The following is a 57,671-nucleotide window of genomic DNA, read 5'->3' as shown; positions in this document are numbered from 1 at the left end:
GCCCGGGTCATCACCGAGATCGGCCGCGGCTGCCCGGCCGCCGCCTGGGTGACCATGGTGTGGGTGACGAGCACCTGGACGGCGACGCTCTACCCCGACAAGGCCCAGGAAGAGGTCTTCGCGTCCGGCTCCGTCAAGATCTCCAGCGCCTTCGCGCCGACCGGCGTCGCCGTGCCCACCGAGGGCGGCTACCTCCTCAACGGCACCTGGAAGTTCAACACCGGCTGCAAGGGCGCCGACTGGGACTTCACCGCCGCCATGGTCCGCAATCCGGACGGCACCGAGGGCGAGATCATGGCCCTCGTCCCCATGGACGACCTGAAGATCGTCGACGACTGGGACGTCTCGGCCGGCGCCGCCACCGGCAGTGCCACCGTCGTCGCCGAGGACGTCTTCGTGCCGGCCCACCACGCCGTGTCGTTCGAGGAGGTCATGGTCAGCGCGACCGGCGACCGCTCCAACACCGGCGCCACCGGCCGCAACTACGGCCTGCTCAGCTTCGTCATGGCCGAGTGCGCCGCCGTGTTCATCGGCATCGCGCGCGGCGCCTACGAGCTGTTCCTGGAGCGCCTCCCCGGCCGGGGCATCACCTACACGGACTGGACCGACCAGAAGCTGCACCCGCTCACCCAGATCCAGGTCGCCACCGCTGCCAACAAGATCGACGCCGCCGAGGCCCTGTCGACGCGCTGGCTCACCCTCCTCCAGGAGCGCGCCGACGCCGGAGAGCAGCCCACCGACGCCGAGAAGGCGATCGTGCGGGGCCAGACCGGCTTCGCCGCCCGGCTCGCCAGGGAGGCCGTGCAGATCCTGTTCGAGGCGAGCGGCGGCTCCGTCATCCGGCGCGACGTCCACCTGCAGCGCTTCCACCGCGACATCCAGGGCTTCTCGCTGCACGCCCTGGCCAACCCCGACGTCAACCTCGAACTGCAGGGCCGCGTCCTGGTCGGCCTGGAGCCCGGCACCGTCTTCCTCTGAGCCGGCGCCCGGCCCCCTCGTCTTCACCGACGCGCCCCTCGTGCGCCGGTGCGTTCACCACCACTTCGTACTGGAGGAACTGATTCATGGGTGACAACCACACCTCGGTGTCGGTGCTCGGCCTCGGCCTGATGGGGCAGGCCCTGGCCGCCGCCTTCCTGAAGGCGGGCCACGCCACCACCGTGTGGAACCGGTCGGCGGACAAGGCGCAGGGCCTCGTCGCGGACGGCGCGGTCCTCGCCGCGACCCCCGCCGACGCCGTCGCCGCGAGCGACCTGGTGGTCGTGTGCGTGTCGACGTACGACGTGGTGCACGACGTGATCGGCTCGCTCGGGGACGCCCTGCGCGGCAAGACCGTCGTCAACCTGACCACCGGCTCCTCCGAGCAGGCCCGGCAGACCGCCGAGTGGGCGCAGAAGAACGGCGCGCAGTACCTGGACGGCGCCATCATGATCACCCCGCCCGGCATCGGCGCCGAGACCTCGGTCCTGTTCTACGCCGGCGACCAGGCCGTCTTCGAGGCCCACGAGCCCGTCCTGAAGCTCCTGGGCGGCGGCACCACCTACCTCGGCACCGACCACGGCAAGCCCGCCCTGTTCGACGTGTCGCTGCTCGGCCTGATGTGGGGCGCCCTCAACAGCTTCCTGCACGGCGTCGCCATCGTGGAGACCGGCGGCGTCAAGGCGCAGGAGTTCCTGCCGTGGGCGCACATGTGGCTCGACGCCATCAAGATCTTCACGGCCGACTACGCCGCACAGATCGACGCCGGGGACGAGAAGTTCCCGGCCAACGACGCCACCCTGGAGACGCACCTGGGCGCGCTCAAGCACCTCGTCGAGGAGAGCGAGGCGCTCGGCGTCGACACCGAACTGCCCAAGTACTCCGAGGCGCTGATGGAGGGCATCATCGCCCAGGGCCACGCCAAGAACAGCTACGCCAGCGTCGTGAAGGCGTACCGCCGCCCCGCGAAGTGACCGGCTCCGGTATCCACTTCACCCCCTGACGAAGGGGCCGGTTCCGAATCCCCCGTCGGAACCGGCCCCTTCCCCATGCCCGAATGCGGGCGTCTGGAGTCGCATACGCCCGTCCACGCGGGAGTCCGCGATTCCGCGCCCTTTCCGACCCGCAATTCCCGCTCCTCGCGAAAGGTGAGTCCCATGACCGGAAACGGCGACAGCACGACCCCTCGCGCCCGCGGCCCCGTCACCAGAAGAACGCTCCTGAAAGCCGCGGGCGCCACCGCGCTCACCGCCGGCGCCGCCACCGCCACGGCACCCACCGCGGCGGCGGCCGACGGCAAGCCCTACGACGCCATCGTCGTCGGTGCCGGCTACGCGGGCGGCACCGTCGCGCGGGAACTGGGCGCCCGCGGCATGAACGTCCTGGTCCTGGAGGCGCGCGGCCGCATCGGCGGCCGCATCGAACCCGGCACCCTGGCCGGGCAGCACATCGAACTCGGCGGCGGCTGGTTCGGGCCCGGCCAGGACCTGGTGGCCCGCGAACTGAAGCGCTACGGGCTGACCACCACCGAGGACGTCCACGCCACCCGCATGGTCATGCCCGGCCCCGACGGCTACGCCAGCCACTACCCGCAGGAGGCGGGAGCGCGGCTCAACAGCCTGTTCGCCGACTTCTACGCCGGCTCCGAGCAGTACTTCGAACGGCCCTACGAGCCGCTGTACCGCAAGGACCTGCTGGCCTCCGTGGACCGTCTCTCGCTCGCGGACCGCATCGCCCAGCTCCAGCTGACGGGCGTCGACCACGACTGGGTGAGCGGCGCCACCTCGGTGTTCGCCGGCGGCAACCGCACCGGCTCCCTCACCGGCCTCGCCCAGTGGTACCAGCTCGCGGGCGGGACCTACGACCGGTTCCTGTCGGTGATGAGCGAGCTGCCCGAAGGCGGCATGATCGCGATCCTGGAGCGGATGCTGCGCGAGTCCGGGGCGACCGTCCGCCTCGACTCGCCCGTCACCGCGATCCGCGAGCGCGGCGGCCTCACCCACGTCGAGGTCCGCGGCGGCCGCACCTACCAGGCCCCGGTCGTCGTGCTCGCCACGCCCGTCAACATGTGGTCCACGCTCACCTTCGAGCCGGGCCTGCCCCCGGTGTACGCCGACGCCGCCCGCGAGGGCCTCGGCGTCCCGCACGCCACCAAGCTGTGGCTCCGGGTGCGGGGCACCTCCGAGGCGGTCTCCGCACAGGCCCCCGAGGGCGCGCCCATCCTGCTGCTCATCCCGCAGAAGCAGCTCTCCGACGGGCGTATCTTCGTCGCCTTCACCGGACCCGCCCTCGACGTGTCCGACCCGCAGGCGGTGCGCGACGCCGTCCGCACGCTGCTGCCGGAGGCCAGGGTGGTGGAGTACCGGGCGAAGGAATGGCACAAGGACCCGTACGCGCGGGGCGGCTGGGGCCTGCGCAGGCCCGGGCAGCTCCTGCGTCAGCTTCCGGACATCCAGCAGCCGTTCGGCCGCATCGTCTTCGCCGGCGGTGACATAGCGAGCGGCTGGAACGGCGCCTTCGTCGAGGGTGCCCTGGAGTCCGGCTTCCGTGCCGCGGAACAGGCCGCCGCCCTCGCCGGCTGACCCACGGCACACGCCATGACCGGGCGGTGGAGAACGGGGAGTGCGGTCCCCGTCCACCGCCCGGTCATGGCCTTCTCCTTTTCCCCTCCCTTTCGCACCGCCCTTTCGTCCGCACCGAATTACCGGAGCGAGGCCGGACACTGAGAAGCGCGAGAGACCCCCCTGCCTACGATCGGGCCGCACATTCCCCCACTCACGAAGTCTTGCGGTATTCCGGCCGAAAGGGCAGTCGAGCGCGATGACGAATCAGCACCAGTCCGAATCGATCGGGACGCGCCGTGCACAGAGCGAGGCGATCGCGGTCGTCGGCCTTTCCTGCCGTCTCCCCGGAGCAGGAAATCCCGAGGCGTTCTGGGAACTGCTCAGCACCGGCACCTGCGCCGTCACCGAGGTCCCGGCCGACCGCCGGCGGTCCGCGACCGGACCCAACCCGCCCGAGGACAGCACCCCCGGGCTGCGGCACGGCGGCTTCCTGGACCGCGTCGACACCTTCGACGCCGCCTTCTTCGGCATAGCCCCCCGCGAGGCGCGCGTCATGGACCCGCAGCAGCGCCTCGTGCTCGAACTGGCCTGGGAGGCGCTGGAGAACGCCGGGATCGTCCCGGCCACCCTGCGCGGCAGCCGCACCGCCGTCTTCGTCGGCACCCTGCGCGACGACTACGCCGCGCTGCTCTACCAGCACGGCGCCCGGGCCGTCACCCAGCACACCATGACCGGCGTCAACCGCGGCGTGATCGCCAACCGGGTCTCCTACCACCTCGGCCTGCGCGGCCCCAGCCTCACCGTCGACTCGGCGCAGTCCTCCTCGCTCGTCGCCGTGCACCTGGCCTGCGAGTCGCTGCGCACCGGCGAGTCCGACGCCGCGCTCGTCGCCGGCGTCAACCTCAACATCCTCGCCGAGGCCGGAGTCGCCGGGGAGCGCTTCGGCGGACTCTCCCCGGACGGCACGACTTACACCTTCGACGCCCGCGCCAACGGTTTCGTACGCGGCGAGGGCGGCGGCGCCGTCGTCCTCAAGCCGCTGTCCCGGGCCCTCGCGGACGGCGACGACGTCCTCGGCGTGATCCACGCCAGCGCCGTCAACAACGACGGCGCGACCCCCGGGCTGACCGTGCCCGGCCAGGAGACCCAGGAACGGGTCCTGCGCGAGGCGTACGACCGCGGCGGCCTGGACCCCGACGCCGTCCAGTACGTCGAACTGCACGGCACCGGCACGCCGGTCGGCGACCCGATCGAGGCCGCCGCGCTGGGCGCGGTGCTCGGCACGGCCCGTTCCGGCGCCGGTCCGCTGCGCGTCGGGTCCGTGAAGACCAACGTCGGCCACCTGGAGGGGGCCGCGGGCATCGTCGGCCTGATCAAGACCCTGCTGGCGCTGCGCCACCGCCGCCTGCCCGCCAGCCTGAACTTCGACACCCCGAACCCGGCGATCCCGCTGACCGAACTCGGCCTGGAGGTGCAGCGCGAGACCGGGGACTGGCCCGCCCCCGACCGGCCGCTGATCGCCGGCGTCTCCTCGTTCGGCATGGGCGGCACCAACGCCCACGTGGTGCTCGGGGAGGCCCCGGCCACACGGGCACCCGTCGGGGCTCCGGGCCACGAGGGTGCCACGCTGCCCTGGGTGGAGTCGGCGTCCGCCGGTGCGGGTGTGGGGGGTGCCTCGGCGTCTGCCGGTGTGGGTGTGCGGGGTGCCTCGGCGTCTGCCGGTGCGGGTACGGGGACGGCCTCGTCGCCCGCCGGTTCCGAGGCGGGCGATGCCGTGCCGTCACGGGGCGCGGCTCCGGAAGCGGGCGGCGGCGTTGCGCAGTTCCCGGCACCGGCCCGCCCCGGAGCGGGGGGCACCTCGCCGTCCCCGGCGCCCAACGGCCCGGAGGCGGGGAGCACCGCCCCCTCCCCGGCGCCCTCGGCGCCCGGCGTCCTGCTGCCCTGGGTCGTCTCCGGCCGCGGCGGCGCCGCCCTCGCCGCGCAGGCCGAGCGGCTGCACGCCGCCGTGACCGCCGAGCCCCGGCCCCGCCCCGAGGACATCGGCCGTTCCCTGGCCACCACCCGCACGGTCTTCGACCACCGGGCCGTCGTCCTCGCCGACGACCACGACGGCATGGTCGCCGGCCTGACCGCCCTGGCCGCGGGCCGGACCGCCGCGCAGGTCGTCACGGGCGCCGCCCGCCCCGGCACGACGGCCTTCCTGTTCACCGGGCAGGGCGCCCAGCGCCCCGGCATGGGACGCGAACTGCGCGACGCCTTCCCGGTGTTCCGCAGCGCCTTCGACGAGGTGTGCCGGGCCTTCGCCCCGCTGCTCGACCGGCCCCTCGCCGAGGTGGTCGACTCCGGGACCGGCCTGGACGACACCGCCTGGACCCAGCCCGCGCTGTTCGCCGTCGAGGTCGCCCTGTACCGCCTGGTCGCCTCCTGGGGCGTCACCCCCGCCCACGTGGCCGGGCACTCGATCGGCGAGATCGCCGCCGCCCACGTCGCCGGGGTGCTGTCCCTGGACGACGCGGCCCGGCTCGTCGCCGCCCGGGGCCGCCTCATGCAGGACCTGCCGGCCGGCGGCGCCATGATCGCCGTCGAGGCCGCCGAGGACGAGGTGCTGCCGCTGATCGCCGGGCAGGACGGGCCGGTGGCCGTCGCCGCCGTCAACGGGCCGCGCTCCGTGGTGCTCTCCGGCGCCCTGGACAACGTCACGGCCGTCGCCGAACAGCTCGCCGTGCAGGGCCGCAAGACCCGCCGCCTCACCGTCAGCCACGCCTTCCACTCCCCGCTGATGGACCCGATGCTGGAGCCCTTCCGCACGGTGGTGGAGGAACTGGCCTTCCACGAGCCGCGCATCCCGGCCGTGTCCACGGTCACCGGCGCCGCCGTGGCACCGGGTCAGTGGACCTCGCCCGACTACTGGGTCGACCAGGTGCGCCACCCGGTGCGCTTCCTCGACGCCGTACGCGCCCTGGAGGACCGGGGCGCCGCCACCCTGCTGGAGCTGGGCCCCGACGGCGTCCTGACCGCGCTGGCCGCCGCGAGCACCGAGGACACCGGCGCCACCGCCCCCGTCGCCACGCTGCGCGCGGGTCGCGCCGAGGTCCGCTCCCTGCTCACCGGCGTGGCCACCGCGTTCGTCCGCGGCACCCCCGTCGACTGGGCGGCCCTCCACGCCGGCGGCCCCGGCCGCCGCGTCCCGCTGCCCACCTACGCGTTCCAGCGCGAGCGCCACTGGATCGACGGCCCCGCCGCCCCCGCCGCGCAGACGCCCCCGGCCCCGCCGGCCGCCGAGGCCACCGCCCCCGCGCCCGCCCCGGCCCACGACGCCACCGCCCTCGTGCTGGAGCACGTCGCCGCCGTCCTGGAGCACACCGACACCGGGCGCGTCGACCCGCACGCGGCCTTCAAGGACCTCGGCTTCGACTCCCTGATGACGGTGGAACTGCGCGACGCCCTCGCCGCCGCCACCGGCCTGAAGCTGCCCAGCGGCCTGCTGTTCGACCACCCCACCCCGGCCGCCCTCATCGCCCACCTCGGCACGCTCCTCACCGGCCCGGACGCCGCCGACGCCGCCGAGGACCGCGCCGCCCTCTCCACCGACGCGGCGCACGAACCCATCGCCATCGTCGGCATGGCCTGCCGCTACCCGGGCGGTGTCACCTCCCCCGAGGAGCTGTGGCAGCTCGTCGCCGACGGCCGGGACGCCATCTCCGGTTTCCCCGGCGACCGCGGCTGGGACGCCGGCCTGTACGACGCCGACCCCACGCACGGAGGCCACAGCACGGTCCGCGAGGGCGGGTTCCTGCACGACGCCGCCCTGTTCGACAACGACTTCTTCGGCATCTCGCCCCGCGAGGCCCTCGCCATGGACCCGCAGCAGCGCCTGCTGCTGGAGACCGCCTGGGAGGCCGTCGAGCGGGCCGGGCTGGACGCCGCCGCCCTCAAGGGCAGCCGTACCGGCGTGTTCGTGGGCGCCACCACCCTGGACTACGGGCCCCGCATGCACGAGGCCCCCGACACCGTCGAGGGACACCTCCTCACCGGTACGACACCGAGCGTCATGTCCGGGCGCATCGCCTACCAGCTCGGGCTGCTCGGCCCGGCCGTCACCGTCGACACGGCCTGCTCGTCCTCGCTGGTCGCCCTGCACATGGCGATCCGCTCGCTGCGCAGCGGCGAGACCAACCTGGCCCTCGCGGGCGGCGCGACCGTCATGTCGTCGCCCGGCATGTTCGTGGAGTTCTCCCGCCAGCGCGGCCTGGCCGCCGACGGCCGCTCCAAGTCCTTCGCCGCGTCCGCCGACGGCACCTCCTGGGCGGAGGGGGTCGGCCTCCTCGTCGTCGAGCGACTGTCCGACGCCCTGCGCAACGGGCACCGCGTCCTGGCGGTCGTACGGGGCAGCGCCGTCAACCAGGACGGCACGGGCAACGGCCTGACCGCCCCGGTCGGCCCCTCCCAGCAGCGGGTCATCCGCGACGCCCTGGCCGACGCCCGTCTCGCGCCCGCCGAGGTGGACGCGGTGGAGGCGCACGGTACGGGCACGCGGCTGGGCGACCCGATCGAGGCGCAGGCGCTGCTCGCGACGTACGGCCAGGGCCGTGAACGGCCGTTGTTGCTGGGGTCGTTGAAGTCGAATATCGGGCATGCGCAGGCGGCTGCCGGTGTGGGTGGTGTGATCAAGATGGTGGAGGCGATGCGGCACGGTGTGCTGCCGCGGACGTTGCATGTGGACGAGCCGTCGCCGTTCGTGGAGTGGGACACGGGTGCGGTCGAGTTGCTGACCGAGGCGCGGGAGTGGCCGGCGCGGGAGGACGCGCCGCGCCGCGCGGGTGTCTCGTCGTTCGGTATCAGCGGGACGAACGCCCATGTGGTGATCGAGGAGTTCACGGCGCCCGCGGAGGAGGTCGTGGACCGTCCGGAGCCGTCGGGGCCGGTGCCGTTCGTGGTGTCCGCGCGGGACGAGCAGGCCCTGCGCGCCCAGGCCCGGCGCCTGCACGACCTCGTCGAAAACGGCACCCACCCCGCCGACCTCGGCGCCTCCCTCGCCGTCACCCGCACCGCCCTGCCCCGGCGCGCCGTGGTCACCGCCACGGACACCCCCGCGCTCCTCGCCGGGCTCACCGCTCTGGCCCGGGGCGAGGAGAGCGCCCAGGTCGTCACCGGCAGCGCCGCCGGCGCGGGCCGCACCGCCTTCCTGTTCACCGGGCAGGGCGCCCAGCGCGCCGGCATGGGCCGCGAACTGTACGCCGCCTCCCCGGTGTTCGCGGCGGCCCTCGACGAGGTGTGCGCCGCCCTCGACGAGCACCTCGAAGTGCCGCTGCGCACGGTGATGTTCGCCGACGCGGACAGCGAGCACGGCCGGCTGCTGCACCGCACCGCCTACACCCAGCCCGCCCTGTTCGCCGTCGAGGTCGCCCTGTTCCGGTTCCTCGCCCACCACGGCACCACTCCGGACCTCCTCGCCGGGCACTCCATCGGCGAACTCGCCGCGGCCCATGCGGCGGGCGTGCTGACCCTCGCCGACGCGGCCCGCCTGGTCGCCGCCCGGGGCCGGCTCATGGAGGCGGCTCGGCCGGGCGGCGCCATGATCGCCGTCGAGGCCACCGAGGCGGAGATCGGCCCGGAACTGGAGAAGCTGACGGGCCGCGTCGCCCTCGCCGCGCTCAACGCCCCCGACTCCCTGGTGATCTCGGGCGACGAGGACGCCGCCGAGGAACTGGCGGCGCGGTGGCGCGCCCGGGGCCGCCGCACCCGCCGGCTCCAGGTCAGCCACGCCTTCCACTCGCCGCACATGGACGACGTCCTGGACGAGTTCCGGGCCGTCGCCGCGAGCCTCACCTTCCACGCGCCGCGCATCCCGATCGTCTCCACGGTCACCGGCGAACTCGCCGCCCCCGACGAACTGACCTCCCCCGACCACTGGGCACAGCAGATCCGCAGGCCCGTACGGTTCGTGGACGCCGCCCGGGCCCTGCACCGGCACGGCGCCACCGTGTTCGTCGAGACCGGCCCCGACGCCGTGCTCGCCCCGCTGACCCGCACCGCGCTGGCCGACACGGACGCGGACGCGGTCGCCGTCCCGCTGCTGCGCGCCGGGCGCCCCGAGGCCGAGACGTTCCTCGCCGGGGTCGCCGCGGCCTGGGCGGCCGGTGCCCCGCTCGCGGCCGAGAGCTTCCACCCCGGCGGCCGCCTCGTCGACCTGCCCACGTACCCCTTCCAGCGGGAGCGCTACTGGCTGGCGCCCGAACGGCCGCTCGACGCCCGGGGTCTTGGCCTCGACCCGGCCGGGCACCCGCTGCTGCACGCCTCGGTGGAACTGGCCGGCAGCGACGGCCTGGTGCTCACCGGGCGCCTCGCCGCAGCCGACCAGCCCTGGCTCGCCGACCACACCGTCGCCGGCACCGTCCTCGTGCCCGCCACCGCGTTCCTGGAACTGGCCCTGACCGCGGCGGGCCGCCTCGGCATCGACCAGATCGACGAACTGACCCTGGAAGCCCCGCTGGAGCTGCCCGCGCAGGACGCGGTACGCGTCCAGATCACCGTCGGCGCCCCGGACTCCTCCGGCAGCCGGCCCGTCGAGATCCACGCCTGCCCGGACAGCGGCGGGACGGACGCCGAGCGGGTGTGGACCCGCCACGCCTCCGGCACCCTCGGCGGCACCCCCTCGTCCGGGCCCGACCTGCGGCAGTGGCCGCCCGCCGGCGCCGACGAGATGCCGCTGGACGACGCCTACGCACGCCTCACCGCCCTCGGCTACGCGTACGGCCCGGCCTTCCAGGGCCTGACCCGCCTGTGGCGCACTCCCGACGCGCTGTACGCCGAGGTCGCCCTGCCCGAGGCGCACCGGCGGGACGCCGGCCGGTTCGGGCTGCACCCCGCCCTGTTCGACGCGCTCCTGCACCCGGTGGTGCTGCACGCCGCCGGGGACGGCACCGCCGCGGACACCATCCGGCTGCCGTTCGCCTGGTCCGGCGCGTCCCTGCACGCCGGCGGCGCCGACACCCTGCGCGTACGGATCGAGCCCGGCGAGCCCGGCACCTACGCCCTGCACGCGGCGGACGCCGTCGGCGCACCCGTGATGAGCGTGGAGTCCCTCGCCCTGCGCCCGGTCGCCAAGGACCGGCTCCGCTCCGCACCACGGCTCCACGACTCCCTGTACGCCGTGGAGTGGACGCCGGTCACGGCGCCCGAGGGCGACGCCCCGCACGTCGTGGAGGTGTCCGACCCGACGCAGGCGGACCCCGCGGCCGACGTGGTGCTCGTCCGCGCCCCCGCCGGTGACGGGCACGGCGACGTGGCGGCCCACGCCCACCGGACCGCGGAGACGTTCCTGCGGCTCGTGCGGGACTTCCTCGCCGACGAGCGCACGACCGCCGCCCGGCTCGCCGTGCTCACCCGGGGCGCCCTGGCCGCCTCACCCGGCGACCTGGTCCCGGAGCCGGCCCAGGCGACCCTGTGGGGCCTGCTGCGCTCCGTGCAGTCCGAGCATCCGGACCGTGTCGTCCTGATCGACGCCGACGCCGACGCCGACGCCGACGCGACCACCGACGACCGGATCCTGACCGCCGCCCTCACCTCCGGTGAGGCGCAGGTGGCGGTGCGGTCGGGCGGCTTGGTGGTGCCGAGGCTGCGGCGGGCCGCGCCGAGTGAGGGCGGTGCGGTGTCGTGGGGCTCGGGCCCGGTGCTGGTGACGGGCGGCACCGGTGGTCTGGGCGCCGTGGTGGCCCGGCATCTGGTGGTGGAGCACGGGGTGCGGTCGCTGGTGCTGGTCAGCCGGCGTGGCGAGAGCGCGCCCGGTGCGGGGGAGCTGCGGTCGGAGCTGGAGGGGCTGGGTGCCTCGGTGACGGTGGCGGCGTGTGATGTGTCGGACCGGTCGTCGCTGGCCGAACTGCTGGCCGAAGTGAGTGAGTTGTCGGGTGTGGTGCACACGGCGGGTGTGCTGGACGACGTGACGGTGGAGGGCCTGACCGCCGAGCGGTTGCACTCCGTGTTGCGTCCGAAGGTGGACGCGGCGTGGCATCTGCACGAGTTGACCCGGGACATGGATCTGAAGGCGTTCGTCCTGTACTCGTCGGTGTCGGGTCTGCTGGGGACGGCGGGTCAGGCGAACTATGCGGCGGGCAACGCGTTCCTGGACGCGCTGGCGGCGCATCGCCGGGCCGCCGGGCTGACCGCGACCTCCCTCGCCTGGGGCCTGTGGGACGGCACCCACGGCATGGGCGGCACCCTCGGCGACGCCGACCTGGCCCGCTGGACGCGCCAGGGCATCAGGACCCTCACCCCCGAGCAGGCCCTGGCCCTCTTCGACGCCGCCCTGGCCGGGGACGACGCGCTGCGCGTCCCCGTGGTCTTCGACCCGAGGGCGCTGCGCCCGGACTCCTCGCCCCTGCTGCGCGACCTGGTCCCGGCCTCCCGCTCCCGGCGCACGGCCGCCCGCGCGGCCGACGCGGACGCCGAGGGCACCACCTGGGCGCAGCGGATCGCCGCCCTGCCGCAGGAGCGGCGCCGCGACAGCGTCCTCGACCTCGTCCGCGGCATCGTGGCCGGCGTCCTCGGCCACACCGACCCGCAACGCCTCGACCCCAAACGCGCCTTCAAGGACAGCGGCTTCGACTCCCTCGCCGGCGTCGAACTGCGCAACCGCCTGAACAAGGCCACCGGACTGCGGCTGTCCGCCACCGTCGTCTTCGACCACCCCACGCCCGACGCGGTCGCCGACCACCTGCTCACCAGGATCGCCGAGACCGCGGCCCCGGCGGCGGCCCCCACCGCGCGGCCCGCCGGCGGCCACGACGAACCCATCGCGATCGTGGGCATGGCCTGCCGCTACCCGGGCGGTGTGTCCTCGCCCGACGACCTGTGGCGCCTGGTCTCCGAGGGCGGCGACGCCATCAGCGAGTTCCCCGGCAACCGCGGCTGGGACCTGGACGGCCTCTACGACCCGGAACCCGCGCACACCGGCACCTCCTACGTCCGGCACGGCGGCTTCCTGCACGACGCCGACCGGTTCGACCCCGCCTTCTTCGGCATCCCGCCCCGCGAGGCGACCGCCATGGACCCGCAGCACCGGCTGCTGCTGGAAACGGCCTGGGAGGCCTTCGAGCACGCCGGCATCGACCCCACCGCCCTGCACGGCTCCGACACCGGCGTGTTCACCGGAGCCATGTACGACGACTACGCCTCCCGCCTCGCGGCGAGTCCCGAGGAGTACGAGGGCTTCCTGCTCGCGGGCAACCTCTCCAGCGTCGTCTCGGGCCGGCTCTCCTACACCTACGGCTTCGAGGGCCCGGCCGTCACCGTCGACACCGCCTGCTCGTCCTCGCTGGTCGCCCTGCACCTCGCGGCGAACGCGCTGCGCAACGGCGAGTGCTCGCTCGCCCTCGCCGGCGGCGTGACCGTCATGGCCGGGCCGCACGTCTTCGTCGAGTTCTCCCGCCAGCGCGGCCTGTCGCCCGACGGCCGGTGCAAGTCCTTCGCCGCGGCGGCCGACGGTGTGGCCTGGTCGGAGGGCGTGGGCCTGCTGGTGGTGGAGCGGCTGTCCGACGCGCTGCGCAACGGGCACCGGGTGCTGGCCGTCGTACGGGGCAGCGCCGTGAACCAGGACGGTGCCTCGAACGGTCTGACGGCACCGAACGGCCCGTCGCAGGAGCGGGTCATCCGCCAGGCGCTCGCCTCGGCGGGTCTGTCCCCTGCGGAGGTGGACGCGGTGGAGGCGCACGGTACGGGCACGCGGCTCGGTGACCCGATCGAGGCGCAGGCGCTGCTCGCGACGTACGGCCAGGGCCGTGAACGGCCGCTGCTGCTGGGGTCGCTGAAGTCGAACATCGGGCACGCCCAGGCGGCCGCCGGTGTGGGCGGTGTGATCAAGATGGTGGAGGCGATGCGGCACGGTGTGCTGCCGCGGACGCTGCACGTGGACGAGCCGTCGCCGTTCGTGGAGTGGGACACGGGTGCGGTCGAGTTGCTGACCGAGGCGCGGGAGTGGACCGCGCGGGAGGACGCGCCGCGCCGCGCGGGTGTCTCGTCGTTCGGTATCAGCGGGACGAACGCCCATGTGGTGATCGAGGAGTTCACGGCGCCCGCGGAGGAGGTCGTGGACCGTCCGGAGCCGTCGGGGCCGGTGCCGTTCGTGGTGTCCGCGCGCGACGAGCAGGCCCTGCGCGCCCAGGCCCGGCGCCTGCACGACCACCTCGGCCACCACCCCGAGCAGTCCCTCACCGACCTCGGCTGGTCCCTCGGCACCCGGCGCGCCCGGCACAGCCGCGGAGCCGTGGTCGTCGCCCGGCACCGGGCCGAACTGCTCGACGGACTGGCCGCACTGAGCCGTGGCGAGACCACCCCGGCGGCCCAGCGCACCGCCGCGACCCCACGCGGCAGGACCGCCTTCCTGCTGACCGGGCAGGGCGCCCAGCGCCTCGGCATGGGCCGCGAACTGTACGCCGCCTCCCCGGTGTTCGCGGCGGCCCTCGACGAGGTGTGCGGGCACCTGGACCCCGAGCTCATGCGCCCGCTGAAGTCGGTGCTCTTCGCCACCGAGGACAGCGCGGACGCCGCGCTGCTCGATCAGACGGCCTTCACACAGACCGCCCTGTTCGCCCTGGAGACCGCACTGTTCCGGCTCGCCGAACACCACGGCCTCGTACCGGACTTCCTGCTCGGCCATTCGGTCGGCGAGGTCACCGCCGCCCACCTCGCGGGCGTGCTCGACCTGCCCGACGCCTGCGTCCTCGTCGCCGAACGCGGCCGGCTGATGCAGGCCGCGCGCGAGGGCGGCGCCATGGCGGCCGTCGAGGCAGGCGAGGACGCCGTACGCGCCGCGCTCGCCCCGTACGGCGACCGGGTCGCGGTCGCCGGCGTCAACGGGCCGCGCGCCACGGTCATCTCCGGCGACGCCGACGCCGTCGACGACCTCACCGCGCGCTTCAAGGCGGAGGGCGCGCGGGTCAAGCGCCTCCCCGTCAGCCACGCCTTCCACTCGCCGCACATGGACGAGGTCCTGGACGAGTTCCGCGCGATCGCCGCCGACCTCACCTTCCACGCACCGCGCATCCCGATCGTCTCCAACGTCACCGGCGAACTGGCCACGGCCGAGGACCTCGCCTCGCCCGACTACTGGGCCCGCCACATCCGCGAGGCCGTCCGCTTCCTCGACGGAGTGCGCCTCCTGGAGGCACGCGGCGTCACCGAGTGGCTGGAACTCGGCCCCGACGGGGTGCTCAGCGCCCTGGTCGCCGAGTCCCTGGAGCAGCCCCCCGGGGTGGTGGCCCCGGTCCTGCGCAGGGGCCGTCCCGAGCCGGAGGTGTTCGCCGCCGCCCTCGGACAGTCGGCCGTACGAGGCGCCGAGGTGCACTGGGACACCGTCTTCCCCGGGGCACACCCGGCCGCCCTGCCGCTCTACGCCTTCCAGCGGCAGCGCTACTGGCTCGACGCGCCCACCACCGTCACCGACGCCGCCGGCTTCGGACTCGAGGCGGCCGACCACCCGCTCCTGGGCGCCGCCGTACCCCTGGCCGACCGTGACGAACACGTCCTCACCGGCCGTCTGGCACGCGGCACACACCCCTGGCTGACGGAGCACACCGTCGCCGGCACCGTGCTCGTGCCCGGCACCGCGCTGCTCGAACTCGCCCTCAGGGCAGGCGAACAGCTCGGCGTCACCACGGTCGAGGAACTCACCCTGGCGGCCCCGCTGGTGCTGCCCGAACGCGGCGGCGTGCACCTCCAGGTGTCCGTCGGCACCGAGGACACCGACGCGACCCGCCCGGTACGCATCCACGCCCGGCCGCACGGCGACCCCGGCCACGACGGGACCTGGACCCTCCACGCCTACGGCACCCTGAGCGCAGCCTCCGGCACCCCCGGCGAGCAGCTCACGGTCTGGCCCCCCGCCGGAGCCCGAGAGATCGACCTCACCGGCGCCTACGAGCGCCTCACCGAGCAGGGCTACGGCTACGGGCCCGCGTTCCGCAACCTGCGCCGGCTGTGGACGGCCGGGGACGACCTCTGCGCCGAGGTCGCCCTCGACGACGACCAGCGCACCGAGGCACGCCGGTTCACCCTCCACCCGGCACTGCTCGACGCCGCCCTCCACCCGCTGCTGCCCGGAGTCGCCCGGGACGAGGGCCGGCCGCTGCTGCCGTTCTCCTGGGCCGGGGTGAACGCGACCGCCACCGGCGCGTCCGTGCTGCGGGTCCGGCTCGCCGGAGCAGCGGCACCCGAGGCCGCGAACGGCGGCTCCACGACCGTCGCCCTCGTGGTGGCCGACGGGTCGGGCACACCGGTCGCCTCCGTGGCCGAACTGACCCTGCGCCCGCTGTCCGCCGACACGCTGCGGGCCGCGGACACCGCCACCGCCGACGGCCTGCTGCGGGTCGAGTGGATCCGTCCGGACGCCACGGACGCCACGGCCGACCTCTCCACCTGGGCGGTCGTGGGCGACCCGTCCGGCCTCGGACTGCCGGACGGCACGGTCCGCTCCCACGCCGGACTCGGCGAACTGGCCCGTGCCGTCGACGGGGGCGCACCCGTGCCCGCGACCGTCCTCGCCCCCCACTTCTCCGCGCCCGCCGGCGGCCGGGTGCCGGACACCGCACGGGAAGCGGCACACCAGACGCTCCTCCAGGTGCAGGAGTGGCTCGCGGACGACCGGTTCGCGGACAGCCGCCTCGTGGTCGTGACCCGGGGCGCCGTGGCCACCGCCGCCGACGAGGACGTCACCGACCTGACGCACGCCCCGCTGTGGGGCCTGCTGCGCACGGCGCAGAGCGAGAGCCCGGGCCGAATCCAGCTCCTGGACCTCGACGCCACCGACGCCCCCGCCCTCACCGCCGCCGTCGCCTGTGGTGAGGCACAGGTGGCGGTGCGGTCGGGCGGGCTGGTGGTGCCGAGGCTGCGGCGGGCGGTACCGGGTGACGGCGGAGCCGTCTCCTGGGGCTCGGGCCCCGTTCTGGTGACGGGCGGGACCGGCGGCCTGGGCGCCATCGCCGCCCGGCATCTGGTGGTGGAGCACGGGGTGCGGTCGCTGGTGCTGGTGAGCCGGCGTGGCGAGAGCGCGCCCGGTGCGGGGGAGCTGCGGTCGGAGCTGGAGGGGCTGGGTGCCTCGGTGACGGTGGCGGCATGTGATGTGTCGGACCGGTCGTCGCTGGCCGAACTGCTGGCCGAAGTGAGTGAGTTGTCGGGTGTGGTGCATACGGCGGGTGTGCTGGACGACGTGACGGTGGAGGGGCTGACCGCCGAGCGGTTGCACTCCGTGTTGCGTCCGAAGGTGGACGCGGCGTGGCATCTGCACGAGTTGACCCGGGACATGGAGTTGAAGGCGTTCGTCCTGTACTCGTCGGTGTCGGGTCTGCTGGGGACGGCGGGTCAGGCGAACTATGCGGCGGGCAACGCGTTCCTGGACGCGCTGGCGGCGCATCGCCGGGCCGCCGGACTGCCCGCGACCTCCCTCGCCTGGGGCCTGTGGGAGGAGACCAGCACCATCACCGGCCACCTCGCCGAAGCGGACCTGCGCCGCCTGGCCCGCACCGGCCTGCTGCCGCTGGCCACCGACGACGCCATGGCCCTCTTCGACGCCGCCCCGGCCACCGGCGAGAGCGTCCTCGCCGTCACCCGGCTCGACACCCGGGCGATACGCGCCCTGGGCGACGCGGTGCCGCCCCTCCTCTCCGGGCTCGTCCGCGGCACCGGCGCCCGCCGACCCGCCGCCGGGGACGACACCGCCGCCGGCCGCCCCGAGGGGCAGGGCCTCGCCGAGCGCCTCGCGGCCCTCTCCGCGACCGAGCGGGAGCGGACGCTGGTGGATCTCGTCCGCGGCCGGGTCGCCGCCGTCCTCGGGCACGCCGACCACACGGCGATCGACGCCGACCGGCCGGTGCAGGAACTCGGCTTCGACTCCCTGACCGCTGTCGAGCTGCGCAACCACCTCGCCGCCGAGACGGGACTGCGGCTGCCGACCACCCTGGTCTTCGACCAGCCCACACCCAGGGCGCTCGCCACGTACCTGGGCGACCGGCTCACCGTCGAGGAGACCGCGCCCGAGGAGCCGGTGCTCGCGGAACTGGCCCGGCTGGAGGCCGCCATCGAGGCGGCCGCCGCCGACACCGCCGCCCACGGCCGGATCACCGCCCGCCTGCGGGAACTCCTCGACGCCGCCGACAACGCCGCCGGTACCGCCGGCCAGGACCGGGACGACGACCTGGAGTCGGCCACCGACGAGGAGCTGTTCGCCCTCGTCGACGAACTGAACTGAGCGCCACCGCCCACGACCGACCACACCGACCACCACACGACACACGGGAGTTGACACACCATGGCGGGCGAGGACAAACTCCGCGACTACCTCAAGAAGGCCGTCGCCGATGCCCGTGAGGCACGCCGGCAGCTGCGCGACCTCGAGGACCGGCGGCGCGAACCCATCGCGATCGTGGGCATGGCCTGCCGCTACCCGGGCGGTGTGTCCTCGCCCGACGACCTGTGGCGCCTGGTCTCCGAGGGCGGCGACGCCATCAGCGAGTTCCCCGGCAACCGCGGCTGGGACCTGGACGGCCTCTACGACCCGGACCCCGACCGCACGGGCACCTCGTACGCCCGCGAAGGCGGATTCCTCCACGACGCCGACCAGTTCGACCCGGCCTTCTTCGGGATGTCGCCGCGCGAGGCCATGGCCATCGACCCGCAGCAGCGGCTGCTGCTGGAGACGGCCTGGGAGGCCTTCGAGCACGCCGGCATCGATGCCACCGCCCTGCGCGGCTCGGACACCGGCGTGTTCGCCGGCCAGATGTACAACGACTACGGCTCACGCCCGCACCTGCCGCCCGAGGACTTCGAGGGCTACCTCTACAGCGGCAGCGCCGGCAGCGTCGCCGTCGGCCGGCTCTCCTACACCTACGGCTTCGAGGGCCCGGCCGTGTCCGTCGACACGGCCTGCTCGTCCTCGCTGGTCGCCCTGCACCTCGCGGTGAACGCGCTGCGCAACGGCGAGTGCTCGCTCGCCCTCGCCGGCGGGGTCACGGTGATGTCGACACCGGTGGCCTTCCTGGAGTTCTCCCGCCTGCGCGGCCTGTCGCCCGACGGCCGGTGCAAGTCCTTCGCCGCGTCCGCCGACGGTGTGGCCTGGTCGGAAGGGGTCGGTGTCCTCGTCGTCGAGCGGCTGTCGGACGCGGTGCGCAACGGGCACCGGGTGCTGGCCGTCGTACGGGGCAGTGCCGTCAACCAGGACGGTGCCTCGAACGGTCTGACGGCACCGAACGGCCCGTCGCAGGAGCGGGTCATCCGCCAGGCGCTCGCCTCGGCCGGTCTGTCCCCTGCGGAGGTGGACGCGGTGGAGGCGCACGGTACGGGCACGCGGCTGGGCGACCCGATCGAGGCGCAGGCGCTGCTCGCGACGTACGGCCAGGGCCGTGAACGGCCGTTGTTGCTGGGGTCGCTGAAGTCGAACATCGGGCATGCGCAGGCGGCTGCCGGTGTGGGCGGTGTGATCAAGATGGTGGAGGCGATGCGGAACGGTGTGCTGCCGCGGACGTTGCACGTGGACGAGCCGTCGCCGTTCGTGGAGTGGGAGGCCGGGTCGGTCGAGTTGCTGACCGAGGCGCGGGAGTGGCCGGCGCGGGAGGACGCGCCGCGCCGCGCGGGTGTCTCCTCCTTCGGATTCGGCGGCACCAACGCACACGTGATCCTCGAAGAGGCCCCGGCGGCTCCTCCCGCCGAGACCACCGGCGGGCGCCCTCTGCCCGTCCTGCCGTGGCTCCTGTCCGCGCGCACCCCCGAGGCGCTCACCGCCCAGGCCGAACGGCTCCACGCCTTCGCCTCCGCCCCCGGCGCCCCCGGCCCGCTGGACATCGCCTACTCCCTGGCCACCACCCGCGCCGCCCTGCCGCACCGCGCCGCCGTCGTGGGCGCCGGGACCGCCGCACTCCTCGACGGCCTCCGCCACCCGACCCCGGTCAGCCCCTCCACCGGTCGTCTGGCGGTGGTGTTCTCGGGTCAGGGGGCTCAGCGGGTTGGTATGGGGCGGGAGTTGTATGGGGCGTTTCCGGTGTTCGCGGGGGCGTTGGACGAGGTGTGCGGGGTGCTGGATCCGTTGGTGGGTGGGTCGTTGAGGGAGGTGATGTTCGGGGCGGGGGAGTCGGTGTTGTCGGAGACGGGGTGGACGCAGCCGGCGTTGTTCGCGTTCGAGGTGGCGTTGTTCCGGTTGGTGGAGTCGTGGGGGGTGCGGCCTGATGTGGTGGCGGGTCATTCGGTGGGGGAGTTGGTGGCGGCGTATGTGGCGGGGGTGATGGGTCTGGGTGAGGCGTGCCGGTTGGTGGCGGCGCGTGCGGGGTTGATGCAGGGGTTGCCGTCGGGGGGTGTGATGGTGGCGGTGGAGGCGTCGGAGTCGGAGGTGCTGGCTGCGATCGGTGATCGTGGTGATGCGGTGGGTGTGGCGGCGGTGAACGGGCCGCATGCGGTGGTGGTTTCGGGTGCTGAGGAGGCGGTGGGGGAGGTGCTGGCCGGGTTGCCGGGTCGGCGCAGGCGGCGGTTGGAGGTGTCGCACGCGTTTCATTCGCCGTTGATGGATCCGATGGTGGAGGAGTTCCGTTCGGTGGCGAAGGAGGTCCGGTACGGGGCGCCTCGCCTTGCGGTGGTGTCGACGGTGACGGGCCGGGTGGCCGAGGGGGAGGAGCTGCGTTCGGCGGACTACTGGGCGAACCAGGTCCGCCAGGCCGTCCGTTACGCCGACGCCGTCACCACCCTGGAGTCCGAGGGCGTCACCACCCTCCTCGAAGTCGGCCCCGGCGGCGTCCTCGCCGCCCTCGCCACCCAGGCGGTCCGCGACCCCGACGCACTGACCGCCACCGTCGCCACCCGTGCGGGGCGCCCCGAGCCGGAGACCCTCGTCGAAGCGCTCGGCACCCTGCACGCCCGAGGGGTGCCGGTGGACTGGGAGGCGTTCTTCGCCGGCTCCGGGGCCCGCCGGGTCCCGCTGCCCACCTACCCCTTCCGGCACCAGCGGTACTGGCTCGAGGAACTCCCGGCCGAAGGCCGCGACGCGGCCGGCCACCACGCCCCCGGCTCCGCCCCGAGGGCGACGCCCGCGCCGGTGGAGGAGACCCCGCGGACCGTGCCGCTGGCCGAGCGGCTCGCACCGCTGAGCGAGGCGCAGCGCGAGCAGTACCTGCTGACCCTCGTCACGGAACTGGTCGCGAGGGTGCTCAAGCACCCCGACACCTCGGCCGTCTCGCCCCACCGCCCCTTCCAGGAGGTCGGCTTCGACTCCCTCACCGGCGTCGAACTGCGCAACCGGCTGGGCGCCGAGACCGGGCTCTCCCTGCCCGCCACCGTCGTCTTCGACCACCCGACACCCGCCGCGCTCGCGGCCTACGTCCTGACACAGGCCGCCGCGTCCCGCCCCGCGGACGCCCCCGCCCCGCCAGGTTCCGCGGCCGAGGAACTCGACCGGCTGGAGGCGTCCGTGGCCGCCCTGACGGCGGACGGCTCGCACCCCGACGAGACCCGCCTGGCGCTGTCCGCGCGGCTGCGGACCCTGGCCGACCGTCTCGCGGGACCGGCCGGAGTCGCGTTCCCGCCCGCCTCCGACGCCGGCACGGCGCAGCTCATGGACGCGTCCGCGGACGAGATCTTCGACTTCATCGACACCCAGCTCGGCCGGGCCGCGGACTGACGCCCCGCGCGCCCCGACGCCCGCACCACCACCCTTCCGGTACCGAGGAGAGACTGATTCCGCATGTCCGCTGACATGTCCCGCGCGCAGCAGCAGGCCCCGGCCCAGAGCCAGTCCCCGGCCCAGAGCCAGTCCCCGGCCCAGACCAAGGAACAGAAGCTCGTCGACTACCTGAAGTGGGTCACCGCCGACCTGCAGAAGGCGCGCGAGCGGATCGAGACGCTCGAGTCGGCCGCCACCGAACCCGTCGCCATCGTGGGCATGGCGTGCCGCTTCCCGGGCGGCGTCGCGTCACCGGACGACCTGTGGCGCCTGGCCGCCGAGGGCCGGGACGCCATCAGCCCCTTCCCCACCGACCGCGGCTGGGACCTCGACGCGCTGTACAGCGCCGACCGCGACCAGCCGGGCACGTCGTACACCCGGGAGGGCGGGTTCCTCGACGGAGCGGCCCTGTTCGACGCCGACTTCTTCGGCATCTCGCCCCGCGAGGCCCGGGCGATGGACCCCCAGCAGCGCGTTCTGCTGGAGACCGCGTGGGAGGCGTTCGAGGACGCCGGGATCGACCCCGCCACGCTGCGCGGCAGCCGGACCGCCGTGTTCGCCGGCGTGATCGAGCAGAGCTACCTCGGACTCGAAGGGCCCGCCGAGCTGGAGGGCCACCTCATGACCGGCAAGCTCAGCAGCGTGGCCTCCGGGCGCATCGCCTACACCTTCGGCCTCGAGGGCCCGGCCGTCTCCATCGACACCGCCTGCTCGTCCTCCCTGGTCGCCCTCCATCTCGCGGTGGAGTCCGTCCGCCGGGGGGAGTCCACCCTCGCCCTCGCCGGCGGCGCGACGATCACCGCGACCCCCGGTGGATTCGTCGACTTCTCCCGCCAGGGCGGCCTCGCCCCCGACGGGCGCATCAAGTCGTTCGCCGCCGCCGCCGACGGCACCTCCTGGTCGGAGGGCGTGGGCCTGCTGGTGGTGGAGCGTCTGTCGGACGCGGTGCGCAACGGGCACCGGGTGCTGGCCGTCGTACGGGGCAGCGCCGTGAACCAGGACGGTGCCTCCAACGGCCTGACGGCGCCCAACGGCCCGTCGCAGGAACGCGTCATCCGCCAGGCGCTGCGGAACGCCCGCCTCACGCCCGCCGACGTCGACGCCGTCGAGGCACACGGCACGGGCACGCGGCTCGGCGACCCGATCGAGGCGCAGGCGCTGCTGGCGACGTACGGCCAGGACCGTGAACGGCCCCTGTGGCTGGGCTCGCTGAAGTCCAACATCGGGCACACCGTCGCCGCGGCGGGCGTCGGCGGCGTGATCAAGATGGTGCAGGCCATGCGGCACGGCACGCTGCCCCGCACCCTGCACGTCGACCGGCCCACCCCCATGGTCGACTGGAGCTCCGGCGCGGTCGAACTGCTCACCGAGGCACGCGCGTGGCCCGCCCGGGCGTCGGCCCCGCGCCGCGCCGCCGTCTCGGCCTTCGGCGTGAGCGGCACCAACGCCCACGTCATCCTGGAGGAGGCCCCGCAAGCGGACGACACCACCGCCCCGGAGCAGACCCGGACGCTCCCGGCCGTGCCCTGGCTGCTCTCCGCACCGGACGAGGACGCCCTGCGGGCCCAGGCCCGGCGCCTGCACGCGCACGTCGCCGCCCACCCCGAGCAGTCCGCCGCCGACCTCGGCTACTCCCTCGCCACCGCCCGCACCCTGCACGACCGCCGTGCCGTCCTGACCGGCGCCGACCGCGACGAACTCTCCGACGCCCTGCGGCAGCTCGCCGAAAACCCCACGAGCATCGAAGCACCTGCCCGTCCCGGTGGTCTTGCGGTGGTGTTTTCGGGTCAGGGGGCTCAGCGGGTTGGTATGGGGCGGGAGTTGTATGGGGCGTTTCCGGTGTTCGCGGGGGCGTTGGACGAGGTGTGCGGGGTGCTGGATCCGTTGGTGGGTGGGTCGTTGAGGGAGGTGATGTTCGGGGCGGGGGAGTCGGTGTTGTCGGAGACGGGGTGGACGCAGCCGGCGTTGTTCGCGTTCGAGGTGGCGTTGTTCCGGTTGGTGGAGTCGTGGGGGGTGCGGCCTGATGTGGTGGCGGGTCATTCGGTGGGGGAGTTGGTGGCGGCGTATGTGGCGGGGGTGATGGGTCTGGGTGAGGCGTGCCGGTTGGTGGCGGCGCGTGCGGGGTTGATGCAGGGGTTGCCGTCGGGGGGTGTGATGGTGGCGGTGGAGGCGTCGGAGTCGGAGGTGCTGGCTGCGATCGGTGATCGTGGTGATGCGGTGGGTGTGGCGGCGGTGAACGGGCCGCATGCGGTGGTGGTTTCGGGTGCTGAGGAGGCGGTGGGGGAGGTGCTGGCCGGGTTGCCGGGTCGGCGCAGGCGGCGGTTGGAGGTGTCGCACGCGTTTCATTCGCCGTTGATGGATCCGATGGTGGAGGAGTTCCGTTCGGTGGCGAAGGAGGTGCGGTACGGGGCGCCTCGCCTTGCGGTGGTGTCGACGGTGACGGGCCGGGTGGCCGAGGGGGAGGAGCTGCGTTCGGCGGACTACTGGGTGAACCAGGTGCGGCAGGCGGTCCGTTACGCCGACGCCGTCACCACCCTGTACGACCAGGGCGTGCGCACCGTCGTGGAGGTCGGCCCCGGCGGCGTCCTCACCGCCCTCGCCCAGAACGTCCTGGCGGACCGGGACGACCTCACCGTCCAGGCCCTCCAGCGCTCCGGCCGGCCCGAGCCGTCCGCGCTGACCGACGCCCTCGGCACCCTGCACGCCCGAGGCGTGCCGGTGGACTGGGAGGCGTTCTTCGCCGGCTCCGGGGCCCGCCGGGTCCCGCTGCCCACCTACGCCTTCCGGCACCAGCGGTACTGGGCCGACGCGCTCGCGGCCGGACGGCGTGACGCCGGCGGGTTCGGCCTCGACAGCGCCGACCACCCGCTCCTCGGCGCCGCGCTGTTCCCCGGCGACCGCGACGAGGCGCTCTTCACCGCCCGCCTGTCCGCCCGCACGAACCCGTTCCTCGCCGCCCACACCGTCGACGGGGAGACCGTCGTGCCCAGCGCGGTCCTCGCCGAACTGGCCGTCCGGGCCGGGGACGAGACGGGCTGCACGGCCGTGGACGAACTCGTCGTCGACGCGCCGCTGGTGCTGCCCCGCGAGGGAGCCCTGCACCTCCAGGTCCGCGTCGGCGAACCGGACACCGCCGGCCGGCGCGTCCTCACCGTCCACGCCCGGCCCGACGACCCCGACGCGTCCTGGACGCGCCACGCGCACGGTCTGCTGAGCGACACCCCGCTGGTCCCACCCGCGGACACCGACCCGGCCGCACCCTGGCCACCGGCCGCCGCCGAGCCGCTCACCGGCGTCGACGACGACCACTCCGCATCCCCGGACGCCGCGGACACCGCGGACACCGCGGACACCGTGGAGGCCCTGGACGCCGCCGACGCCCCGGACACCGCGGACGCCCCGGACGAGCTGTACGCGCACTTCGCCACCGCCGGAGTGCACTACGGCCCCGCGTACCGGGGTCTCACCCGGAGGTGGCGCCGCGCCGGTGACCTGTTCGCCGAGGTGACCCTGCCCCCCGACTCCGCCCCGGGCGCCGAGGAGTTCGGCCTCCACCCGGCCCTGCTGGAGGCGGCCCTGCAGCCGCTGTACGCCGCCGGACCGCCGTCCGCCGCGCGCACCGCGACCGGCTGGCGCGGGCTGCGTCTGCACGCCGTCGGCGCGGACACCCTGCGCGTGCACCTCACCCCGCTCCCCGGCGCCGACGACACCTACGCGCTGCGCCTCACCGACCCGGCCGGACAGACCGTCGCGGTGGCCGACGCCGTGACCGTCGGCCCCGTCCGTACCGAGGCGCTGCGCTCCGCCCGCTCCCGGCACCGGGACGCGCTCCACCACGTGGAGTGGATCAGCCGGCCCCTGCCCGGCGCGCCCCTGGACTGGCTCACCCTCGACTCCACCACCCACCCCGACACCGCCGCCGTGACCGCCGCCCCGCCGGCCGGGGCCGCACGCCTGGACCTGACCACCCCCTCCGGGCGGTCGGCCGAGGACGCCGTACGGGACACCGTGGGCCGGGCTCTGTCCTGGGCGCGGCACTGGCTCGCCGAGGAGGCCCTGGCCACGACGCCGCTGGTCGTCGTGACCCGGGGGGCCGTGGCCGTCACCGGCGACGAGGACGTCACCGACCCCGCCGCCGCGGCCGCCTGGGGCCTGCTGCGCTCGGCGCAGTCGGAGGCGCCGGGGCGGATCGTCCTGGTCGACGCGGACGGCGATCCCGGCGCGGACGCCCTGTCCGCCGTGGTCGCCTCCCAAGAGCCCCAGGCCGCGATCCGCGGGACCGGCTCCGGCAGCGCCCCCCGGTTCCACGTACCGCGCCTGCTGCGCACCCCGCTGCCGCAGCCCCCGGCCGACGGCCCCCGCACGGTCTGGGACCCCGACGGCACCGTCCTGATCACCGGCGGTACGGGATCGCTCGGCGCGCACTTCGCACGCCACCTGGTCACGGAGCACGGCGTCCGCCACCTGCTGCTGGTCAGCAGGCGCGGCCCCGACGCCCCGGGCGCCGCCGAACTGTGCACAGAACTGCAGGCGCTGGGCGCGTCCGTGACGGTGGCCGCCTGCGACGTCGCCGACCGCGGCGCCCTCGCGCGCGTCCTCGCCTCCGTGCCGGACGCGCACCCGCTGCGCGGCGTCGTCCACACCGCGGGCGTCCTCGACGACGGTGTCATCGGCGCCCAGACGCCGCAGCGGCTCGACGCCGTGCTGCGGCCCAAGGCCGACGCCGCCTGGAACCTGCACGAGCTGACCCGGGACCGTGAGCTGACGGCGTTCGTGCTCTTCTCGTCCGTGGCCGCCGCCGTCGGCGGCCCCGGCCAGTCCACCTACGCCGCGGCCAACGCCCACCTGGACGCGCTCGCCCAGCACCGCGCCGCGTCGGGGCTGCCCGCCACGTCGCTGGCCTGGGGCCTGTGGGAGCAGGCGACCGGGCTGACGGGCGGCCTCACCGAGACGGACCTCAAGCGGATCGCCCGCAGCGGCTTCCGCACGGTCCCCCAGGACCTCGGCACGGCCCTGTTCGACCTGGCCCTGGACACCGGCCGCCCGTACCTCGTGGCCACCCCGCTCGACCTCCCGGTGCTGCGCCGCGGGCCGCAGGTGCCGGCGCTGCTGAGGTCCCTGGTGCGCGTACCGGCCCGGGCCGCGGCGCGGGGCACGGCCGACGCCGGGCCCGCGCTCGCCGACCGGCTCGCCGGACTCGACGAGGCCGAGCAGCACGCCCTCGTCCTCGACGCCGTGTCCGCCGAGATCGCCCGGGTCCTCGGCCGCACCGGCACCCCCGACCCCGAACGCCCCCTGCAGAGCAGCGGCCTCGACTCCCTCACCTCGGTCGAACTGCGCAACCGGCTCGCCGCCGTCACCGGCCTGAGCCTGCCGGCCACCCTGGTCTTCGACCATCCGACCCCCCGGGACCTGGCCGCGCACCTGCGCACCGCGCTCCTGGCGTCCCGGGACACGGCCGAGCCGTCCGCGGCGCCCACCGCCCCCGACTACGCCGCCGACCTCGACCTGCCCGCGGACATCCGCCCCGCCGACCGGGTCGTCCGCACCGTCACCGACCCGTCCGACGTCCTGGTCACCGGCGCGAGCGGATTCCTCGGCGCCTTCCTGGTGCGCGAGCTGATGCGCACCACGACCGCCCGGGTGCACTGCCTGGTGCGCGGCGCCGACGACGCGGCGGCGTACGAGCGGCTGCGCTCCAGCCTGACCTGGTACCGCGTCTGGGACGACATCGACGAGAGCAGGCTGCGGGTCCGCTCCGGGGACCTGGCCGAGGAGCGACTCGGCCTGGGCGAGGACGAGTTCGACGCCCTCGCCCGCACCATGGACGCCGTCTACCACGCGGGCGCCACCGTGCACTGGCTCCACCCCTACGAGGCGCTGCGCGCGGCCAACGTGCACGGCACGCGCGAGATCCTGCGCCTGGCGGCCCGGCACCGCACCGTCCCGGTGCACTACGTCTCCACCGTCGGCGTCTTCAACGGCCCGGTCACCCCCGGAGTCCCCCTGAAGGTGACCGACCCGACCGGCCCCGCCGAGGCCCTGCCCAGCGGCTACCTCCAGTCCAAGTGGGTCGCCGAACAGCTCGTGGGCATCGCCCGGGACCGGGGCCTGCCGGTGTCCGTGCACCGCGTCGACGTCATCTCCGGAGACACCCGCAACGGGGCGTGCCAGACGAGGGACTTCGTCTGGCTCAGCCTCAAGGGCCTCCTCCAGGCGCAGGCCGCGCCGGCCGGCGTCGAGGGCCGCTTCCACCTGCTGCCCGTCGACTACGTCAGCGCCGCCGTCGTCGGCATCTCGCTGCGCGAGCCGGCCGGCGGCACCTTCCACCTGTTCAACCGGAGCTCGCTGAGCCTCGCCGACTGCGTGTCGTACCTGCGCGACCTCGGCTACCGGCTCGACGAGACGGACCGGGAGCGGTGGAGCGCGGCGGTGCGCGCCGACCGGGACAACGCCCTGCTGCCGCTGCTGCACGCCTTCGAGATGATGACGTCCGACACCGACGGCTTCTACCCGCCCCTCGACACCACCGAGACCGAGGCGGCGCTGACCGGGACGGACATCGCCTGCCCGCCGCTCACCCGCGAACTCTTCGCCCGGTACGTGGAGTTCTTCGTCCAGGAAGGACACTTCCCGCCCGCCCCGTGAGGTGTGCGGTCCGCCGACGACCGACACCCGAAGGCCGGCCGCCCGGCTGCTCCCCCCGAGCAGCCGGGCGGCCTGTCCCGTCTCCTCACCCTCCCTCCCTCCCTTCCCTTCCCCTCCCCTTCCCCGTCCGCGAATGTGAGGTATCAGCATGGGCGCCGCACAGGTGCGTTCGTTCTCCGAGATCGAGGCCGCCTTCGTCGAGTACGTCCAGCGGACCGTCTACTGCACGATGGTCACCGTCGACCGCCAGGGCCGCCCCCGGGCCCGGATCGTCCAGCCGGTCTGGGAGACCGTCGACCAGCGCCCCGTCGGGTGGCTGGCGGTCTTCCGCACCCCGGTCAAGGCCGCCCACCTGGCGAACAACCCGCACACCACGTACGCCTACTGGCACCCCTGCCAGGACGCGGTGTTCGTCGACAGCGTCTCCGCCTGGGTGCACGACCGGGACACCAGACTGCGCGCCTGGGACCTGTACCACCGCAACAGCCCCCCGGGCGTCGGCTACGACCCGCACCTCTACTGGAGCGCCGGTCCCGACAGCCCCGCCTACCAGCTGCTGCGCATCGACCCCTGGCGCGTCCAGGTCGTGCGCGGCGCGGACCTGAGCAGCCGCATCTGGTCACCCGGCCGGCCCGGCGGAGCCCCCGACGGTGCCACGCGCTGACACCCGGAGCCGGCCGCGCCGTCGCACGGTCACACCCCGCACGGGTCAGCCCTGAACTCCTCCCGCCGGCGCGCGGAAACCCGCTGCCGGCCGACCGTCTCCGCGCGCCGCTCGGGACCGTCCGAAGCTGCTTTCACGGCCCCGAACTTGTGCGCGGGCCCTCACCCTCGCGCACCTCGGCCGACGCCAACAGCGGTGTGATTGCGCCGATTTCACGGCCGCGGCGTCCGGCGAGGTGAGCGACGGCCGGAGCGGCGGAACAATGATGGGAGCCGGGCGGGTTTCACGGGTCCTTTTCGGGCGAAGAGATCCGCCAGGCACGCTCCGGCAGTTGCGATCGCACCGCCTTCACACCGGCACGGGCGCGCCGAAACGGAGGACCCGACGCATGGCCACACCACTCACCGCCAGCCGGCTCGTCGCCGCGTTGCGCGCCGAGGGCTGCGCCGTTCACGAGGTCGGTGGCTGGCGCACCAACAACCGCAACCACAAAGGGGCTTGGGGCCCGGTCAACGGGGTGATGATCCATCACACCGTCACCGGACCCGGCACGGACGTCGTCCGGCTCATCTACGACGGCCACGGCACCCTGCCCGGCCCGCTCGCCACCGGCTGCATCACCAAGGACGGCGTCGTCCACCTGACCGGCAACGGCAGGGCCAACCACGCCGGCGGCGGTGACCGCGACGTACTCAACGCCGTCATCGGCGAGTCGTACGGCGCGTACCCGCCCCCGACCCGGGAGCACGACGGCTCGGCGGGCGCGGTCGACGGCAACGCCCGCTACTACGGCTGGGAGTGCGAGAACCGCGGCGACGGCAAGGACCCGTGGCCGCCCGCCCAGTACACCGCCATGGTCAAGGCCACCGCGGCGATCTGCCGCGCCCACGGCTGGAGCCACAAGAGCGCGATCGGCCACCTGGAATGGAGCGACTGGAAGGTCGACCCGCGCGGGTTCGACATGGCCGACTTCCGTCGTGACGTCGCCGCGGCCCTGGCCCTCCCGGCGGGCCTGTGGGAAGGAGAGGACCCCATGCCCCAGTACGTGAACCTCGGCATCGGCAAGCGGTACCAACTCGCGCCCGGCGCCTGGGACTCGATCGAGTTCACGACGGAGTGGACCGACGAGACCCGCGACCACGCCACCGGAGGCAGCGTCTTCGCCCGGGGCCCGGCCCGGTTCAGCGGCACCGTCAGCCTCCAGCTGGACGGCCTGCCGGCGGGAGCGGTCGTCCAGGCCCGCATGTCGGAGTACCAGGGCGACGAACACCATATGGACCACCCGATCCACGAGATCATCGGCACGGGGGGCGACTCCTTCGCCGTGTTGCCCATCACGAAGCGGCTGCCGTCCGGGCGCAGAATGCGGGTACGGCTGCTGAACCAGGCCGCCGTCCCGGTCACCGTCGTGAACGCCGTGCTGACCGTGCTGGTCTGGAAGGAGGCCTGAGCGCCCGCCCGGGTGACGGCGCCGAGCTGCGCCGCGGCGGCCGAGCCCGCACGCTGGAGGAACAGCACACTTCTGCGTGAGGGAGCACCGGCATGGCGAAGCGCCGCAGCGAGGGCGGGAAACCCAGGAAGGGCGACAAGGTCGCCTGGAGCAGCCACGGCAGCACCGCCGAGGGCAAGGTCGAGCGGGAGATCACCGAACGCACCGAGGCGGCGGGCCGCACGGTCGACGCCTCACCGGACGACCCGCAGTACGAGGTGCGCAGCGACAAGTCCGGCAGGACGGCGGTGCACAAGCCGTCCGCGCTCAAGAAGAAGAAGTGAGCCGGCGTGGCCGGCGAGGAGCGCGAGGAGACCTGGAGCGACTTCCGTGAGCTGGTGAACATGTCACCGGCCGCACTGGAGAAGTGGCTCGCCTCCGAGGAGTCCCGGAGCGCCGGCCGGCACACGGACGGGGGCGAGTCCACCGGGCACGCCTCCGGCCGGCGGATCGTGGAGCTGCTGCGGACCAGGAGGTCCGACCTCACAGACGACGACTACGGGCACATGCGCAAGGTCGTCGGCTACGTCCGCCGCCACCTGGCCCAGCGGCCCTCGGGCGACGTGCGCGACACCCGGTGGCGCCACTCGCTCATGAACTGGGGCCACGACCCGCTGGCGTGACGCCGTTCAGCGCCTGCGTCAGTTGCTGCCGCGTCTCCTCGGACACCGCTCGCGCCTCCTGAACGACGTCACCGCGTTCGCGGACGAGGCTCTCGTAGACGGGCAGTTCTCCGGTTCGGGTCGCGTCGGTATGCACGGCATCGGTCCTATCGGTTCACAGCGGCATTCTTCCGGGGCCCGCGCGGGCCCGTACCTGTCTGCGTCATGCCCTTCCGCCGTGTTACTCCCCTTGTCGCGTTCATCATTCCGTCACGTGTTTCGCGCATTTCCCCGTCATCGCGGTCACGGACAAGGCGAAGGGCCCCGGAATGGTGTTCCGGGGCCCTTCGCGCGGCGTCGTTCAGAGGGAGGTCGTGTGAACGCTCGCGTGCCCGCCCGCGGCGCCGCCCTCCGGCGACAGGGTGGCCTGCAGGCCGGCGCAGACCTCGGTGGTCACAGGGCCGACCAGGCCGGCCGAGAGGCCGCCCACGAGGCCGGCGGAGGCGTCGACGCCCGCGTTGCCGCCGGCGAGGTTCTCCAGGTCACCGTCGGACAGCTCGGCGGTGTCGACCTGAGGGGTGAGGTTCATGGGGATGTTTCCCTTCGCGTGAATGTCTCGCAATGGCGGTGAGCCCGGGTCATCGCCGGAATCCGGGAACCGGGATTCCGGCCCGGCGGCTCCGCCGTGCGCAGGATCAAAGCACTCCCCGCGGAAGAGAGCCAACTCCCCGCCGGGCCCGCCCGGGCGCATTTCCCGATCCGTCTTCATCGCTATGACCGCGAGGTCACCGAATACGCGTACTCCTTCACACAGCCCGCCATTCTCTCGTCCTCAGGAATGTTGCGCCCCGAATCCGGAAGCGGGCACTTCGCCGCCAAGTTCCCATACGGGCGGAGCGAAACGGCGGCGGGCCGGACGGCCCGCCGCCGCCCGGGGCGGGGTGTGCAGATGTGCGGGAGGTTCGGGCCCGGCCCCCGTCAGGCCGTCGCGGCCGGCTGCATCAGCCGGGCCAGCAGGTCGTCCAGGGTCACCAGACCGGTCAGCCGCCCGGCGGTGTCACGGACCACGGCGAGCGAGGACCGGCGGCGGCGCAGCACCTCGATCGCGTCGGCGACCGTGGTGGCGTCCGTCAGCTCGGGCACCGGCCGGGCCAGCTCCCGCGCGGTCGTCGCCCGCCCCCGGGCCCGGGCGACCAGGGCGTCACGGGCGTGCACCGAGCCGAGGACCACGCCCTCGTCCCGGACGAGCAGCCGGGTGCGGTCGTGGGCGGCGGCGGTGCGCAGCAGGGCGTCGACGTCCGCGCCGCCCTCGACCCAGGTGATCTCGGCGGCGGGGATCCGCAGCGCCGCCACGGGCGTCTCTGGCTCGGTCAGCGAGCGGGTCAGCAGCTGCGAGTCGGCCGCGCTGATCAGGCCCAGCCGCTCGGACTCCTCCACCAGGTGCGTCAGCTGCTCCCGGTCGTGCACCGGGGCCAGCTCGTCACGCGGCACCACCCGGCACAGCCGTACCAGGGCGTTGCTCACCCGGTTGAGCAGCCGGATCAGCGGGCGCACGGCCTTCACCACGGCCCGGAAGGGCGGGGAGAGCAGCATCGCCGAGCGCTCGGGGTGGGCGATCGCCCACGACTTGGGGGCCATCTCGCCGACCACCATGTGCAGGAACACCACCACGACCATGGCCACGGCGAACGCCACGCCGTAGCTCACGGCACTCGGCAGGCCCAGCGTGCGCAGCAGCGGGTCCAGCTCGTGGGAGATCGCCGGCTTGGACACCGAGCCCAGGCCCAGCGTGCACACGGTGATGCCGAGCTGGGCACCGGCCAGCATCAGCGACAGCTCGCGCATGCCGGCCAGGGCCGCCCCGGCGCCGCGCCGCCCCTCGGCCGCCGCCTTCTCCATGCGGTGCCGCTTGGCGGCCACCAGCGCGAACTCGGCCGCCACGAAGAAGCCGCTGCCGGCCAGCAGCAGCACGGTCACGAAGATTGCCGTCGGGAAGCTCACGCCGACTCCTCCGCTTCTGCGGCTTCCTCGCTGTCCCGCAGCGGACGGATCCGCACGCGGTCGGCGACGTGCCGGTCCAGCGTGCGTACGTCGATCACCACGCGACCGCCCTCGGGCAGCTCGACCGTGACCCGGTCGCCGACCGTCGGGAAGCGGCCGAGCCGGTCCACGACCAGGCCCGCCACGGTGTCGTAGTCCTCGCCCTCCGGCAGCCGGACACCGGTGGCCTCGGCCACCTCGTCCACCCTGCGGCCGGCGTCCACCAGCCAGCCGTCGCCGTCCGCGACGGCGAGCAGGGTGACCTTGTCGGACTCGTCGGCGATGTCACCGACCAGTTCCTCGGCGATGTCCTCGTAGGTGACGATGCCCGCCACGCCGCCGTGCTCGTCGAGGACGACCGCGAACTCGTCGTCGAGCTCCCGCATCCGCGCCACCGCGTCGGGCAGCGCGAGGGTGTCCGGCAGCAGCAGCGGCCGCCGGGCCACGGCACCGGCGCTCACCCCGGCGAGACGGCCGGCGGGCAGCGCCATCAGCTCGCGCACGCCCAGCACCCCGGCGATGTCGTCGGGGTGGTCGCCGAGGACCGGGTAGTTGGAGTGGCCGTGCCGGGCGATGAGGTCGACCGCCTCCCCGGCGGCGGCGTCCTTGCGGACGAACACGGCGTCGGCGCGCGGCACCATCACCTCGTCCAGGGTGCGCTCGGAGAACTCCAGCGCGTGGTCCAGCAGCGCGGCGGTGTCCTTGGGCAGCGCGCCCTGCTCGTGCGACTCGCCGATCAGATGGCCCAGCTCCTCCAGCGTGGCGCCGTGGTGCAGCTCCTCGACCGGCTCGATGCCCACCCTGCGCAGCAGCCGGTTCGCCGCACCGTCGAACACCCGTACGACCGGGCCGACGACCTTCAGATACGCCAGCGTGGACGGGGCCAGCGCCTTCGCCAGCCGCTCGGGCACGGCGATGGCGAGGTTCTTGGGAGCCAGCTCGCCCAGCACCATCTGCACGACCGTGGCCAGCACGAACGCGAGCACCACGGAGACACCGCTCACGGCGGGGTCCGGCAGCCCCAGCCCCGACAGGGCGGGCCGCAGCAGCGCGGACACGGACGGCTCGGCGATGAAGCCGACGACCAGCCCGGTGACCGTGATGCCGAGCTGCGCGCCCGACAGCATGAACGACAGCCGCTCCAGCACCCGCAGGGCGCGCGCCGCCCGGCGGTCCCCGGCCTCGGCGTCCCGCGCGAGGGCGAGCCGGTCGGCGGAGACGTAGGCGAACTCCTGGGCGACGAAATAGCCGGTGCCGGCGGTCAGCACGAACACGGCGAGCAGGCCCGACAGGGCCTGGACGGCACTCATCGAACACCACCCCGCCGGGTGCCGTGATCACTGAACTCGTGGCGGAGTGGTCCGGGACTGTGTCCCGGGGGGTCCGTCGGTCTGGCGGACAAGAAGGCGCTCCTCATGTGTCGGTCTCACCCGGCACAACGCTCACCGTCGCGCCGGTGTTCCCGGATTCTACGACCGTGTAGATGATGATGCGCGGGTCACACCACCCGTGCTCCCGGTCACGGCCACAGCCCCGGCGACGGGCCTCTGGCCGGGGCGCACCGCGCGTGGAAGACTGATCCGCACCAGCCGGCCGGCCGCGCGGCGGACCGGGGCGCGAGGGGCGGTTCCAGGAGGAGTACGTGGCTGCGGTCCCCGAAGGCGCCGAGTTGCTCGAACGGCTGGGCCCGGACGTCGCCCACGCCCTGCTCGACTGGGCCGACCTCAACGGCCAGTCGGTCCGGCTGCTCCTGCCGTCGTGGTTACCGTCCGGAACGGGATACACCGGCGCCGTGCTGGTCGCGCTGGAGACCGCGCCGCCGCCCCGCGTGGTCGTCCTCAAAGTCCTCCCGGAAGGCCCGCACCGCACCGAACCGGGCCGGCACGCGCGGGCCCTGCGCCTGTCGCCCGGCTCCTTCGCCGCCGACCACCTCGTCGAGCAGGCCTTCGCGCCCTACCCGTTGCGGACCGGCGGTGCCCTGATGTTCCAGGCGATCGCCGGAGAGGGCCTGCGCAGTGCCGTGACACTCGGGGCCCTGCGGGGCGAGGAGTTCGCACGGACAGCCGCAGCCGTGGCACGGGGCACCGTGAGCGAGTGGAACCCGGGCCCGCACACTCCTGTGCGCATGGCCAGTTCGGCGTTCCTGAGCCGGGAGCTGGAGGTCGCGGGGGTCACCGAGGCCTCCCTGGTCCCGTGGCGCGAGCGGGCGGGCCTGGCCGGCACCGCGCGACCGTGGTTCGAAGCGGCCGGGCGGCGGCTCCCCAACCCCTACCTGATGATCGCCGGCGGGCACCCGGACATCCCGGACCGGGACCTGTCGGCCCTGACGGGGCTGACGCACGGGGACCTCCATCCGGACAACGTCATCGTCCCGCTGCGGCACGGTGTCCCACGCGAGCAGGCGTACCGGCTGATCGACCTGGGCGGCTTCCGCGCCGACGGCGCGCTGAGCCGGGACGTCGCCATGCTGCTGCTGTCGGCGCTGTCCCCCCTGGTCCCGGAGCCGCGCACGCAGCAGCGGCAGGCGCTGCTGGACTACGTCGTCGACCCGCACCGGGACCAGGTCGCCCTGCTCCCGGCGGAGGCGGTGCGGCGGGTCGACAGCGTCAGGGACACCGCCGCCGACGTGATGGGCCAGTGGCGCGAGCCGTGGCAGGACCAGCTGCTGCTGTCCCTCGTCGCGGGCGCCGTGGCCTTCACCACCTTCTCCGTGCTCCCACCCGACGTCCGGGACTGGTACCAGCTCCTGGCCGCGCACGCGGGGGAGGCCCTCCTCCGGTCCGGCGCCGCCGCCGCCCCCGCGGTGCCACGGGCCCGGCCCGAACCGGCACCCGGGCCGTCGGGGGCCGCCGCCACCCCGGCGCGCCGGCCGGCCCACCCGCCCCGGCCGCAGCCGCCCGCGACCGGCCCGGCCCGCAGCGGGGCCTCGGGGCCGGCCCAGCGCAAGGCGCTGGTGGAAGCCCTGGAGGAACTCCCGGCGATGACCGACCCCGCCTCGCGGGAGGCCGTCCTGCGGCAACTGCCGCGACGGCTGGCGACGAGCATCCCGAGGGCGGCCGTGCTGCGAGTCGAACTGCTCGGTCTGGTCGACACCTGCATCACCTTCCACGGCGGCCTGGCAGCCCTGTGGGAGGCCGTCTCGTCCGTGGACCCCGGGACCCGCGAACGCGACGCCCTGTTCGAAGTTCTGCGCCACATGCCGGAGTTCGCGCGGGAACAGGTCAACGGCGGCCCGTGAGGCCGGATTACGCGGCTCGGGGTTTCCGGTCATGCGCCGCTGGGACATCATGAAAGCGCAGGGTCGGGCCGCGCGGCCCGGGACGGGGAGGGCCGCAGAGCATGGATCACGCGAAGTCCGTCATAGAGTCGGAGCTGCTCGATCTCTCTCAGCTCACGCTGGAGGACGTGCGCGCATACCGGGACTGGCACGAATGGCAGAGCATGGAGTGCCGGCTGCTGCAGGAGTTCGGAAACCCGTCCGTCTTCGCCGGCGACCCCAAGAGCAGTGCGGACCTGTGATGTCGAGGCCCGGTCCGCGATCACGGAGGCCCATCGGTGAGTGGCTCCTTCGGCACTTCGGGACGACCGGCAGAAGGACTCCCCCGGCATGGGCTTCCCCCGCGGCACTTTGACACCCTGGCCGGCGGAGGAGGCGGCAGCGCGGTCATCGCCCACCTGTGGGACTCGGAGCGCAGTCACCGCCTCGTCCTCCTCGGTCTCCTGACCGCCACCGCGGGCCGCCGTCCCGACGTCCTCGGGCCCCTGTCCGGCACCGAAGAGGCCTGGAACCTCCTCGTCGAAGCCGAACGCCACAGCGGCGCGGTCACCGACGAGATACTCCTCCTTCCGGAGACCGGACGCTGGCTGCGCCACTGCCTGCAGCGATTACAGGCGCCCGGCCGGACACACGGCGCGGGCGAGCCGCCCGTATGGGTGGACGTGGGCCATCTGCACCTGCTGGCGGCCGCGGCGGCGGTACGGGCCGGTCTGCCCTTCGAGCTGCGGGTCCCCGCCCGGAACGGCCGGGTGTGGCTCCCCACGCTCGGATGCGCGACGCTGCACGGGGACCTCGCGCCATGGCAGTCCGCCGACGTGGCCTTCGCCGGGGACACCATGACCATCGCCCTGTCGGGCGCGCCGGGACACGGTCACGATCCGGTACGGGTCGAGCACCCGCTCAGGAAGCCGACCCCCGGCTGGCAGGTCCCCCGCACGCTGACCCTGGACCTGCCGGACGGCCCCCGGGCCGTCGCGCTGCACGAGCTGGAGCACTACCGCATGCGGACCGGCGCGAACGGCGCCCCCGCCGACGCGGTGTCGGACGACTCGATCCGCCGCTGGACCGAGCTGCTGCACAGCGCCTGGTCACTGCTGAAGCACGTCGACCCCGGCGGGGCGGAGGACGTGAGCGCCTGTCTGCGCTCCATCGAGCCGCTCCCGGCCGCCCGTCCCTTCCGCTGGCACAGCGCCACCATGGAGGACGGGATGGGGGGAATGGCGGCCTCGGAGCCCAGTGGGGCCGAACCCGCCGCGGCGGCCCAGTTCGCCGCCGTCCTCACGCACGAGGCACAGCACAGCAAGCTCAGCGCCCTGCTGCACATGTACTCGCTGCACACACCGGACGTGACACACCGGTTCTACGCGCCCTGGCGCGACGACCCGCGCCCGCTGCGCGGCATGCTGCACGGTGTCTACGCCTTCACCGGCGTGGCCCGTTTCTGGCGCGGCCACATGCTCAACGGATGGGCACCGGAGGAGCAGGCCCTGGCGGCGTTCGAGTACGCGCTGCGCCGCGGCCAGCTGCTGCGCGTCCTGCCCACCCTGCTGCACGACGCCAGACTCACCGCACTCGGCCGCAGAATGGTCGGCCGGCTGCTGGAGACCGTGGCGGACTGGCAGGACGAATCGATCCGCCCCGACTGCCTGGAAGCGGCGCGGGCGGCGGTCGAGGACCACTGGCTGAGCTGGCGCTCCCACCACCTCGCCCCCGACCCCGGCCTCGTCGCCGACCTCGCGCGCAGATGGGGCATGGGACCCCCGGACAGGGAGGCGGCGTGGCGTTGTCCGGAGCCCCGGCTGCTGCCCGACCCGGCCGCACGGCACCTGGACGCCCGGGCGGTCCTGACGCGGATGCGACTGGACCGGACCACCGCCGCCCGCCTGCGGACAGCGACCAGTGTCGGCCACCTTGTCCTCGGCGCCCGGCCGGCGGATCTCCACCTGCTCGAAGGAGATCTGCCCGCGGCGGAACGCTTGTACGTCGCGGAGATCAGAGCCGAGGGCGGCGCCGCTCCCGGACCCGGGACACTGTGGGCGGGCCTGGCACGCGCACTGCGGGGACGCCCCGGCCACGAGGAGGCCGCGCGGGTCCTGACCCGGTACCCGGAACTGGTGCGCCAGGTGTACGGGGCCGTCAGCGCCGGGAGCGGCACCGCACCGGACCCCGTGGCCGTCGCCGACTGGCTGGGCCGCACCCTGATCGCGCCCTGACGCGCCCGGGTGCGGCCCGGGCCGGCTACGGCATCGGGTCGGCGTCGCAGTTGGAGCGCCGCCAGGCCTCCGCGTCGACGCAGCCGGGATGACCGGCGCCCAGCTGGGTCCGCAGCCCTTCCACGGCGGCCGCGTGCATGGTCTCGGCTTCCGGGGTCTGTCCCAGTGCCCGCAGGTCACAGGCGATGTTGTTCATCAGGGCCAGCGCCGTGGGGTGCTCTTCGCCCAGCGTGGCCCTCACCCGCTCCAGCGTGGCCTGATCCAGTTCGAGAGCGCCCTCGGCGTCGCCCTGCGCGAACATGTCGCTGGCGAGGTTGGTGGCGCACACCAGCACCGTGGGGTGGTCGTCCCCCAGCGCCCTGCGCGCCCGCTCCAGCGCGCTCTCGTTGAGGGCGCGGGCGGCCTCGACGTCGCCGACCAGCCGCAGGGTGATGGCGAGGTCGATGTCCGCCGCGACCGTGTCCGGGTGGTGGGAACCGAAGACCTCCCCGTAGAGGTCCCGGGTCTTCTCACCGAGCTTCAGGGAGTTCTCCAGGTCGCCCATCTGACGCAGGTCGACCGACAGGTTGAGGGAGGCCACCAGCGAGTCCGGGCTGCGCTCGCCGTAGCGGTCGATGAGCGCCTTGCTGGCCTGCCGGCTGAGTTCGTAGGCGGACTCGTGGTCGCCCGCCTTGCGCCGCGACACGGCCAGCCGGGCCGCCGCCCGCAGGGTGTGCGGGTTGGACTCCCCGAAGACGCTGCGGTACTTCTCCACGATCTCTTCGAACATCCGCACGGCGAGGGCGTAGTCGCCGGCCTCGCGCCGGTCGAGCGCCAGGCCCATCTCGGACAGAAGGCTGTCGTACGCCTCTTCGCCGTAGATCAGCACATTGCGGCGCCAGGTCTCGTCGTCCAGCTTCAGCGCCTCGCGGTAGTGGCCGCACGCCCGCAGGGCCACTGCCAGGTTGTGGGTGTGGTCCAGGGTCAGCGGGTCTTCCTCGCCATAGGCGCGCACGGCCCTTTCGTGGACCTCGCGGGCGATCTCCAGAGCCCCCAGGAAGTCACCGTGCGACCGGCGGTCGATCGCGACCGACCCCATGGTGGACAGCAGCTCCTCCTCCGCGTCCCCCTCGAGCTGCCGCACGGCGGCCAGCATGCGCTGGCTGAGCTCGGCGGCCTCCCCGTAGCGGCCCATGCGCCACAGCACGTACCACAGGCCACGGGAGAGGAGCAGTGTCTGCTGGTCGCCCTCGCCCCACTTCTCCTTCCAGCGTTCGTACGCCTTCTGGCTGAACTCGCGGGCGCTTTCGTGGTCGCCCCAGTAGTACAGGTACTCCGCGGTGTTGATGACGAGCTGCCGGACGTTGCCGACCTCCGACTCGATCGCGCCGGACTCGACCACGTGCGGGTACAGGTCACCGAACCGCCCCCAGTGGTCGGGGTCGCGGGGGTCGCGGGGGGCGTTCGCCGCGAGCAGAAGGTGCGCGCCCTGCCGCATGCGCTGGCGCTGTTCGTCCGTCATACGGGCGATGAGCACCGCCTGCACCAGCCGGTGCATCTGAATGCTGTTGTTGCGGTGGTCGATCTTGGCCAGCGAGTAGCGGTTGATCTCCCGGATGGCCCGGGCCAGCCGCAGGGGGTCCGTCAGGGCCCGGTCCAGGTCGGGCGCGATGGGCTGGACCGGAGCCCCGGAGAAGAGGGAACGCGCGATCGGCTCGGGAGCGAAGTAGGCGCAGATCTGCAGCAATTGCAGCGCCGCGGGATTCTTGCTCGCCAGATGGTCGAGCGAGACGTTCCAGGCGGTGGCAACGGTCTGCTCGTAGTGCGTGGGAGGGGAAACAGTCATCAGTTCTGCGCGTTTCTCTGCGAACAGGCGTAGGTACTCGGCCGCGGGCATTCCTGTCTCGGCTCGCCAGGCCGAGGCCTGCTCGACAGCGAGTGGCAGATCGCCCAGGACATGGGCGAGCTGATCTGCGTCCTCGTCGGACAGGTCGGGGTTGCGGCGCTGAAGTAGTTGAATGCTCTCTTCGCGCTCGAACACATCGACTTCAAGTGGCCGGGCAAGAGTATTCCACTGCGGGTTGCGTGAGGTGACGATGATGGAGCCGTTGGGCCCGTTTTCCGATCCGCTGGGGAAGAAGTCCTGCACGGCCTCGGGGCTCTCGGCGTTGTCGAAAACGAGAAGCCATTTGCTGTAGGGGTTTCCGGTGCGCAGGGCTTCCAGCACGGCCGGCACGGCGGTGATGGCCTCGCTGCTGACCGGCAGGTGCAGTCGGTGGGCCAGTTCCACCAGGGCCTGGGCGATCTGGGTGGGGCGCTCCGCCGGGATCCACCAGACGATGTCGTACTGGCTCGCCTGCCGGTAGACGTATTCCTGTGCGAGCTGGGATTTGCCGACTCCGCCCAGACCGTGCAGCGCATGGGGAAGGACCGCTGTCGGTCCGCCACGCAGTTCCCGCTCCAGCCGCTGCAGAAGATCCTCGCGCCCCGTGAAGACGAGATTCCGGGGTGGCATGTTCCCCCACACGGCGGGGCGCGCGGAAGCAGGCGTCGAGGCCCGACCAAGATCAATAGTTGTCCGCGGTGCTGTGGCGGAGTAACCGGTGACCACTGTGGCGTCTCCTGAAAGGGGGCCGGCATCAGCCTGGCCGAGTTGCTCGGTGAGCACCGTCGCCTCGGGGGAGTTCGGTTCAGTCACTATGCCATAGCTTTCCGTGTCTGGGGTGGTGTGCCGGTCACCGCGTGTCGATTTACTCATGTGCTGTTTCGATTCCTCATGCGCCCGAATGAGTTGCCCAATGACGTGGGCCCGGCGCGCATGCGCGCCGGAGAGTGATCTCAGCACCGTCTGTTCTATCTCGCGCAGGTGCCGATCGGTGTCGGTAATTCGCGGGTTCGAGGTGTTCGCCCCATCCAGGTATGCCAGCATTTCGCGGGCCGCGCCACTGTGCGGGGCGAGCAACTCGGCTGCTGTTTTCGTCGCCCGTTCCGTGGCCTGCCGATTGCTCGCCGCCAGAACTTCGGCCCGTACACCGGGGCGAAAGGAGAAAGCGGTCTCGCCCGCCGACGGATCGGGTTCCACCAGGTCGCTCATGAGGAACTCGGCCAGATGCTCCGGGCCGGTGCGGGGCATGGTCCGCCTCTGCAGCGCCGTCATGAGCGGCAGGTCCAGCGGCGCCGTGGCGAGCCGGGTGGCCAGTTCGAAGGAGTCGGGGGACGACCACACGCGGAACAGCGCGACCCGTTCGGCCGCGCTCCGTTCGCCGCGTTCGGAGGCCGGCGCCGGCTCGGCGGGCGGCCGTGCCTTGCGGGGCAGGACGAGGGCCGCCAGCTCGGTCCATCGGGGGGTGTCACCGGCGAGGAACTCGGTCCAGGGCGACAACCAGCCGCCCGACAGTTCCAGCACGGGGACGACGGTGTGCTTGCGGCGTCGTCCGCCCCCGCCGGCCGACCCGACGTACTCCCAGGCGGGGCTGGCACGCCACGGCCCGGAGGCGTGCAGCCGGACGCGCTGCGGCTGCAGTGCGGTGCGGTGCCACAGGCGCTGGGGAAGCACGTGGAGGACCGTCGCCGGCTGGTGCCGTCCCCAGACCGCCAGATGTGCCTGCACGCCGCCTGAGCGCCAGGCCGGTCCCAGACCGTCGGTGAGCACGAAGACCAGCGTGCGTCCGCTGTGGTCCACCAGGCGCCGCGGGGACTGCTTCTCACCGGAACCCGGCAGCCGAACGGTCACCTCGCCGTCGGGGGAACCGGAGTCGAGATGGAGCACCCTGAAGTCCCCGAAGCCGGCGTAGGTGCGGAACAGGTCGGCGACCTGCTCGGCCGTCTCCTTCCACACGGCCATGCGGGGCGCGACGTCGATGAGGAGGACCGCTTTCCACCGCGGCCCCGGCCCCGGGCGGAACACCGGAGGCAGCCCGGCCGCGACCGCGAGGCGCTCGGCCGTGGCCTGGAGGTCGATCCGTGGTTCATCGGGGTCCGGCACGGGCCGGCGCAGGGGCCGCAGGGCACGGGCGAACGAACGCGGCTGCAGAGCGGACGGGTGGCTGCGTACGGGCCTGACGGGCCGGGGGTCCGCGACGGTGCCCACGCCCGACGCGTCGACCGGTACACCTTCGCCGAGCCGCACCAGGGGGACCGGATCGGGTCCCGCAGGCGGGTGATCCGCTGGGTCGCGGGTCGTGTCGTCGTGCTGTCCGGGTAAGTCCCCGTTGCGCTGTTCCCTGCGCGGGAAGCGGGGGGTGGGCGGATCGGTCCGAGGCGGATCGAGGACGGCCCGGTCGTGCGGTCCGGGGTCCGTCCGCGGGGTGCGGAAGCCGACGGCGGTTCGTGGGTGTCCGTCGCTCGCGAGCTCCGGATGGTGCGCCGCCAGCCACAGCGCGTCCGCGATGTCCCGCGGATGGAGGTCGCGGACGGGCATGCCGGAGGAGTCCGCGGCGGGAGACGGGCCACGTCGTCCGTCGGCCGCAGCGTGACCGTTGACCTCCGGCGATCGGTCAGGCACCCCAGTCCGCCCCATCTCCGTTCAATGGGTGCCAAATGGCGTCGAGGACGGCCTGCCACTCGGCACGGTCCTCATCACGGTAGGAGTGTGCGCCCGACGTGACCAGGTGTGCCGCATTGAGCAATTGGTCCGCGGCCAGTCCATCGACCTCGGCACTGCGTGTCATGAAGTCCCGGACGAGCCTTCCTTGTTCGTCTCCGAGCGAGTCCCCGAAGTGTGCGGCCACCAGCTCGCCCAGAGCTTCTGGGCCGGGGTCCGGTATGTCAAGTCGCAGGCATCGGCGCATGAACGCCTCGGGGAACTCCCGTTCACCGTTGGAGGTCATGATCACGATCGGGAATGATCGAGTCTTGATGATCCCGTTGTGAATCGATGCCGTCTGTCCGGGATCCGCCGTATGCACCGTGACGGTGTCGATCTGGCGCTTCACCCGAACGAGAGGCTGAACGGCGAACCACCCGTCCTCGAACAAGGAGAGCAGGTCGTTCGGCAGGTCCACGTTGCCCTTGTCGAGCTCGTCGATCAATAAGACCCGTGGCAGCCGGTGCGGCAGTAACGCCGTGCCCAGGGGCCCCAGCTGGATGAAATCGCCGATGTCCAGGGCAGGCGTCGACGCACCGTTCTCGGAGCCTTCCTCGCGGGTGGCGCGTTCCTGCGCGGCGAACCACGCCTGGCCCGCCTGGGCGCGCCCGAGCACGTCGTACTCGAACAATCCCGAGGCCAGTGTCGTGCGGCTGGTGACCGGCCATTGGAGGACGCGTCCCAGTCCCAGCTCCCGGGCGATGCGGTAGGCGAGGGTCGACTTGCCGACGCCCGGCCGGCCGCTCACCAGCAAGGGACGCCTGAGCAGGATCGCCGCGTTGACCATGCGGACCTCGGACGCCGGTGGTCGTCGGCGGGCCGTGGGCGGCCCGAGCCGCCGGTCCGCCTCCCCGTCCCCGGGCGGCTGGGGCTGCACCGGTCCTCCGTCGAAGGTGCGCCAGCGCGGCCCGGGCGGCCAGGCGCGTTCCTCGTACGGAGTCCCGTCGGTGAACGCGGCGCCGGTCCCGGTGTACAGCGGGCCGCCGGCCTCGCGGGCGCCGGACGGAAGCGGCCCTGCCTGAGATGAACTCATTCAATCCCCCCTACAAAGGCGGCAGGCGCTCCCGCACCGCCGCTCAACAACTGCTCGGGGTCGTCCCAGACGACGCAGAGCTGCTGAGCGGCGTCATGGGCACGGCCGTGTGAACGCGTTTGGGAATCGCTCTTCCACTGTCGTGCCTGAGTGGGAAAACCCGCTAGACCGCCTTCGGACAGGCCGTCCCTGACCATGCTGTGGAACTGTTCGGACGTCACGTCGCGGTGGTGTATGAAGACAGGGATGCCCAGATCAATGCCCACGCGAACTTCCCCCAGCCCCGCCTCGTTCCCGTAGGCCGGCGGCTCGCTGAGCACCATGGCGACGACGTCCTTCCGGGCCCCTATCGTCGCGTCCAGCCACTGCAGATACGCCGGCACGGCATCCTCCCGGCGGTCGCACCAGTGGACGGTGTCGTCACTGTCCTGGGAGTCCTTCCAGCGTGCCCAGCGCAGACGCCAGACCTGGTGCGCGTCGCGTCGCTGCAGCCGTTCCAGGCTGTGCAGGACGATCTCCGGGTACTTGCTGAACAGGGGATTGGGGTAGGCGAGGGAAGGGTCACGGTCCCACCACTCCACCGGCTCGTTGAGCAGCTCGGTCGGCAGGAAGAACTCCAGCACCACGTCCTCCGCCCGTGTGTGCCACAGCGAGGCCATGCGCGTCAGCAGGCCGGCCACCGTCGCCGGCACCTGGGACCGGGGGACGGGCTGCTGCGTCTCGCCCTCCTTGGCGTGGTGCAACTGCGAGGAGTCCGCGTACTTCACCCGGGCGGAGACCCAGTAGCGCTGTCTCCTGCGGTTCTGCCGGCGTCCGGTGCCCTGAGTGGGCATCAGGTCAGGCGCCAGTTTGAAGTAGAGCCGGATGACCGGGCGTTGCTTGCTCTCCGGGGCACTTCGTGCCGCAGGCGTCGAGGGCACGGGCGCGCCGGCGGCGATCGAAGGGGCCGCGGCAGGCTTGCGTCCCAGCCTTCTGCGCAGGTCGGTCAGTCCGCCTTCGAGGTCGGCCAGGCTCCACGCCGCGGCGAAGTGATCGTTCCAGCCCTGTAACTCACCCACGTGCGAGGCGAGGTCCTCGTGCAGCGCGAGGTGCTCCAGCAGCACCATGCCCGGGGGCAGTACCTCGTCCGGTGTCGTGGCACGGCCCGAGAGGTGCACGAACGCCCGCCAGGCGTCAACGCAGTAGGCGGGCAGCCGGATGCGGTCGCCGGTGATCCGCGCGACGATCGTGTCGAGGCCCGGCGGGCTGATCAGCAGGGCACGGCGCAGTGCCGTCCAGTCACGGCCCTCGTACAACTGCAGGGCGTACAACTCCTCCACCAGCGGGGCGAGGCGGTCCTCCAGGAGCGGCGCCACCAAAGCGGTGGCCTCCAGCAGAAGTGACAGCCCGTCAGCCCGTTCCTCGCAGACCCGCACGACCTCGAGGAACTCCTGGTGCGCGGTGGGTAATTCCCCCCACGGCTGGCTCCCGAGCAACTGTGCCAGCTCGCGCCGCCATTGCTGCCTTCCCCGTACGTCGGTGAGGGCGGGTGAATCCGCCAGCACTCCGACCAACTGGCGCAGGATGTGGCTCCGCCGCGCGTCCTGCGTCGCGAGCTGTTGTGGCATCTGTGACTCCCCCCGTGCCGCAGCATTCACACGGCGCCTGTACCGCAACTCGATCAGGGTAGGCCGCCCGGGCGCCGAGCCGAATACGTTCGGCGATTTTCGTCCCGGTCGGCAGGGAACGATGGACCCGGGTGCCCGCATCGGGTGCGGTGCGCCCGTAGGGGACTGGGGGGAACACCGTGAGCCATCCGTTGCCCGTGCCGATAACACGGCGGCAGAACGACGAGGACTTACAGAGGATCCTGCGAGCCGGCGAGTCGTCCCACGCCCGGGCCCGGCAATTGGCCGCTCTGCACATGTCCGTCTCCTTCCTGCTCGCCGCGTGCGCGGTGCTCGGGGTCTTCGTCACCTCGATGCAGGAGGCCCTCACCGTCGCCGGCTTCCTGTGGGCCCTGGTCTACTCGGCCGGCGCGAGTTCGTGGACGGAACGCGAGTTCCGCAGGGCGGCCCTGCTGCAGGAGACCTTCGACATCCGCCTGTACGAGCTGCCCTGGAACGAGGTCCTGGCGGGCGGCCCGCCCTCGGCCGACGAGGTCAGCCGCCTCGCCCGGCGCTACCGGGGCCCCGGGGAGAGGCTTCGCGACTACTACGAGATCCCCGACCTGCCCCGCCCGCTGGACGTCCTCTCCTGCATCCTGCAGAACCTCGCCTGGGGCGCCCGCGTACGGCGGCGGTTCGCCGCCGCGGTCCAGGGCGGCGTCGTGGTGTGGGTGGCGGCCGGGGTGCTGGTGGGCGTGGTGACGGAGGCAGCGCTCCTCTCCGTCCTCGTCAACTGGTTCGTGCCCTCACTGGGCCTGCTCCTGCTCGGCGTCGACACCTACCGCACCCAGCGCGACACCGCGGCCGTACGCGAGCACGCGCGGTCGGTGATCCTGCCGCGCATGCGGGAGTACGCCGAAGCGGGCATGCCGCCCGAGGACACCGGAAACCTGCTCGTCCTGGCCCGGCAGGCGCAGGACATCCTGCTGCGGACCCGGCTGCACCAGGCCCGGGTGCCCAACTGGTTCTTCAAGGCCTTCCTCGACAGTGACCGCGCCGACTTCGCCGCGGCGATGGACGAGGTGGGCGGCTGGCTGCCGCATCCTCCGCCGAGCCGGTAGGACGGGGCGTGCCAGGGGCGGCCGTCGCGCACCGGCCGCGCTCAGTACACGTCCCGCACGTACCGCTTCTCCGCCGCGAGCTGCTTCACGTACGCGGCGGCCTCCGCCTCGCCCATCCCGCCGTGTGCCCGTGCCACGTCGCGCAGGGCCCGGTCCACGTCCCTGGCCATGCGGGAGGCGTCGCCGCACACGTAGAAGCGGGCTCCGTCGCACAGCCAGTGCCACAGCTCCGGCCCGTGCTCGCGCATCCGGTCCTGCACGTACACCTTGTTGCGCTGGTCGCGGGAGAAGGCGGTGTCCAGGCGGGTCAGGGTGCCCTCGGCGAGCAGCGCGGTCAGTTCGTCCTCGTGGTAGAAGTCCGTCGCGCGGTGCTGCTCGCCGAAGAACAGCCAGTTCGGGGCCCGGTGGCCGAGGGCGCGCCGCTCCTGGAGGAAGCCGAGGAAGGGGGCGACGCCGGTGCCGGGACCGACCATGATCATCGGGGTCGAGGCGTCGGCCGGGGGCCGGAAGTGCGGTGAGCGCCGCACGAACACCGGCACCTCGGTGTCCGGCCCGGCGTCCGCGAGGAACGGCGAGCAGACCCCGCCGCGCGCCCGCCCGCTCAGGCTCTCGTAGCGCACCACCGACACCGTCAGCGACACCTTCCGGGGATCGACCAGCGGGCTGGACGAGATGGAGTACAGCCGCGGCTGGAGCCTGCGCAGCACCCCCGCCCACTCCCCGGCGCCCGCCCGCACCGCGTACTCGGCGACCACGTCCACGGCCTGCCGGCCCCAGCTCCACTGCGCCAGCCCGTCCTTGTTGTCGGGCCGCAGCAGCCGGCGCAGCTCGTGCCGGTCCCCCGCCCGGTCGGCGACGAAGCGCAGCAGGTCGGGGGTGATCCGCGTGATGTCGAGGTGCCGGTGCAGCGCCTCGGCGAACGGCACCTCCCCGGCACCGGCGACCTCCACGGGGGCCGAGGCGTCCAGCCCGGTCACCGCCAGCCACTCCTCGACCAGCGCGGGCGCGTTGACGGGCCGGACACCGAGCGCGTCCCCGGCCTCGTACGCCAGGTCCGTCCCGCTCGTGTCGAAGGTGAACCGCCGGACCTCCTTGCCCGCTCCCGGGCGGCTGAGCAGCCGGTTGCCGACGAGCCGGGCGGTGACCGCCGGGGGCTCGGGCCCGGCCTTCGGCCGCGGCGCGGTGGTGCCGCCCAGCGCCGAGAGCACCTGGTCGAGCCACGCCCCGGCCGACGGTTCGTAGTCCGGCTCGCAGTCCGTGCGCGGCGCCAGCCGCACTCCGCCGAGCTCGTCGAGCCGTGCGTCCAGCCGCCGCCCGTGCCCGCAGAAGTCGTCGTAGGAGGAGTCCCCGAAGGCGAGGACGGCGTAGCGCACGCCGTCCAGCCGCGGGGCCGCCGCGTCCGACAGCGTGTCCCACAGGCCCGTGCCGTTGTCGGGTGCGTCGCCGTCCCCGAAGGTGCTGGTGATGAACAGCAGGTCGGCCGTGCCGGCGAGGGCCTTGACGTCGGCCTCGTCCATGCCGACGAGACTCGTGCGGTGCCCGGTCGCGGTCAGCCGCTCGGCGGTGGCGGAGGCGAACTCCTCGGCGTTGCCGGTCTGCGAGGCCCACAGCACCACGACCTCACGGCCCGCCGGTTCCCGCGCGGGGACGGCCGGGGGCGCCGAGCGCGAGTACATGCCGGCGAGGACGCCGTTGACCCACAGGGCGTGCTCCGGGGAGAAGGGCGCGTCCGGCGGCAGCACGGGAACGCCCGGGGCACCCGAGCCGATCCCGGCGAGGAACCCGGTCAGGTACCGGCGCTCCCGGGAGGACAGCACCGGGGGAGGGGAGGGGTCGAGGCCGAAGGGGGAGGAGCCGCCCGGTGTCACGGCGGTGGGCAGGACAGCCGCCGGCCGCTCGTCCGCGGGCGCCGCCACCTTCGCCAGCGACACGGCGCACACCTTGAACTCCGGCTGGAACGACAGCGGATCGACGGCGTCGTTCGTCACCGCGTTGACACTCAGGTACTCGCCGAACAGGTCGTTCCAGTGGAACGGCGCGAAAGCGCAGCCCGGCCGCACCCGGTCCGTCACCACCGCCGGCAGCACGGCCCGGCCGCGCCGCGACGCGACCTCCACGGCATCGCCCTCGGCGACACCGAGCGCCGAGGCGTCCCCGGGGTGGATCTCGACGAACGGCCCCGGGTTCAGCCGGCCGAGCCTGTCGACCTTCCCGGTCTTGGTCAGCGTGTGCCACTGGTGCTGCACCCGGCCCGTGTTGAGCACGAACGGGTAGTCGTCGTCGGGCAGTTCGGCGGCGGGCAGATGCGGCCGGGTGAAGAACACCGCCCGCCCGGAGGGCGTCGGGAAGCGCGGTCCGTCCTCACCGGCGTACCGGACCGGGTTGCGCTCGGGTCCGTCCTCGTGCGCGGCCGGCCACTGCACGGGCGTCGCCCGCAGCCGCTCGTGGCTGACCCCGCGCAGATCCCACCCGGTGACCGGGTTCCAGAACCGCCGGATCTCCTCGAAGACCTGCTCGGCACTGCCGTAGGAGAACCCCTCCTCGTAGCCCATCGCGCACGCGACCTCGGCGATGATCCGCCAGTCGGCCCTGGCCTCCCCGGGCGGGTCCACGGCCTGCTGTGTCAGCGTGAGGGTGCGCTCGCTGTTGACGAAGACGCCCTCCGCCTCGCTCCACATCGCGCCCGGCAGCACCACGTCGGCGTACGCGTTCGTCTCGGTGTCCGCGAACACGTCCTGCGTGACGACGAACTCGGCCGCCTCCAGGCCCTCGATGACCGTACGGCGGTTGGCGACCGAGGCGACGGGATTGGTGCAGATGATCCAGCAGGCCTTGATCGCGCCCTGGGCCATCTCGCGGAACATCTCCACGGTGCCCCGCCCGGCGCCGTCGGCGCGCAGGGTGCCCGGCGGCAGCTCCCACACCTCCTCGGCGAACGCCCGGTCCTCGGCGACCAGGACCGACCGCTGTCCCGGCAGCCCCGGGCCCATGTAGCCCATCTCGCGTCCGCCCATGGCGTTGGGCTGCCCGGTGAGGGAGAAGGGCCCGGCGCCCGGACGGCAGATCGCGCCGGTGGCCAGGTGCAGGTTGACCAGGGCGTTGGTGTTCCAGGTGCCGTGGGTGGACTGGTTCAGGCCCATGGTCCAGGCGGACACCCACCGCCGGCCGGCGGCGCCGATCAGCCGGGCGGCCTCGCGCAGGTCGTCCTCGGCGATCCCGGTGATCGCGGCGACCGCGGCCGGGCCGTAGCCGGTGAGGAAGGCGGGCATCGCCTCCCAGCCCTCGGTGTGCGCCGCGACGAAGTCCGGATCGGTGTGCCCGCCGTCGTGCAGCAGGTGCAGCAGGCCGTTCAGGAGCGCCAGGTCGGTGCCGGGCCTGATCTGCAGGAACAGATCGGCCTTCGCCGCGGTGGCGGTGCGCCGCGGATCGACGACGATCAGCGGGGCGCCCGCCTTGACCCGCTCCATCATCCGCAGGAAGAGGACCGGGTGGCAGTCGGCCATGTTCGACCCGATGACGAGGAAGGCGTCCGCCCGGTCGAAGTCCTCGTACGACCCGGGCGGCCCGTCGGCGCCCAGCGACAGCTTGTAGCCGGTGCCCGCGCTCGCCATGCACAGCCGCGAGTTCGACTCGATCCGGTTGGTCCGCACGAACCCCTTGGCCAGCTTGTTCGCCAGGTACTGCGCCTCCAGGCTCATCTGCCCGGACACGTAGAAGGCGACCGCGTCCGGGCCGTGCTCGTCGACGATCGCCCGCAGCCGCGCCGCGGTCTCGGCGACCGCGTCGGCCACGGGCGTCGGAACCCCCTCCGCGCCCCGGTCGTCCCGCACCAGCGCGGTGGTCAGCCGCCCGGGCGCGGCGAGCATCTCGGCGGTGGTCGCGCCCTTGGTGCACAGCCGCCCGGCGTTCGCCGGGTGCGCCTTGTCGCCGGAGGCCCTCAGCACGGTGCGCCGCCCGTCCGGTCCCGTCGCCACGTCGAGGACGAGACCGCAGCCCACTCCGCAGTACGAGCAGACGGTGCGGACCTGCCGCGTGTCCTGGCGGGTCCCGGGGGTCGAGGTCATGCGACGACGGTACGAATCGCCCGTTACGCCGCTGTCACACGGCTCGATCAGCGGGCGTTACGCCCGTCACACAGGAGCCTTCAGGCCGTTGTGAGGTGCAATGAGGTCGCTGAGCGTGTCGCAGTTGGGCCGAACGGGTGACTCTGCGCAAGAATTGGCCGATGCAGACAGCCAGTGCGAGCCAGGACGGAGCATGCCGGTGAACAGCCACGATGTCACCGACGAACAGTGGGAGGGGCTCGCCCAGGTCGTGCCGCTGCGGGGCCGGGACGCCTGGCCGTCCTCCGTCGACCACCGGTCCGTCCCCGAGGCGGAGACCGAGGCGCGGCGCCGCTTCGTGGTGCTGCGGGTGAACGTCTTCGCCGACGCGCGGGACGTCGCCGAGACGCTGATGGCGGGCGTGCCGGTGCTGCTCGACCTGACCGGCGCGGAGACGGAGGTCGCCAAGCGCGTGCTCGACTTCAGCACCGGCGTCGTCTTCGGCCTGGCCAGCGGGATGCACCGGGTCGACCGGAACGTGTTCCTGCTGACGCCGGCCGGCACCGAGGTGACGGGGCTGATGGAGGGCGTCGGGGTCCCCGGGGCCTGACCGCCGGAGCCCCGGGCGACCTGAGGGCCGTCGAGCCACTTCACCGTGCGATGGCCGTGCCCGACGGGGGGAGTGCCGTACCTCCGTACCGCCGGATCGCCCGATCGTGGGAAGCCTCCGGAGACGGAACGGTTCGTCCCGTTTCCGGAGTCCTACGGTCCGGACATGACCCAGCCCTCCGCTCCCGCCCCCCTCGCGCAGTCCGGCGCCGTCCCCGCCCACCCCGGCCGGCCGCGCATCACCGAGCTGCGCCTGTCCGCCTTCACCACCCACCGCCGCGCCGCGCTCCCGCTCGGACCGCTCACCCTCCTCGCCGGCCCCAGCGGCTCCGGCAAGACCGGCGCGCTGCGGGCGTACGAGGCCCTCGCCCGGCTCGGGGGCGGCGCCGCGCTCGGCGAGGCGTTCCCGGACCCCGCCGCCTGTGTGCCGGAGCGGGCCCGGCCCGACCGGCTGGGCCGCCGGGGCTTCCGCATCGGCTGCACGTCCGACGGCCCCGCCGGTCCCGTCCGGCTCGACGTCGCCGTGCAGGCCGAGCCCGAACCCCGGGTGGTGGGCGAGCGGTTGACGTCCGACGGCCTCGTCCTGATGCGGACCGCCCTGCGCGACCCCGCCCAGCGCGTCCTCCAGGCCGCCTGGCACACCTCCGGGCCCGCCCCGGTGATCCACGCCCCGCTGCCCGACGACCGGCTCGGCACCGCCCTGCTCCCGCTGCGCGTGGCCGGCCGGACGCCCGGGCAGCGCAGGGTGCTGGCCGCCGCCGAGCAGACGGTCGTCGCCCTGCGCTCCGCCTTCGCCTGCGACCCGGAACCCGCCCGGATGCGCGAGCCCGTGCCCGCCGGCTCCGGACGCCTGCTCGGCGACTGCGGCAACCTCGCCGACGTGCTGTGGCGCACCCGCTCCGAGTGCGGACGGCGGCACGCGCAGTTCGTCGCCGCCGTGCGGGCGGGCTGTGCGGGGCCGGTGGCGGACGTGCTCGCCCTGGCCGGTGCCGCCGGGACGGTCGGCGCGGTCCTGGACCGGGGCGACGGCGTCCGCACGCGGGCGGCCCGGCTCGGCGACGGAGAGCTGCGCTACCTCGCCCTCGCCCTGGTCCTGCTGACCGGCCCCGGCGTCCTGGAGGTCGACCCGGCCGGCGAGGTGCCCGCCGCGCTCCAGACGCTCACCGTCCTCGCCGACGGGTTCGACCGCGGCCTGGACCCGCGCCAGCGCCGGGAACTCCTCGGCCTCGCGGCCCGGATGTGCGAGCGGGGCCACCTCCGGCTCGTGGGCGCGGTCAGCGACGCCTCCTGGGCCGCAGAAACCGAGGGCGTCACGGTGGTACACCTGGGACCGTGACCGATCCACAGGACGCACCGCGCCCAGGCCCCCGTGACGAGACCCCGGACCTGGCCGGACTGCAGCGCCGGCTGGCCGAGTTCGCCGCCGCGCGCGACTGGCAGCCGTACCACACCCCCAAGAACCTGGTCTCCGCGCTCAGCGTCGAGGCGTCCGAACTGGTCGAGATCTTCCAGTGGCTGACGCCCGAGGAGTCGGCCCGCGTCATGGCCGACGAGGACACCGCGCACCGCGTCACCGACGAGGTCGCCGACGTCCTCGCGTACCTCCTCCAGCTGTGCGAGGTGCTCGGCATCGACCCGCTGGCGGCGCTGGAGGCGAAAATCGACCGGAACGAGCGGAGGTTCCCGATCCGGTAGCACGGTCCGACCGGCAGGAGGAGAAGAGTCCACTTGTACGCTGAGTAATCGAAATCCGGCCCGATTCCCCATCGTTGTCCCTTAATTTCCGTCTTCCTCTGGCTTTTGGTCTCACGACCCTTCACTCTGGGTAGTGAACAAGGGAGTTGAGCAGACGGACGCGCGGAGCGCGCAGGACAAGACGGGGGCAGCGCATGGACGCGGTGCGGCTCATCGTGACGAGCAGGCGGTCGCTGGCCGCGGGCGGCGGGATGCGGCAGCTCATGGCCGAGGTGTGGCAGGCGCAGGCCCTGGCGCAGGCCATAGGCAGCCGCCTGGCGGTCGCCGGACCGCCCGAACTGCGCGGCGAGGCCCTGGGACTGACGGAGCTGGCGGGCCGCGGCTGCGGCGTCCTCGACCCGCCCGAACTGGCCCCCGGCGAGCTGCGGGCGGGCCAGCTCACGGAACTGGGCGACGCCCGCCACACCCTCATGTACCTCGGTGGCCTGCTCGGCGAGGTCGGCATCGCCCTCGTCGCCCTCGCCTGCGCCGCCGACGACGAGGGCGCCTACTGGCAGTGCATGGAGGCCATCGACGCGGCGGACGAGTCCCGCGACCGCGTCCTGGAGATGCTCCGCAGACTCGCGGACCGGGAGCAGGCGTTACCCGAGCGGGAAGCGGGCTAGACGAGGCCGGTCCGCCCCTCCCCGCCGACCCGCCGCTCCCGGTCCCCGGAAACCTGAAGGCCCGCGGAAGCCTGAAGGCCCGCGGACGCCTGAAGATCTGCGGACGCCTGAAGATCCGCGTCCAGCGCCGACAGATCCGCGTTCAGCGCCGCCATCAGCTCCTCCATCTGCTGCAGCAGCCCTTTCGGCTGCCCGGTCCCGCCCTGCTGCGGCACGGTCTCTTCGGACATGACGGCCTCCTCGGCCCCCGGCCCCCGGGGGAGGCCGACACGGGTGACGCCCCGGCGGTCACCGGCCGGCGCGGAAGCCGGGGGCTCCGGCTCCGCCCGAGCCAACGATCATGAGCGGGGCCGGTCACCGGCAGGTCACGGGGCATCCGCGGTCATCCCGTAATTTCACCCGACCGGGGACCCGGCGGCGCGGGGGGACCGACCGTGTGGCCACGGGATGCGGCGTGCAGGATGGAAACATGGATCTTCGCATCTTCACCGAGCCCCAGCAGGGGGCGACCTACGACACTCTGCTCACCGTCGCCAAGGCCACCGAGGACCTCGGCTTCGACGCCTTCTTCCGCTCCGACCACTACCTGCGCATGGGCAACGTGGACGGCCTGCCCGGCCCCACCGACGCCTGGATCACGCTGGCCGGACTCGCCCGCGAGACCAAGCGCATCCGGCTCGGCACCCTGATGACCGCCGGCACCTTCCGGCTGCCCGGCGTGCTCGCCATCCAGGTCGCGCAGGTCGACCAGATGTCCGGCGGCCGCATCGAGCTGGGCCTGGGCGCCGGCTGGTTCGAGGAGGAGCACAAGGCCTACGGCATCCCCTTCCCCAAGGAGAAGTTCGCCCGCCTCGAGGAACAGCTGGCGATCGTGACCGGCCTGTGGTCGACGGCCCTCGGCAAGACCTTCGACTTCCACGGCACCTACTACGAACTCACGGACTCCCCCGCCCTGCCCAAGCCCGCGCAGGAGAAGATCCCGGTGCTCGTCGGCGGGCACGGCCCGACCCGCACCCCGCGCCTCGCCGCCAAGTACGCCGACGAGTTCAACATGCCGTTCGCCTCCGTCGAGGACAGCGAGCGCCAGTTCGGCCGCGTCCGCGCCGCCGCCGAGGAGGAGGGCCGCGGCGGTGACCTGACGTACTCCAACGCCCTGGTCGTCTGCGTCGGCCGCGACGACCAGGAGGTCGCGCGCCGGGCCGCCGCGATCGGCCGCGAGGTCGAGGAGCTCAAGCTCAACGGCCTGGCCGGCTCCCCGGCCGAGGTCGTCGACAAGATCGGCCGCTACGCCGCGATCGGCTCGTCCCGCATCTACCTGCAGGTCCTCGACCTGGACGACCTCGACCACCTGGAGCTGATCTCCTCGCAGGTGCAGTCGCAGCTGCCGTAGCGGGGCCGGTCCGCCCGCGCCCTCGATAAACGAAGGCGCTGGTGGGCACGGGTGTGCGAAGCTGTGGGCGTCGTCCTGCCGGGCCCCCGGGATCACCACTCCCGGGGGCTTTCGCGCGCACGGCACCACAGCCGTCCACCCAGCCGGAGAGGCCCTCCGCATGTTCCTGACGATCAGTACCACCGGCACCCCCGAGCGCCCCGCGACCGACCTCGGCCACCTGCTGCACAAGCATCCCGACAAGGCGCAGGCGTTCTCCACCTCCTCCGGCACCGCGCACGTCCTCTACCCCGAGGCGGACGCCCGGCGCTGCACGGCGGCGCTGCTGCTGGAGGTGGACGCCGTGGCCCTGGTCAGGAAGGGCAAGGGCAAGGGCCGCGGCGGCGCCCCGGACGCCGCCCTCGCGCAGTACGTCAACGACCGCCCCTACGCGGCCTCCTCCCTGCTCGCCGTGGCGCTGAGCGGCGTCTTCTCCAGCGCGATGAAGGGCGTCTGCCGCGCCCGTCCCGACCTGCCCGGGCAGGCCAGGCCCCTGCGGGTCGAGGTGCCCGCGCTGCCCGCACGCGGCGGCCCGGAGCTGGTACGCCGGCTGTTCGAGCCGCTCGGCTGGACGGTGACGGCCGAACCCGTGCCGCTGGACACGGAGTTCCCCGAGTGGGGCGCCTCGCGGTACGTGCGTCTCGCCCTGGACTCCACCGCGCTGACCGTCGCCGAGGCCCTGCGCCACCTGTACGTCCTGCTCCCCGTCCTGGACGACGCCAAGCACTACTGGGTCTCCTCCGACGAGGTCGACAAGCTGCTGCGCGCCGGCGAGGGCTGGCTGCCCGGCCACCCGGAGCAGAAGCTGATCACCAGCCGCTACCTCTCCCGCCGCTGGTCCCTGACCCGGCAGGCGACCGAGCGGCTGGAACTCGTCCGGCTCGCCCAGGCCGACGACAGCGAGGTCGAGACGATCGACAACGCGGTCGAGGCGGAGACCGGGACCGAGGAGAAGCCGGCCCCGCTGGCCGAGCAGCGCCGGGACGCGATTCTCACCGCCCTCACCCGGTCCGGAGCCGCCCGGGTCCTCGATCTGGGCTGCGGGCAGGGCCAGTTGGTGCAGCGGCTGCTCAAGGACCCGGCGTTCACCGAGATCGTCGGCGTCGACGTGTCCGTGCGCGCCCTCACCATCGCCGCCCGCCGTCTGAAACTGGACCGCATGGGCGAGCGGCAGGCCTCCCGCGTCACGCTCCTCCAGGGCTCGCTCGCCTACACCGACCGCCGGCTCAAGGGTTACGACGCCGCCGTGCTCAGCGAGGTCGTCGAGCACCTCGACCTGCCCCGGCTGCCGGCCCTGGAGTACGCCGTGTTCGGCGCGGCCCGCCCGCGCACGGTCGTCGTGACGACCCCGAACGTCGAGTACAACGTGCGCTGGGAGTCCCTCCCGGCCGGCCACGTCCGGCACGGCGACCACCGCTTCGAGTGGACCCGCGCGCAGTTCCGGGCCTGGGCCGAGGAGGTGGCCGGACGCCACGGCTACACGGTCGCGTACGAGCCCGTGGGCCCCGACGACCCGGAGGTGGGCCCGCCCACCCAGATGGCCGTGTTCACCCTGACCGTGGCGAAGGAGGCGAAGGCGGCATGACCGACACACGCGAGGGGCGCGTGCTGCCCGTCACCGACCTGTCCCTGGTGGTGCTCGTCGGCGCCTCCGGCTCCGGCAAGTCCACGTTCGCACGCAGGCACTTCAAGCCGACCGAGATCATCTCCTCCGACTTCTGCCGCGGTCTGGTCTCGGACGACGAGAACGACCAGAGCGCGACCAAGGACGCCTTCGACGTCCTGCACTACATCGCGGGCAAGCGCCTGGCCGCCGGCCGCCGCACGGTCGTGGACGCGACCAGCGTGCGGTCCGAGGCCCGCCGCCGGCTGATCGACCTGGCTCGCGAGCACGACGTGCTGCCCATCGCCATCGTGCTCGACGTGCCCGAGGAGGTGTGCGCCGAGCGCAACGCGGCCCGCACCGACCGCGCCGACATGCCCCGCCGGGTCATCCAGCGCCACATCCGCGAACTGCGCCGCTCCCTGCGCCACCTGGAGCGCGAGGGATTCCGCAAGGTGCACGTCCTGCGCGGCGCCGAGGAGGCCGAGCACGCCACGGTCGTCACCGAGAAGCGCTTCAACGACCTGACCCACCTCACCGGCCCGTTCGACATCATCGGCGACATCCACGGCTGCGCCGCCGAACTGGAGGCGCTGCTCGGCAAGCTGGGCTACACCGACGGCGTGCACCCCGAGGGCCGCACCGCCGTCTTCGTCGGCGACCTCGTCGACCGCGGCCCCGACAGCCCGGGCGTGCTGCGCCGCGTGATGTCCATGGTGAAGTCCGGCAACGCCCTGTGCGTGCCCGGCAACCACGAGAACAAGTACGGCCGTCACCTGCGCGGCCGCAAGGTCCAGCACACCCACGGCCTCGCCGAGACGATCGAGCAGATGGCGGGCGAGAGCGCGGAGTTCGCCGCCGAGGTGCGGCAGTTCCTCGACGGGCTCGTCAGCCACTACGTCCTCGACGGCGGCCGGCTCGTCGTCTGCCACGCCGGGCTGCCCGAGAAGTACCACGGCCGCACCTCCGGCCGGGTCCGCAGCCACGCCCTGTACGGCGACACCACCGGCGAGACCGACGAGTTCGGCCTGCCCGTGCGCTACCCGTGGGCGGAGGAGTACCGCGGCCGGGCGGCGGTCGTCTACGGCCACACCCCGGTCCCGGAGGCCACCTGGCTCAACAACACCATCTGCCTGGACACCGGCGCCGTCTTCGG

At 73.6% G+C, this 57,671-nt stretch carries 29 protein-coding genes (2 of these 29 cut by a window edge); 21 read left to right on the top strand and 8 right to left on the bottom strand.

Features of this window, described 5'->3' with window-relative positions; translation table 11 throughout:
• The 10 genes from ABZY20_RS10505 to ABZY20_RS10460 form a co-directional block, all read left to right on the top strand.
• On the top strand, positions 1-978 hold the 3' portion of the coding sequence (locus ABZY20_RS10505) for an acyl-CoA dehydrogenase family protein (protein WP_356439485.1). It extends 198 nt beyond the left edge of the window; only the last 978 of its 1,176 coding nucleotides appear in the window; its start codon lies off the left edge, out of view; its stop codon occupies positions 976-978.
• An 86-nt stretch (positions 979-1,064) separates the two neighbouring features.
• Complete coding sequence (locus ABZY20_RS10500) at positions 1,065-1,952, top strand: NAD(P)-binding domain-containing protein (RefSeq protein WP_356439482.1); 888 nt, start codon at positions 1,065-1,067, stop codon at positions 1,950-1,952.
• Between the two features lie 183 nt (positions 1,953-2,135).
• Positions 2,136-3,560: an NAD(P)/FAD-dependent oxidoreductase gene (locus ABZY20_RS10495; RefSeq protein WP_356439479.1), complete on the top strand. Its 1,425-nt coding sequence runs from the start codon at positions 2,136-2,138 to the stop codon at positions 3,558-3,560.
• A 238-nt stretch (positions 3,561-3,798) separates the two neighbouring features.
• Positions 3,799-17,781 carry an SDR family NAD(P)-dependent oxidoreductase gene (locus tag ABZY20_RS10490; RefSeq protein ID WP_356439476.1) on the top strand — a complete coding sequence of 4,661 codons (13,983 nt, stop codon included), beginning with the start codon at positions 3,799-3,801 and terminating at the stop codon, positions 17,779-17,781.
• Positions 17,782-17,841: 60 nt separating this feature from the next.
• Positions 17,842-21,192, top strand: a complete 3,351-nt coding sequence (locus ABZY20_RS10485; protein WP_356439473.1) for a type I polyketide synthase — start codon at positions 17,842-17,844, stop codon at positions 21,190-21,192.
• Between the two features lie 63 nt (positions 21,193-21,255).
• Complete coding sequence (locus ABZY20_RS10480; protein ID WP_356439470.1) at positions 21,256-27,882, top strand: thioester reductase domain-containing protein; 6,627 nt, start codon at positions 21,256-21,258, stop codon at positions 27,880-27,882.
• A 148-nt stretch (positions 27,883-28,030) separates the two neighbouring features.
• A complete protein-coding gene (locus ABZY20_RS10475; RefSeq protein WP_356439468.1) occupies positions 28,031-28,546 on the top strand; it encodes a pyridoxamine 5'-phosphate oxidase family protein in 516 nt (171 codons plus the stop codon).
• Positions 28,547-28,934: 388 nt separating this feature from the next.
• Positions 28,935-29,996, top strand: a complete 1,062-nt coding sequence (locus ABZY20_RS10470; RefSeq protein ID WP_356439466.1) for an N-acetylmuramoyl-L-alanine amidase — start codon at positions 28,935-28,937, stop codon at positions 29,994-29,996.
• 92 nt (positions 29,997-30,088) lie between these two features.
• Complete coding sequence (locus tag ABZY20_RS10465) at positions 30,089-30,319, top strand: DUF2945 domain-containing protein (protein ID WP_356439463.1); 231 nt, start codon at positions 30,089-30,091, stop codon at positions 30,317-30,319.
• 6 nt (positions 30,320-30,325) lie between these two features.
• A complete protein-coding gene (locus ABZY20_RS10460; RefSeq protein ID WP_356439460.1) occupies positions 30,326-30,658 on the top strand; it encodes a DUF3140 domain-containing protein in 333 nt (110 codons plus the stop codon).
• Positions 30,659-30,998: 340 nt separating this feature from the next.
• Here ABZY20_RS10460 and ABZY20_RS10455 read toward each other — a convergent pair whose 3' ends face one another.
• The 3 genes from ABZY20_RS10455 to ABZY20_RS10445 all read right to left on the bottom strand — a co-directional run bounded on the left by ABZY20_RS10455 (position 30,999) and on the right by ABZY20_RS10445 (position 33,987).
• Positions 30,999-31,226: a hypothetical protein gene (locus ABZY20_RS10455; RefSeq protein WP_356439457.1), complete on the bottom strand. Its 228-nt coding sequence runs from the start codon at positions 31,224-31,226 to the stop codon at positions 30,999-31,001.
• A 389-nt stretch (positions 31,227-31,615) separates the two neighbouring features.
• Positions 31,616-32,638, bottom strand: a complete 1,023-nt coding sequence (locus tag ABZY20_RS10450; protein WP_356439454.1) for a hemolysin family protein — start codon at positions 32,636-32,638, stop codon at positions 31,616-31,618.
• Positions 32,635-33,987 (bottom strand): hemolysin family protein, encoded by a 1,353-nt coding sequence (locus ABZY20_RS10445; RefSeq protein ID WP_356439451.1) that lies wholly within the window; start codon positions 33,985-33,987, stop codon positions 32,635-32,637. The genes ABZY20_RS10450 and ABZY20_RS10445 overlap by 4 nt, the downstream gene beginning before the upstream one ends.
• A 332-nt stretch (positions 33,988-34,319) precedes the next feature.
• Between ABZY20_RS10445 and ABZY20_RS10440 the strand changes: the two genes are divergently transcribed.
• The 3 genes from ABZY20_RS10440 (at position 34,320) to ABZY20_RS10430 (ending at position 38,167) form a co-directional block, all read left to right on the top strand.
• Positions 34,320-35,915, top strand: coding sequence for a hypothetical protein (locus ABZY20_RS10440; protein WP_356439448.1), 1,596 nt, complete (start codon positions 34,320-34,322; stop codon positions 35,913-35,915).
• Positions 35,916-36,016: 101 nt separating this feature from the next.
• Entirely contained in the window at positions 36,017-36,196 is a 180-nt protein-coding gene (locus ABZY20_RS10435; RefSeq protein WP_356439446.1) for a hypothetical protein, read from the top strand.
• 36 nt (positions 36,197-36,232) lie between these two features.
• On the top strand, positions 36,233-38,167 hold the full coding sequence (locus ABZY20_RS10430; protein WP_356439444.1) for an HEXXH motif domain-containing protein: 1,935 nt from the start codon (positions 36,233-36,235) through the stop codon (positions 38,165-38,167).
• A gap of 25 nt (positions 38,168-38,192) precedes the next feature.
• Here the strand turns inward: ABZY20_RS10430 and fxsT are convergent, their stop codons facing one another.
• From fxsT to ABZY20_RS10415, 3 genes are all read right to left on the bottom strand, one after another.
• Positions 38,193-42,566 (bottom strand): FxSxx-COOH system tetratricopeptide repeat protein, encoded by a 4,374-nt coding sequence (gene fxsT / locus ABZY20_RS10425; protein WP_356439441.1) that lies wholly within the window; start codon positions 42,564-42,566, stop codon positions 38,193-38,195.
• Between the two features lie 76 nt (positions 42,567-42,642).
• Positions 42,643-43,518: a MoxR family ATPase gene (locus tag ABZY20_RS10420; RefSeq protein WP_356439438.1), complete on the bottom strand. Its 876-nt coding sequence runs from the start codon at positions 43,516-43,518 to the stop codon at positions 42,643-42,645.
• 242 nt (positions 43,519-43,760) lie between these two features.
• Positions 43,761-45,371: a hypothetical protein gene (locus ABZY20_RS10415; RefSeq protein WP_356439436.1), complete on the bottom strand. Its 1,611-nt coding sequence runs from the start codon at positions 45,369-45,371 to the stop codon at positions 43,761-43,763.
• 179 nt (positions 45,372-45,550) lie between these two features.
• On the opposite strand from ABZY20_RS10415, the gene ABZY20_RS10410 reads away from it, so the two are divergent.
• A complete protein-coding gene (locus ABZY20_RS10410; protein WP_356439434.1) occupies positions 45,551-46,471 on the top strand; it encodes an S-4TM family putative pore-forming effector in 921 nt (306 codons plus the stop codon).
• 41 nt (positions 46,472-46,512) lie between these two features.
• Here ABZY20_RS10410 and ABZY20_RS10405 read toward each other — a convergent pair whose 3' ends face one another.
• Positions 46,513-50,535: a bifunctional nitrate reductase/sulfite reductase flavoprotein subunit alpha gene (locus ABZY20_RS10405; protein ID WP_356439432.1), complete on the bottom strand. Its 4,023-nt coding sequence runs from the start codon at positions 50,533-50,535 to the stop codon at positions 46,513-46,515.
• A 193-nt stretch (positions 50,536-50,728) separates the two neighbouring features.
• Here ABZY20_RS10405 and ABZY20_RS10400 point away from each other — a divergent pair, with 193 nt between their 5' ends.
• The 4 genes from ABZY20_RS10400 to ABZY20_RS10385 all read left to right on the top strand — a co-directional run bounded on the left by ABZY20_RS10400 (position 50,729) and on the right by ABZY20_RS10385 (position 53,483).
• Positions 50,729-51,124 (top strand): cell division protein SepF, encoded by a 396-nt coding sequence (locus ABZY20_RS10400; RefSeq protein WP_356439429.1) that lies wholly within the window; start codon positions 50,729-50,731, stop codon positions 51,122-51,124.
• A 165-nt stretch (positions 51,125-51,289) separates the two neighbouring features.
• Entirely contained in the window at positions 51,290-52,459 is a 1,170-nt protein-coding gene (locus tag ABZY20_RS10395; protein ID WP_356439427.1) for an ATP-binding protein, read from the top strand.
• Positions 52,456-52,818, top strand: coding sequence for a nucleotide pyrophosphohydrolase (locus tag ABZY20_RS10390; protein ID WP_356439424.1), 363 nt, complete (start codon positions 52,456-52,458; stop codon positions 52,816-52,818). The genes ABZY20_RS10395 and ABZY20_RS10390 overlap by 4 nt, the downstream gene beginning before the upstream one ends.
• A gap of 194 nt (positions 52,819-53,012) precedes the next feature.
• A complete protein-coding gene (locus ABZY20_RS10385) occupies positions 53,013-53,483 on the top strand; it encodes a DUF6099 family protein (protein ID WP_356439423.1) in 471 nt (156 codons plus the stop codon).
• On the opposite strand, the gene ABZY20_RS10380 is transcribed toward ABZY20_RS10385, so the two are convergent.
• Positions 53,480-53,713, bottom strand: a complete 234-nt coding sequence (locus tag ABZY20_RS10380; RefSeq protein WP_356439420.1) for a hypothetical protein — start codon at positions 53,711-53,713, stop codon at positions 53,480-53,482. The genes ABZY20_RS10385 and ABZY20_RS10380 overlap by 4 nt on opposite strands.
• 239 nt (positions 53,714-53,952) lie before the next feature.
• On the opposite strand from ABZY20_RS10380, the gene ABZY20_RS10375 reads away from it, so the two are divergent.
• The 3 genes from ABZY20_RS10375 to ABZY20_RS10365 all read left to right on the top strand — a co-directional run.
• Positions 53,953-54,873: an LLM class F420-dependent oxidoreductase gene (locus ABZY20_RS10375; protein WP_356439417.1), complete on the top strand. Its 921-nt coding sequence runs from the start codon at positions 53,953-53,955 to the stop codon at positions 54,871-54,873.
• A gap of 160 nt (positions 54,874-55,033) precedes the next feature.
• Positions 55,034-56,497, top strand: a complete 1,464-nt coding sequence (locus ABZY20_RS10370) for a 3' terminal RNA ribose 2'-O-methyltransferase Hen1 (RefSeq protein WP_356439414.1) — start codon at positions 55,034-55,036, stop codon at positions 56,495-56,497.
• Positions 56,494-57,671, top strand: the start of a protein-coding gene (locus ABZY20_RS10365; RefSeq protein WP_356439412.1) for a polynucleotide kinase-phosphatase. Its footprint extends 1,366 nt past the window's final position; 1,178 of the gene's 2,544 nt are visible here — the first part of the coding sequence; the start codon lies at positions 56,494-56,496; its stop codon lies beyond the right edge, outside the window. The genes ABZY20_RS10370 and ABZY20_RS10365 overlap by 4 nt, the downstream gene beginning before the upstream one ends.

Origin of the sequence: Streptomyces sp. NPDC006624 (assembly GCF_040611555.1) — a bacterium.
Taxonomy (GTDB): domain Bacteria; phylum Actinomycetota; class Actinomycetes; order Streptomycetales; family Streptomycetaceae; genus Streptomyces.
Note: the sequence above shows the minus strand (reverse complement) of the source record. Positions and strands in the feature narration are given on the sequence as shown.

Bases quoted from the DNA above. Each gene is read 5' to 3' on its own strand.
- ABZY20_RS10500 (WP_356439482.1), top strand. From the start codon at position 1,065: ATGGGTGACAACCACACCTCGGTGTCGGTGCTCGGCCTCGGCCTGATG.
- ABZY20_RS10405 (WP_356439432.1), bottom strand. From the start codon at position 50,535: ATGACCTCGACCCCCGGGACCCGCCAGGACACGCGGCAGGTCCGCACC.
- ABZY20_RS10455 (WP_356439457.1), bottom strand. From the start codon at position 31,226: ATGAACCTCACCCCTCAGGTCGACACCGCCGAGCTGTCCGACGGTGAC.
- ABZY20_RS10375 (WP_356439417.1), top strand. From the start codon at position 53,953: ATGGATCTTCGCATCTTCACCGAGCCCCAGCAGGGGGCGACCTACGAC.
- ABZY20_RS10445 (WP_356439451.1), bottom strand. From the start codon at position 33,987: ATGAGTGCCGTCCAGGCCCTGTCGGGCCTGCTCGCCGTGTTCGTGCTG.
- ABZY20_RS10465 (WP_356439463.1), top strand. From the start codon at position 30,089: ATGGCGAAGCGCCGCAGCGAGGGCGGGAAACCCAGGAAGGGCGACAAG.
- ABZY20_RS10490 (WP_356439476.1), top strand. From the start codon at position 3,799: ATGACGAATCAGCACCAGTCCGAATCGATCGGGACGCGCCGTGCACAG.
- fxsT (WP_356439441.1), bottom strand. From the start codon at position 42,566: ATGCCCGTCCGCGACCTCCATCCGCGGGACATCGCGGACGCGCTGTGG.
- ABZY20_RS10435 (WP_356439446.1), top strand. From the start codon at position 36,017: ATGGATCACGCGAAGTCCGTCATAGAGTCGGAGCTGCTCGATCTCTCT.
- ABZY20_RS10475 (WP_356439468.1), top strand. From the start codon at position 28,031: ATGGGCGCCGCACAGGTGCGTTCGTTCTCCGAGATCGAGGCCGCCTTC.
- ABZY20_RS10385 (WP_356439423.1), top strand. From the start codon at position 53,013: ATGGACGCGGTGCGGCTCATCGTGACGAGCAGGCGGTCGCTGGCCGCG.
- ABZY20_RS10395 (WP_356439427.1), top strand. From the start codon at position 51,290: ATGACCCAGCCCTCCGCTCCCGCCCCCCTCGCGCAGTCCGGCGCCGTC.
- ABZY20_RS10420 (WP_356439438.1), bottom strand. From the start codon at position 43,518: ATGGTCAACGCGGCGATCCTGCTCAGGCGTCCCTTGCTGGTGAGCGGC.
- ABZY20_RS10480 (WP_356439470.1), top strand. From the start codon at position 21,256: ATGTCCGCTGACATGTCCCGCGCGCAGCAGCAGGCCCCGGCCCAGAGC.
- ABZY20_RS10470 (WP_356439466.1), top strand. From the start codon at position 28,935: ATGGCCACACCACTCACCGCCAGCCGGCTCGTCGCCGCGTTGCGCGCC.
- ABZY20_RS10485 (WP_356439473.1), top strand. From the start codon at position 17,842: ATGGCGGGCGAGGACAAACTCCGCGACTACCTCAAGAAGGCCGTCGCC.
- ABZY20_RS10415 (WP_356439436.1), bottom strand. From the start codon at position 45,371: ATGCCACAACAGCTCGCGACGCAGGACGCGCGGCGGAGCCACATCCTG.
- ABZY20_RS10370 (WP_356439414.1), top strand. From the start codon at position 55,034: ATGTTCCTGACGATCAGTACCACCGGCACCCCCGAGCGCCCCGCGACC.
- ABZY20_RS10495 (WP_356439479.1), top strand. From the start codon at position 2,136: ATGACCGGAAACGGCGACAGCACGACCCCTCGCGCCCGCGGCCCCGTC.
- ABZY20_RS10400 (WP_356439429.1), top strand. From the start codon at position 50,729: ATGCCGGTGAACAGCCACGATGTCACCGACGAACAGTGGGAGGGGCTC.
- ABZY20_RS10380 (WP_356439420.1), bottom strand. From the start codon at position 53,713: ATGTCCGAAGAGACCGTGCCGCAGCAGGGCGGGACCGGGCAGCCGAAA.